The 45,643-nt window shown below is 40.6% G+C and carries 38 protein-coding genes and 1 CRISPR repeat array; of the genes, 24 read left to right on the forward strand and 14 right to left on the reverse strand.

Going from position 1 to position 45,643, the window contains the following annotated elements:
* The 5 genes from A3775_RS22310 to A3775_RS22330 form a co-directional block, all read left to right on the forward strand.
* The coding region (locus A3775_RS22310; RefSeq protein WP_231867059.1) for an ATP-binding cassette domain-containing protein at positions 1–341 on the forward strand (341 nt) is incomplete at its 5' end.
* Positions 342–558: 217 nt separating this feature from the next.
* Positions 559–2,034, forward strand: a complete 1,476-nt coding sequence (gatB, locus tag A3775_RS22315) for an Asp-tRNA(Asn)/Glu-tRNA(Gln) amidotransferase subunit GatB (RefSeq protein ID WP_066426849.1) — start codon at positions 559–561, stop codon at positions 2,032–2,034.
* Positions 2,035–2,619: 585 nt separating this feature from the next.
* Complete coding sequence (gene argJ, locus A3775_RS22320; RefSeq protein WP_066382233.1) at positions 2,620–3,861, forward strand: bifunctional ornithine acetyltransferase/N-acetylglutamate synthase; 1,242 nt, start codon at positions 2,620–2,622, stop codon at positions 3,859–3,861.
* A gap of 642 nt (positions 3,862–4,503) precedes the next feature.
* Positions 4,504–4,893 (forward strand): hypothetical protein, encoded by a 390-nt coding sequence (locus tag A3775_RS22325; RefSeq protein WP_231867060.1) that lies wholly within the window; start codon positions 4,504–4,506, stop codon positions 4,891–4,893.
* A 446-nt stretch (positions 4,894–5,339) separates the two neighbouring features.
* Positions 5,340–5,705: a phytanoyl-CoA dioxygenase family protein gene (locus tag A3775_RS22330; RefSeq protein ID WP_231867061.1), complete on the forward strand. Its 366-nt coding sequence runs from the start codon at positions 5,340–5,342 to the stop codon at positions 5,703–5,705.
* 16 nt (positions 5,706–5,721) lie between these two features.
* Here A3775_RS22330 and A3775_RS22335 read toward each other — a convergent pair whose 3' ends face one another.
* From A3775_RS22335 to A3775_RS22380, 10 genes are all read right to left on the reverse strand, one after another.
* Positions 5,722–6,000 (reverse strand): HNH endonuclease, encoded by a 279-nt coding sequence (locus A3775_RS22335; RefSeq protein WP_066426851.1) that lies wholly within the window; start codon positions 5,998–6,000, stop codon positions 5,722–5,724.
* 170 nt (positions 6,001–6,170) lie between these two features.
* Entirely contained in the window at positions 6,171–7,400 is a 1,230-nt protein-coding gene (csx2, locus tag A3775_RS22340; RefSeq protein ID WP_066382227.1) for a TIGR02221 family CRISPR-associated protein, read from the reverse strand.
* Positions 7,397–8,170, reverse strand: a complete 774-nt coding sequence (gene cas6, locus A3775_RS22345) for a CRISPR system precrRNA processing endoribonuclease RAMP protein Cas6 (protein WP_066426853.1) — start codon at positions 8,168–8,170, stop codon at positions 7,397–7,399. Before cas6 (A3775_RS22345) ends, csx2 begins: the two co-directional genes overlap by 4 nt.
* Positions 8,170–9,459 (reverse strand): type III-A CRISPR-associated RAMP protein Csm5, encoded by a 1,290-nt coding sequence (gene csm5, locus A3775_RS22350; RefSeq protein ID WP_066426855.1) that lies wholly within the window; start codon positions 9,457–9,459, stop codon positions 8,170–8,172. The genes cas6 (A3775_RS22345) and csm5 overlap by 1 nt, the downstream gene beginning before the upstream one ends.
* Before the next feature lie 4 nt (positions 9,460–9,463).
* Positions 9,464–10,522, reverse strand: a complete 1,059-nt coding sequence (gene csm4, locus A3775_RS22355) for a type III-A CRISPR-associated RAMP protein Csm4 (RefSeq protein ID WP_066382220.1) — start codon at positions 10,520–10,522, stop codon at positions 9,464–9,466.
* Positions 10,519–11,499 carry a type III-A CRISPR-associated RAMP protein Csm3 gene (gene csm3 / locus A3775_RS22360; protein ID WP_066426856.1) on the reverse strand — a complete coding sequence of 327 codons (981 nt, stop codon included), beginning with the start codon at positions 11,497–11,499 and terminating at the stop codon, positions 10,519–10,521. Before csm3 ends, csm4 begins: the two co-directional genes overlap by 4 nt.
* A gap of 2 nt (positions 11,500–11,501) precedes the next feature.
* A complete protein-coding gene (csm2, locus tag A3775_RS22365) occupies positions 11,502–11,981 on the reverse strand; it encodes a type III-A CRISPR-associated protein Csm2 (RefSeq protein ID WP_197480220.1) in 480 nt (159 codons plus the stop codon).
* Between the two features lie 4 nt (positions 11,982–11,985).
* A complete protein-coding gene (cas10, locus tag A3775_RS22370) occupies positions 11,986–14,286 on the reverse strand; it encodes a type III-A CRISPR-associated protein Cas10/Csm1 (protein ID WP_066426858.1) in 2,301 nt (766 codons plus the stop codon).
* 7 nt (positions 14,287–14,293) lie between these two features.
* Positions 14,294–15,229 (reverse strand): CRISPR-associated protein Csx3, encoded by a 936-nt coding sequence (locus A3775_RS22375; RefSeq protein WP_066426860.1) that lies wholly within the window; start codon positions 15,227–15,229, stop codon positions 14,294–14,296.
* Between the two features lie 52 nt (positions 15,230–15,281).
* Positions 15,282–15,587 carry a CRISPR-associated protein Csx3 gene (locus tag A3775_RS22380; RefSeq protein WP_066382212.1) on the reverse strand — a complete coding sequence of 102 codons (306 nt, stop codon included), beginning with the start codon at positions 15,585–15,587 and terminating at the stop codon, positions 15,282–15,284.
* 211 nt (positions 15,588–15,798) lie between these two features.
* On the opposite strand from A3775_RS22380, the gene A3775_RS22385 reads away from it, so the two are divergent.
* Together A3775_RS22385 and A3775_RS22390 are read left to right on the forward strand one after the other, a co-directional pair.
* Positions 15,799–17,127 (forward strand): TIGR03985 family CRISPR-associated protein, encoded by a 1,329-nt coding sequence (locus A3775_RS22385; protein ID WP_066382210.1) that lies wholly within the window; start codon positions 15,799–15,801, stop codon positions 17,125–17,127.
* A 290-nt stretch (positions 17,128–17,417) separates the two neighbouring features.
* A complete protein-coding gene (locus A3775_RS22390; RefSeq protein WP_066426862.1) occupies positions 17,418–20,807 on the forward strand; it encodes an alkaline phosphatase in 3,390 nt (1,129 codons plus the stop codon).
* 202 nt (positions 20,808–21,009) lie between these two features.
* Here the strand turns inward: A3775_RS22390 and A3775_RS22395 are convergent, their stop codons facing one another.
* Positions 21,010–21,384 carry a hypothetical protein gene (locus A3775_RS22395; protein WP_066382203.1) on the reverse strand — a complete coding sequence of 125 codons (375 nt, stop codon included), beginning with the start codon at positions 21,382–21,384 and terminating at the stop codon, positions 21,010–21,012.
* A gap of 337 nt (positions 21,385–21,721) precedes the next feature.
* Here A3775_RS22395 and A3775_RS22400 point away from each other — a divergent pair, with 337 nt between their 5' ends.
* Positions 21,722–22,507, forward strand: a complete 786-nt coding sequence (locus A3775_RS22400; protein WP_066382201.1) for a hypothetical protein — start codon at positions 21,722–21,724, stop codon at positions 22,505–22,507.
* 31 nt (positions 22,508–22,538) lie between these two features.
* Positions 22,539–26,538: a CRISPR direct-repeat array (repeat unit 37 nt; unit sequence GTTTCCGTCCCCTTGCGGGGAATAGGTGGTGTTTAAC).
* Between the two features lie 333 nt (positions 26,539–26,871).
* Here the strand turns inward: A3775_RS22400 and cas2 are convergent.
* Positions 26,872–27,156 carry a CRISPR-associated endonuclease Cas2 gene (gene cas2, locus A3775_RS22405; protein ID WP_066426863.1) on the reverse strand — a complete coding sequence of 95 codons (285 nt, stop codon included), beginning with the start codon at positions 27,154–27,156 and terminating at the stop codon, positions 26,872–26,874.
* A 181-nt stretch (positions 27,157–27,337) separates the two neighbouring features.
* The gene (gene cas1 / locus A3775_RS22410) at positions 27,338–28,348 is read right to left on the reverse strand and encodes a CRISPR-associated endonuclease Cas1 (RefSeq protein WP_066382194.1); all 1,011 of its coding nucleotides are present in this window, start codon (positions 28,346–28,348) and stop codon (positions 27,338–27,340) included.
* Positions 28,349–28,520: 172 nt separating this feature from the next.
* Between cas1 and csx18 the strand changes: the two genes are divergently transcribed.
* The 15 genes from csx18 (at position 28,521) to A3775_RS22485 (ending at position 42,572) form a co-directional block, all read left to right on the forward strand.
* The gene (csx18, locus tag A3775_RS22415) at positions 28,521–28,832 is read left to right on the forward strand and encodes a CRISPR-associated protein Csx18 (RefSeq protein WP_066426864.1); all 312 of its coding nucleotides are present in this window, start codon (positions 28,521–28,523) and stop codon (positions 28,830–28,832) included.
* Between the two features lie 254 nt (positions 28,833–29,086).
* A complete protein-coding gene (gene cas10 / locus A3775_RS22420; protein ID WP_066426865.1) occupies positions 29,087–31,432 on the forward strand; it encodes a type III-B CRISPR-associated protein Cas10/Cmr2 in 2,346 nt (781 codons plus the stop codon).
* Positions 31,432–32,145: an RAMP superfamily CRISPR-associated protein gene (locus A3775_RS22425; protein WP_066426866.1), complete on the forward strand. Its 714-nt coding sequence runs from the start codon at positions 31,432–31,434 to the stop codon at positions 32,143–32,145. Before cas10 (A3775_RS22420) ends, A3775_RS22425 begins: the two co-directional genes overlap by 1 nt.
* A complete protein-coding gene (csx10, locus tag A3775_RS22430) occupies positions 32,142–33,437 on the forward strand; it encodes a CRISPR-associated RAMP protein Csx10 (protein WP_066426867.1) in 1,296 nt (431 codons plus the stop codon). The genes A3775_RS22425 and csx10 overlap by 4 nt, the downstream gene beginning before the upstream one ends.
* Entirely contained in the window at positions 33,434–33,847 is a 414-nt protein-coding gene (locus A3775_RS22435) for a hypothetical protein (protein WP_066426868.1), read from the forward strand. Before csx10 ends, A3775_RS22435 begins: the two co-directional genes overlap by 4 nt.
* A 31-nt stretch (positions 33,848–33,878) precedes the next feature.
* The gene (locus A3775_RS22440; protein WP_066426869.1) at positions 33,879–35,012 is read left to right on the forward strand and encodes a putative CRISPR-associated protein; all 1,134 of its coding nucleotides are present in this window, start codon (positions 33,879–33,881) and stop codon (positions 35,010–35,012) included.
* Between the two features lie 74 nt (positions 35,013–35,086).
* Positions 35,087–35,947, forward strand: coding sequence for a CRISPR-associated RAMP protein Csx7 (gene csx7, locus A3775_RS22445; protein ID WP_066427036.1), 861 nt, complete (start codon positions 35,087–35,089; stop codon positions 35,945–35,947).
* A 76-nt stretch (positions 35,948–36,023) separates the two neighbouring features.
* Positions 36,024–36,968: an RAMP superfamily CRISPR-associated protein gene (locus A3775_RS22450; protein WP_066426874.1), complete on the forward strand. Its 945-nt coding sequence runs from the start codon at positions 36,024–36,026 to the stop codon at positions 36,966–36,968.
* Entirely contained in the window at positions 36,965–37,477 is a 513-nt protein-coding gene (locus A3775_RS22455) for a hypothetical protein (RefSeq protein ID WP_066426876.1), read from the forward strand. Before A3775_RS22450 ends, A3775_RS22455 begins: the two co-directional genes overlap by 4 nt.
* Before the next feature lies 1 nt (position 37,478).
* Complete coding sequence (locus A3775_RS22460; RefSeq protein WP_066426878.1) at positions 37,479–38,534, forward strand: RAMP superfamily CRISPR-associated protein; 1,056 nt, start codon at positions 37,479–37,481, stop codon at positions 38,532–38,534.
* Positions 38,534–39,181 (forward strand): hypothetical protein, encoded by a 648-nt coding sequence (locus A3775_RS22465; RefSeq protein ID WP_231867063.1) that lies wholly within the window; start codon positions 38,534–38,536, stop codon positions 39,179–39,181. Before A3775_RS22460 ends, A3775_RS22465 begins: the two co-directional genes overlap by 1 nt.
* A gap of 415 nt (positions 39,182–39,596) precedes the next feature.
* Entirely contained in the window at positions 39,597–39,824 is a 228-nt protein-coding gene (locus A3775_RS22470; protein ID WP_066426880.1) for a hypothetical protein, read from the forward strand.
* Positions 39,821–40,324, forward strand: coding sequence for a hypothetical protein (locus A3775_RS22475; RefSeq protein ID WP_066426883.1), 504 nt, complete (start codon positions 39,821–39,823; stop codon positions 40,322–40,324). Before A3775_RS22470 ends, A3775_RS22475 begins: the two co-directional genes overlap by 4 nt.
* Before the next feature lie 7 nt (positions 40,325–40,331).
* Positions 40,332–40,742 carry a hypothetical protein gene (locus A3775_RS22480; protein WP_066426885.1) on the forward strand — a complete coding sequence of 137 codons (411 nt, stop codon included), beginning with the start codon at positions 40,332–40,334 and terminating at the stop codon, positions 40,740–40,742.
* Between the two features lie 579 nt (positions 40,743–41,321).
* Positions 41,322–42,572, forward strand: a complete 1,251-nt coding sequence (locus A3775_RS22485; RefSeq protein ID WP_066382175.1) for a family 3 adenylate cyclase — start codon at positions 41,322–41,324, stop codon at positions 42,570–42,572.
* A gap of 562 nt (positions 42,573–43,134) precedes the next feature.
* On the opposite strand, the gene cas6 (A3775_RS22490) is transcribed toward A3775_RS22485, so the two are convergent.
* Positions 43,135–44,247 (reverse strand): CRISPR-associated endoribonuclease Cas6, encoded by a 1,113-nt coding sequence (gene cas6, locus A3775_RS22490; RefSeq protein WP_066426887.1) that lies wholly within the window; start codon positions 44,245–44,247, stop codon positions 43,135–43,137.
* A gap of 423 nt (positions 44,248–44,670) precedes the next feature.
* Between cas6 (A3775_RS22490) and A3775_RS22495 the strand changes: the two genes are divergently transcribed.
* Positions 44,671–45,540, forward strand: coding sequence for a DUF5895 domain-containing protein (locus A3775_RS22495; RefSeq protein ID WP_066382168.1), 870 nt, complete (start codon positions 44,671–44,673; stop codon positions 45,538–45,540).
* The last annotated feature ends 103 nt before the right edge of the window (positions 45,541–45,643 follow it).

Consider the following 45,643-nt stretch of genomic DNA (forward strand, 5'->3'; position numbering starts at 1 on the left):
GAGAAGCCCACACTCACCCGTTCGCGCAGCGTCCCGTAGGGAAGGGGAGTGTGTGGAGTACGTCACGAGAGAGATTGAATTATTATCCTGATGATTTATCAGGTGGACAAAAACAAAGAGTAGCGATCGCTCGTGCTTTGGTGCATCATCCTAAATTAGTATTAGCCGATGAACCCACAGCAGCTTTAGATAGTAAATCGGGCAGAGATGTAGTAAACTTAATGCAGAAATTAGCCAAAGAACAAGGCTGTACAATTTTGCTAGTCACTCACGATCACCGCATTTTAGATATTGCCGATAGAATTGTAAAAATGGAAGACGGATGTTTAGTGAGTCAGTAATCAGCAAAATCAAATGTAGGGAATTTGTATGCAATTAATCAGCAAAATCAAATGTAGAGACGTTGCATGCAACGTCTCTACATATTCCCCGATTTCCTGGTATTCTTGGAATGAAGTAATATTTAATACGTTAAATCTAGGGTGATGATTGTATAGAGTAGGGAAGACGCGAAAAAGCTAAAATAGAAACCTACAGAAAAATCGTCAAAATGGTGATATGACCACAGCCACAGCCGTAAAAACTGAGTATGAAGCGATTATTGGTCTAGAAACCCACTGTCAACTCAGTACCAATACCAAAATTTTCTCGAATAGCTCTACAGCGTTTGGTGCTGACCCTAATACTAACATTGACCCAGTATGTATGGGTTTGCCTGGGGTTTTACCTGTACTCAACCAAAAAGTTTTAGAATATGCTGTTAAAGCTGGTTTGGCTCTGAATTGCCAAATCGCTAAATATAGCAAATTTGACCGTAAACAGTATTTTTATCCAGATTTACCGAAAAATTACCAAATTTCTCAATATGACCTGCCAATTGCTGAACATGGTTGGTTAGAAGTTGAGTTGGTAGACGCAGATGGCAATCCTACCCGCAAACGCATCGGGATTACACGTCTGCACATGGAAGAAGACGCGGGTAAACTTGTCCACGCCGGAAGCGATCGCCTGGCTGGTTCTACCTATTCTCTGGTAGACTACAATCGCGCCGGTGTGCCATTAGTAGAAATCGTTTCTGAACCTGATATTCGTTCAGGACAAGAAGCAGCAGAATACGCCCAAGAACTCCGCCGGATTTTGCGCTATCTCGGTGTGAGTGATGGCAATATGCAAGAAGGTTCTCTACGTTGTGATGTTAACATCTCCGTGCGTCCCGTAGGACAAAAAGAATTCGGCACGAAGGTAGAAATTAAAAATATGAACTCCTTCAACGCCATTCAACGGGCGATAGAATATGAAATTGAACGCCAAATAGCTGCTATTGAAGCGGGTGAACGCATCATCCAAGAAACGCGACTCTGGGAAGAAGGCGCACAACGGACAATTAGTATGCGGACTAAAGAAGGTTCTAGTGATTATCGCTATTTCCCAGAACCAGATTTAGCACCCATTGAAGTTTCAGACACACAACTGAATGAATGGCGTAGTCAACTACCAGAACTACCCGCACAAAAACGCCATCGTTACGAAAACGAACTAGGACTATCTGCTTATGATACGCGAGTCTTGACAGAAGAGGTGTCTGTAGCGGAATATTTTGAAGCTGCGATCGCAGCTGGTGCTAGTCCCAAAGCAGCAGCTAACTGGATTACTCAAGATATCGCTGCTTACCTCAACAAGCAAAAACTCAGCATTACTGAAATTGGTTTAACTCCTGCTAACCTGGCTGATGTGATTACCCGCATCGAAAGCGGTAAAATCAGTAATGCCCAAGCTAAACAAAAGTTACCAGAGTTATTGACCGGGTTATCACCAGAAAAAGCCTTTGCAGGTCAAGAACTCATCAGTGACCCCAGTGTGCTGGAACCCATCGTTGAGGAAGTCATCGCCGCTAACCCCAAAGAACTAGAAAAATATCGCAACGGTAACACCAACCTCAAAGGTTTCTTTGTCGGTCAAGTGCTGAAAAAGACCAACAAACGTGCAGACCCCAAACTCACCAACGAATTGGTCGAAAAGAAACTGAATGGTTAATTTCAGTTAACAACACTTGACCTGAAGCACCCTACTAGGGTGGCAAGGCTAAAGTAGTGCAAAAATCTAGTTCTTGTGGTGTAAGCTCTCTAGCCTGCACCGGACGGGCTAGAGAGCTTAATCCCACAAGAGAGTTTTAATGCAACATTTAAGGCTTGCCACGCCACTACAAAACTTTGGGGGTTTAGCATCGCTAAACCCCCACATTCCACGCCCAGCTATTTTTGAGAGCGACTCGGTATCAAGGCGAAATGTAAAATGTCAAGGTGTTGATTCTCGGTTCAGTATCCTAAGTGAAAAATCTGAAAAATATTTATACAAATATATAAATAAAGGGTGTCACACCTCATAGCAAAAATGCTATACTGTGCTAAGTAGATGCACCCTGATGATCTGGAGAGCTGCCCAAGTGGCTCTCCTTTTTTGCATACAAGGGAGCAGAGGGGGATGAGGGGGATGAGGGGGATGAGGAAGAAATTCTTTCTCAGTCAACAATCTTTTGAATTTTGAATTTTGAATTTTGAATTTTGAGAGGAATTGGTATAATCGCGAGTCAAGCTGCTAATTAGTGTAAAGGGAAGAAACATGGCAGACTGGCAGGAAATTAGTGGAGGGGTGACTGCTCCCAAAGGGTATCAGGCGGCTGGTATTACCGCAGGTTTGAAACCTTCGGGATTACCGGATTTAGCTTTGATAGTATCAGATGTAGAGGCGATCGCAGCTGGTGTATTTACCACCAGTCAAGTGAGAGCCGCCTGTGTAGACTATTGTCGTCAACGCTTGCAAGCCAAACACGCAGCTCGTGCTATTCTCTGCAATGCTGGACAAGCCAACGCCGCTACAGGTAGCCAAGGCGTACAAGATGCCCAAGAAAGTGCTGAGTTATTAGCCAAAGAGTTAAAGATTTCTGCCGATGCAATTCTGTTGGCATCTACTGGGGTAATTGGTCAACGGATTAAAATGGATGCACTGCGGAGTGGTATTCCCACCTTGGTAGGCGCGCTTTCTCCCACAGGTTCAGATACAGCAGCCGGGGCAATTATCACCACTGACTTAGTAACGAAATCTATAGCCCTAGAAACTACTATAGGCGATCGCCCAGTCCGTATTGGTGGCATTGCCAAAGGTTCGGGGATGATTCATCCCAACATGGCAACCATGCTAGCATTTGTGACTTGTGATGCAGCTGTCACACCTCATCTATGGCAAGAAATGTTAACTAGAGCCGCAGATAGAAGCTTTAATTCGATCACAGTGGATGGTGATACAAGTACCAATGATAGCTTGATCGCCCTAGCCAATGGTGAATCTCGCACCCCGGCAATTACCGAGATGGGTGCAGAAGCCGAAAAATTAGAGGCCATGTTAACAGCAGTATGCCAGCATTTAGCCAAAGCGATCGCTCGTGATGGTGAAGGTGCAACCTGTCTGATAGAAGTGCAAGTCACAGGCGCGCCTGACGAACTCGCCGCCCGACAAATCGCTAAAACCATTGCTGGCTCATCCTTAGTTAAATCTGCAATCTTTGGTAGAGATCCCAACTGGGGACGTATCGCCGCCGCCGCCGGCCGTGCAGGTATACTGTTTGAACAAGACAACCTACAGATTAAACTAGGGGATTTCCTCCTGTTAGACAACGGTCAACCCCAACCTTTTGATCGCGCCGCCGCTAGTGCATATTTGAAACAAGCCGCCGGTGGTGCTTATCTCAAAGAGGATACAGTCTTAATTGCCGTTAACGTCGGTAATGGTCATGGTAGTGGTAAAGCTTGGGGTTGTGACTTAAGTTATGACTACGTGAAGATTAACGCTGAGTATACTACTTAGTGGTGACTGGGGATTGGGACTGTTTAAGAATGTTTAAAAAGCCTCACAGGTTACTAGAAACCTCTCCCCTACAAATTTAGAGGCGTTGCATGCAACGTCTCTACAGTGTTCCCATCCTTCCCATATTCCGGGCGGGCAGGATACCCACCGCACAAGATCGATAATTTATCTTAGGTTGCTCAATGCCTTGTGAAAATTAGTATATTTAATTACCTAAAGAGTTTTAGTTAAATATAATCAGTGTGATTAAATGTCTCTTGCCACAAAAAAAGCGATTAGTAAATAAAATGCCAATCGCTTTATGAGTATTATTATACCAATTCACCTATTTGATTGTACATTGATCATCTGTAATACCTGATTAGTAAGAGGTGTGTCAGATTCCCTGGTAACAAACATTAGGCGAAGCGGTATCACTCCTTGCACTAATTAAGTATATCTTTTTTGAGATAAAAAAAACCTATTGAGTAAGTGACAGTTTATTAACTTCCACGTGATCGCCACAAATCACTATTAATTGTGACCAACCAAACGCAGTGCTATAGTGAACAATGTATTTATTTAGTATAAAAATTGATGTTGAATTACTGAAGATAACCCCAAAAGGTTTGACAGCCACATAATGATTAATAAATGTTGGCAATGAGTACCATGACAGACATTGAACGCTATTTGTTTGACTTACAAGGATTCTTGATTATTGAGAATGCCTTAAGCAGCGAGCATATTCAAGCTTTGCAAGCAGTTTTAGAGCAACAAATTGCTCTCCAAAATCAGCCAGAAGTATCATGTTTGCGCTTCGATGGTTTGCTACCTTGGGGTGAACCTTTCCAAGCATTGATTGATAATCCCCGAATTACTCCTTATTTAAAACAGTTATTAGGAGAGGAGTTTCGTTTAGACCATGATTATGTGCATATTATCCGTCAAGGTCTTGGCCCTATCGGTTCGCAATTACATGGCGGTGGCACACCTTTTGATCCTTGCCAGTATTATTTATTTAACAAAATCGGCGTAAGTCCCCACCTATAAGAATTTTAGGTGGGGATATAAGTCGGACGACGACGATAGCATCTTTGAGCAATTTTTCCGTAGGAAAGACTGTCAAAGATGTATGAGAAGTCGTCAAATCTACGGTAGAATACAGATGGTTGACAACCCACCCGACCGTATTGAACAGACAGGCTAACTTCAAAGTAGGTGTACGAACCTTGCCGCAGATAAATCGGTAGATCGGGGAATCTGAAAACCTAGCTGGTTGACCATTGTCGTAAATCCAAGGCGAGTAAGACGAAAAGCAATCAAACTGTCCCAGGAAGTGGGATGGCGGCGCGGGTTCTTCCTTGAGAAGATAAAGGTAGCAATACCAGAAACGCTGTGTAAGACCAATCTGTACTTGTACAAGGAGGCAATGGCGAATGAGACGCGAAGCCGCAACTATAGCGTCAGCTTAGTTGGGGTACTTCACAAATGGTAATATGTATAATGGCTTAACTGCTGTCGCCTACGAGTTGAATGATGTACATCCTGGTGAGGGTGGATTTGCTTGTATTCCTGGTAGTCACAAGAGTAATTTGCCTTTACCAGAGGAATGGCGTAATTTAGAATTTGCTTGTGGTTGTGTTCAGGCTGTGACCGTGAAAGCAGGTAGCGCGATTATATTTACGGAAGCCTTAACTCATGGTACTTTGCCTTGGCGGGGAGTGAGCGATCGCCGCACTTTATTTTACAAATATTCCCCGCATCCATCAGCATGGGCGAGGAACGCATATCATCTTGATGATTACCCCAACCTCACCCCATCCCAACAGCAAATCCTCAAAAAACCGGGAGTTTACCCTTAATAGTGCAATTCTTTAGCTATGTAGGACGATGGACAGAGATACGTTTATCAGGGTCTTGTTTTCTTACCCAAGCCAAGAATTTCTGCATTTGCGGTTGTTGTTTGAGCTTGTCTAGGGTGTTGAATTCTTTAGCGAGTTGCTTGTTATCAAATAAAGCATGAATTTGGCGATGACAAGCCGAACAAATATCAACCGTTGGGCCTGGGTCTTGTTTTTTGCGTTTAGTGTTTTGGCGTGGAACTAAGTGATGGACTGTTAAATCTGCCATCTTTCTTTCACACAGTTCACATTGCATAGTTAGTTATTTGATATCTTATACCATTCTTAATCATCGTAGAGTGGGCAATTTCCACAACGTAAATCTAAAGTTTTGAGTAAATTTTTATTATTGCCCACCTTACTTTCATGATAATTGGGAAAATTACCCCACATTTCTTGACGTGCGTCAGCCTTTCTTATAACTGATCATTTACTCACAGAAGAATATTCAAGTTCCTCAAGTTCCCAAGTTTTTGCAAGATGAAAAAGAAGTGGTTTAATTTTATCATTAGCTGTCTTAACAATTTTACTAACGGACATTGCTCCATCTTGATGTCCAGCATGATCCAATCCATTTCGTACAGGCTGGAGAGCATTCCATAACTGAATCAGGGTATCCTTTTCAGTCCATGTATCATGTATTATTCTGCCGTACTCATTTAGCTCTTCAACAGTAAGATCATCACGACTAACCATTTCAACACCAGATATAGCTCTGGCAATTAGCTTTTCACGTGTACTAATTTTCAGAGTAAACGGTAAACCGAGACGGTAAGTTACTGCATTTATTAGCCATTCACGAGCTAAACTCATTGCCTCAATTAAACGATTATTACTGTGATACCACATAATCAAACGAAGCTGCGCCTCTAATGCTTTTTTAGTATTTTGCTGGAAGTCACCTATAAAATTACTAAAGGTGTCAGTAATACGCTGCCGAAGCATTTCAAATGGCGGTGCTGTCAACTGTAATTGTTCCTGTGCTTTTAACAAGTCAGCTTCCAGACTTTGGGCTTTGTTTGCTAACTGTAATGGTTGGCAAAGGAGTGTAGCAAGCGAAACCTCATAAAGTGTTGTTGCAGCTTTCTTAGTTATATTACTAGCTTTGCCATCTGGATTAAGTAATTTCGCAAGTCGTTGTGCATCACCTGTTTGAATAAATTGATCGGTTGCTGTAATCCAATCAAGCATACCTACAAATTCTGATAAGTTAATTACTGGTGCTATGCCATTATTAGAAATTCCTAATTCCCAAGCTCCATAATAAATAGCCTCAATTGTAACGTTTTTGGCTGCTTTCAGGTAAGCCGCAAATAAAAATACCAAAAATGGTAAAGAACGTAAACCATGCGTAATGTCAAATATTACATGATCATTTTCATTGACTTTCTCAGTAATGATTTTAAAAGTTTCCCACATTTCTTCAGTAGTTTCACCATTTGGTATCTCAACTGCTTGTATGCGCTCATCTTCTAATTTTTCTAAAATGGGAAAAGTCTTTTTTTTCGCTTCACTTGTGACACAAACTAGCATAGAATCATATTGAAAAAATCTGTGTAAAGCCTCTGCAAATACAGCCCCATCGTACTTTTCACCTTCAAAACTATATGTAGTTGTCTTTGCTTGAAGTCCTAGAAATGTAATTATTCTTCTCATGGTTCTCTCCTCAATGTACTAATTATTGTCTGACCCATCCCTAAACGTGTTTTCATCCCCGTACCAGCAAACTGAGCATATTGCACTAATAAATTTGCCACATTCGCAAGTAAGGGATCAGCACGGTGGAAAACTTGTAAACTCACATCACCAACAAAACCATTCACAAAACCTTTATGTAATTGCCAACTTCGGGTTTGAATTTTGTGATGTTTAAGCAGGACTGCATTGCTAAGATAAGCTATTAATTCGTCGCTTCCTAAATACACAGGAGCAAAGTTATTCCAGCGTTCTAACCAACTGCGGAACATTAAATTGGGTACTGGTAGAGGTAAATTTGTTCCACCTTGAGCAAAAGTTGTAGGTGTGATAAATTGCAAGTCAAAGCTTCTGGCTGGTTCTGGCTCATTCCCTACTAAGGTTGTATATAGTTCTTCGTAACTGGTAATTTCATCTTCACGGTTGATGACGTTAAACTTAGCACCGAATAATTCTAAACAATCGCCAAAATCAAAATTAGAAATTGTTTTAGCTGCAACATCTTGTAATCCAGAGAGTGATAATTGATAAAATTCCTCTGGATGAAAACTCAAAAAATCTTTTGATTTAGAGTATGAGCCAATAATTCCTGAGTAAGAAAGAGAAGGAATGTTACCTCCCATTTCTAAGCCTAGCTGTTGGTGTAGTTGCTTCACCAGTTCCAAACTGTAGGAACGAGGTAAAACTGTTGATTCGGATACGCTGAGAGTCCAAGTAGAACGAATTAGCATTAGTTTGATAAAGTCTTAAATTTAACCCATCCTGGTACAAACTTAATTTCACCGTTGGAATTCATCACAGTGCGTCTAGATTTTGGTGCTTCAAAACCGGGTGCTTTTAAACCGCAATTATCACGTATTTTTTCACGTAATTCATCGGTAAATAACAAATCTATAGTTGTTCCATTCATTCCACTACCCCAACCCAATCTTAAGCTATAAGGACATTTTTCGTTTTCGTAAAATTCTCGAATATAATTAAAATCTAAGTTTTTTCCTGCTGCTCTAGGATTATTTTCGATGTCTTGCCAGTAATCATGTTCATAATCCCATTGTTCTTGAGTGAATTCTTGACATATTTCTAATAGTTCATCCAGGTTGTTAAACGGTAACTTCATTCCTTTGTGATGTTTAAACCAAGAGAGCATTTCTGTATCTAATGTCAAGGTGAATTCCGTCTGGACATTACGCACCATTTCAGCATAGATAGATGCTTTATACTTAGCTAAGTAATCAGGAAATCTACTAGAAATTATCACTTCAGCTACAACAGCAAGGTTTATTGGTATTTTTTGCCCTTTTTTGTTGGTAATTTTATCTTCTATTAATGGCTGAGAATCTGTGACTTTGATTGCTCTTAAAAAGTCAGCGTTTGGCCCTCTAGCTGCAAAATTTCTATCTTGATAGGTGAGTTTAAATTCTGAAAACAAGCTATTCATAAATAGCTCATCATCTAAGAATTTCTGTTGATATGGGTTGAATTGTCCTAGTTTTTCTCTTAAGGTTTGTTCAATTGCACTCACCCGTTTAGAGGATGGTACTTGATAGCGGTCAGCGTGTTTGAGTAAATGATAGGCTATGGCTGTTCTAATTGCGCCTTTAATTGAAGAACCAGGGATGAATAATTGTCCCATACCATTGCGAATCATGGAACGTAAATCTGTAATTTTATCTGCTGTTAGCTTTTGGCTGATGGCTTCTTTGGGAAAAATTAGATTATCATTGCTATCTTTAGCGTTCCACCATTCATTACCAAAGGCTTGTTTTAAAAGTCTGGTGATGTCTTGACGTTCTTCAATAGCTTGAATGTAGTTGTTAAAAAAGCTTCCGCCTTTTGACAACAAACCCTTGGCTAATGCTTCTTGATTGGGTAGGTAAACTTTTTTATCTGTCTGCACATACTCAAAAGGATTCAATTGAGATACAGATGAGCCAATATGTAAAATGGGACTGGTCAACAGTATTCTTTTTGATTGATAGAAGTCAGGCTTTTGCAGAGGTGAGGAAAGCGAAACCACCATATTTTTATTTTTCCTTGACTTTAATTGGTAGACTTAAGCTGATACCACTACGGTAAATGCGATGTTTTCTGAATTCTTTTGGTGTGACATCTACTAGCTTTCCTGCTGGTGGTTTTGGTGTCAGAAATACAGACCCTTCGCTAAACATTCGCACCATTTTGCGCCTTACTTGATTGTCAACTATCCAACCTCCCCGTTCTTGTATTTCATAGCTAGCGTTTTTTAAGAAATCTTCTGTTATGGAAGAATCCCAAAATAAACTTAAGATGCTGTGATATTTACCATCGCTAAAGTCAACTAGCTGCTGCCAATTTGTTGGTAATTCACTCCAAGTAACGTCAAATCTGCCAGCACCACTAGAACGTTCTCCCCCAATTCCTTCTTCTCCTAACAGGTTTAATGCAGCGTGTAATTTATCTGCTAATTGTTCACCTTCTGAAGATAGTTGCAGGAGAAAGTATAAACCTGCTGGGTTTTTATCCCAAGCAAATTGTACAAAGCCAGTATGATAAAGGTTGGTGGCTCTGGTAACTCTGTCTACTGCAATTTTTGGCACTTTATCAGTGTGAAATGCCTGTTTGTAGTCAAAAGTTCCTAATTGTCGGAGTTCTCCATGAGATTTATTTTTGGTTTCATCAATTAATTCTTGAATGTCGCTGTCTTTAACTCCTTCTCCTTGATACCATCTCTGCCATAGTTCTAAGGGTAAGTAGTTAAGTTTTTTGTAGGTTTTGAAAAACGCTAAATCATCATCAGGGTATTTAGTGGGAAATTTGAGGGGACGAGGAAGGTAATAAATTGTGCGATCGCCTACTTCTCGGTAGATGAATGTAGAACTGATACGGAATGGGGGTATGAGTTCCGGTTTGTCTTGAGAGGGAAATTGCTGTAACAACTCCTCCACTGCATCTTTACCGAACAACCGTGCATAAATACTCACCCAGGCACTAAACAAAGCATCGGAACGCACGCGATCGCTGGTTTCTTCCATCCCAATTCCTACTTCGCCGAAGTGCGCCGGACTTCGACCAAAGTTGAGTTTTACTAATTTCCAAACACTCATGATTCATTTCCTGGCAATAATCTTTGTATGTAATCCCGTAAACTTCCGAAGTTATTTAAAAGTGCTTGCGTATCAGCGATGGGTTGAAATGGTTGTATGTCAGATGTTCCAGAGGGATTTGTAATTTGGCGGTATTGTGCCAAGCTGCGATAGGAAAAATTGAAATGTTGGAATCTAATTTTGCCGTAACCTCTTGAACCATGTCCGCCGAGTGCGTCATCTTCAAGTATGGCGAGTGCTATGGCAATGTTTTGTAAGTCTTCTATGGCTTGGTTAGCATCTTCTACGGTGTACACCAATTCAAACTGGAATTTTGACCCGGCTGGGACACGTTCTAATTGTCTGGGGTTTGCGGCTGCTGTTACTCGGTCAATACCATTTTCAAATTTCCACTCAGTCATGTATAAACCAGTGTCAACTTGTTTTAATTTTTCTGCTGATTCTGGTACTAAATGACTATCACGGATAATTAAGCGAGCCGGTGCGTTGCGTCCACGATTGATTCTAATACAATTTTGATTTTGTATTGTAAGAGTAGGATTATTTCTATTTTCTTCATATAATCCTTCATCTCTAGCAGTTTCAATTGGTAGCCAAAATTTCGACCCGCCAGTAGAACCAAACAGGCGACTAATTTGGCAGGTTCTAGCACCTTCGTAAGTAACAAAATGTCCATTTTCTACTTCAGTAAACCCATCTGCTAAATCATCGCTTTCATAACGCCAAGTGCCACTACCTCCAGTGCGGTTTAGAGGTTTATTTAATAACCTTTCTAAAATAGAACGTAGTTTTCCTTTTATTGATGAACCCGGTAAATAAGGATACTTGGTTAGAGGATCACGAATTATAGGTTTATCTAGTCCACCGATATCTAAATTTTCGCCACCACCACCAATATGTAATCCTGTTTCGGCGGAGATATGACTGGTAAGTGTTAATTTACCGAGCAAGGGTTTTTGTGCGTATGATACTGGCATGATTATTTTCCACCTTCAGCTTTGTGATAAGCAATAATTGATTCAATTAATTGAACTAGACGCTCAAAATCTTCTTTGCTGTGAACTTTATCAATAGCGACTGACATCACTTCACTTAATGGTTTGGCGGGTTTTTGTCTAGCTGCGGCGTATGCCAATTTTGGTTTCAGTAGAACTACTTCTGTTTCAATTTTGGCAAATTCACCTGTTTCAGCTAAGTCAGCTTTCAAACGATTCACAGCATCTAAGAATTTACGAACTTGGTTAGTTTCTAACCTTTGCTGTTTGAGATAAGGGCCAAATTGTTCAGCGTGCTTAACTAGATTTCGGATAGGATATGTTTTTAGTCCATTTGTCAAACTATTAATAGTTTTAACAATTTCCTCAACAATATTTTGTGTATTACTCATATTTGTTTGAGTAGTTAATTGTCTTGAGTTGGTTGGTGGAGAAGTTAGTTTTGCTTTAATTGGTTCTGGCATATATTTATGAACGATTTAAAAGTTCAATCCAAGTAGCGATCGCCCGAAAATAAGGCGCGTTATAAGGACTTTTCAGAGAAGTCCGAAAATCACTGTCATCTAATACATCTTTGGGTAATCTCGCTAGAGTATAAGCAATCTTTGGTAGATGCAAATAATAGCGAGTATCTACAGCCTCCTTAGATTCTTGATTATCTTTAAACTTTTCTAAAACCTGCTCTTGTATCTGTGCAGTTATCAGCAAGTTTCGCACAAAACTACGGGAATAATCTACTCCTATATTCTGTTGTTCTAATTTTTTAACAAACGGTAATACACCTAAGAGGTTTGGTCTAGCTTCTTGATTAGCATATCTTTCATTTATCTCATCAAACTTAGTCTTTTGAGGATGTCCTAGCCATTCATCCCATTTAAAAACTTGACCAAATAAGCCTAAACTATCTCTACCATTTCCCTTAGCAGCATCTTCAGCATCACCTGATGATTTCGCCGCTAGGTAAAGTGGAAATTTGATATCTTCAATGCTGACTCCACCTGATAATGTAATATGTGGATTACTCCCAGTGTAGGTGCGAAAAGATTGGTAAACATCAAAGGCAAAATTTACAATTTCGTTCCATGCCCCGCTCACAAATAAATCATCACCCCCTGCATATATAAATAGTATATTATATTTTTCATCTTTTAGTGATACTTGCTGAATATTTTCAGGAAGATTTGCTAGTCTTTTTTGTGCCAAACTGTTGAGATAAACTTTAAAAAAATAACTCATTTGCCGTGAAAGTCCAGCCAATCTTGGTAAAGTTTGCTGTTCACCTAAGCCTTTAGCAAATATTTGTCCGAGTCGGTCTACATCCATTCTTAAATAACCAACTCTATCAATACCTTGAGCTTTGGCAGCCATTTCTTCAGCACGCATAAAGCCTTGTACTTCTTCTGCATGATTTTTCCCGGTTTCATTTCCCTTACCATAGTTACCTAATAACAAGGGAGAAACATTTTTAAAATGCTTGAATTGATAATGGTCTAATATCCAATCATTGACTAATAGAACCATGTCTGACTCTGGAACTATTGGTTTCCAAGTTTTGAAGCAATGATAATAAATATTGACAGCAGGAGAGTCATCACTTGCAGGAAGTTTAAATGACAGTGTAGGTAATTTACTTCCTACATTTTCACGAGTTGAGCGGACAATTGCTTTCACTCCAAATAAATCACTTCCTAAATCGAACATACTGCGACAAGTTCCACAAGCCAAAACTGAATCTGGCTGATTTTTGTTAAGAGGTTTTAATTTTTCTGGTTCTACATCGTCACGGTGACAAACGCGACAAGGTTCATGACTATGACGTGGGTTAATAAAATTGCTAATTTGGTCTGCAAATTTCTGAGATTTATGTACAGCTAGATTTTTGGTTGCATTTGACCAATGACTAGCAAATTCAGCACTGGCAATTTCTGTAATTGGCAAGTTTAAACAATCCAAAGCTAGAAAGACTTTACCTTGAAATTCTTCCAAAAGCCATTTATTAAATTGTTGTCGTACTTGTTGAACAACGTTGGTATTGTCTTCACTTGCCGATGCCAAAATATATAAGTTACCACCACCAGCATAAATCACGTTAGTACGAGGAATTTTTAATCTTGATAGTAATTGCTGTACTACTTCTTCTGTAACTAACTCTAAATAAAAACTCCTGGCTCTGAGAGATTTTAAAGCCCCATCAGAAGAAATAGTATAAATAAATTTTTGAATTCCAGATAAATCGCCAGCAATTAAGCTAATTTTTTCGGCAGGATTATTAATTAAAGTTGTGGCGATCGCTGCTGTAATTCTTGCCATGTCTACCAAAGCTACATCAACTGCACCAAAGCTAAGACAGGAACCAAATTTTTCTAAGATCAGCATCAATAAAGAAAGGTTTTGCCAGTTATCTTTGAGATAGTCGGAAATTTTCTGATTAATTTCAGCTTTGAAAGACACCTGTGCTTCTTCAGGTTTATCGTCCAATGGGTAAGGTATTGTCGAATAGCTTTCATCTTGATTTTCAATAGCTGCTAGTGCATGGTAATGAGTGTTTGATGGTTCTTTATTTGGTTCATCAGATAAATTTACACTGTCAAATAGCAGACGCAATAATCCAACACTTGTATTTTCGTTCCAGCCTAATATTTCCTTTGCCCTTTCAACCTCTGAATACTCCTCATTGAGAGGAGGATGAGCAAAATTAGCCCATTTAGCTAACGCTGCGATCGCCTGTTGAATCACCTGTAATGCAACGTCTTGAGAACTTGTCACCATAAAACTTTCATCTCCCTAAAACTTCACTAATACTCAACCCCACCAACAACCGCGCTAAAGCTTGCACCGTCAAACGCTGGGAAACATCCTCACCTCGCTGTAATCTATGCACCCTACCGCGTAAAATCGGCGATTCCGACTCAATAACATCCTCATTCCCCAGAAAGTCGCTGAAAATTATCGCGATAACTTGCAAATTCAAGGACTCACACAACTGTCGCCAAGGTGCAATCTCCGCCTCATCTTTAACTAAAATCACCGTGTGGTTAGCTTCCGCCATAATCAAGCGGTTCTCGTCTGATATTCTTCCGCCAATATCAAAGACAAATATCGGTGTATTGATACCTCTGACTTCTTGCGCTTTCAGTTTGGCGAACTCTGCGGTAAATCTAGCTTTGTATTGTGCTTTTAACTGTGCTGCTAAATCAGGATCACGTCGGGCGGTTTCGCTGTACCACGAACCATCCCCATCAGGACAACCGGACATAAAGTATGATTCCGGCGCATTGGAAATCTGCAATAGTGCTTGTTTTAATCCATCGCGAAAACAAGTCTTTCCAGTATTCGCAAAGCCACATAATACAACTTTCAGGTTGGCTTCAGAGTTGGACTCTCGCACCACATCCAATATATCCCCGACTTGATAGTTGGGATGTCTGCTAATGGTGACTACATATATATCTATCCCTGGTTTGCCTATCTTCGGATCTAATAGGGCGATCGCATCATACAATTTCCCTAATTTATCCCCTAATACCTGACTAACTAATACTGAAACTCTGCCATTAATTTTGATCAGAGAACCACCCGGTAACTCACCTTGGGTAATCATCTCATCTAACTTTGCCGCTACATCCCGGACGATGCGATCGCCTGTCGCTAGGGTACTGCCAAATCCTACTTTCAGGATATCACCCTGTAACTTAATTTCATAGGTACTCATGATTGCAAGTTTGCTCTCAAAACAACTCCTCTAGCTGCTTATTTGATGGGTTTTAATCAATAAGGTCTCCTAGTTTATATGCGGGATTGTGTGTGATGCAAGTCACATATTTACCTATTTTTGGATCATAAAAAGCTACAGCACCGTAAATATGTGCAAGTTTATGCGCCAACACAAACGCCACAGGTATAGATATCGGCCCGTTAATCTTCAGTAACGGCCCCCCTGCTAATTCCCCGGAATTTGCCATTTCTTCCAGTTGCGCTGCTGCATCCCGCACAATTTGGTCATTTTGGGCAGGTTCACCAAAACCAACACGTAAAATCCCTTCTTTTAACTCAATTTTATAGGTAGCCATTGTTTTCTCTCCAGTGATGGATACATCATACACGGGGCTGGAAGAACCCGCTTCCAAATTGTTGTATGCTAGAAGTTACGGGGATAAGGGGATGAGGGGGATGAGGGGGATGAGGGAGACAAGGGAGATAAGGGAGAAATTCTTTCCCAATCCCCAGTCCCCAATCCCCAGTCCCCAATCCCCAATCCCCAATCCCCAGTCCCTAAAAAAAGTGTCTGAATCAATTTTTGCTGATGTTCCCCAAGTAGAGTTGTTGCAATGGTTAGCGCGGGGTTCTCTGAAACAGAACTTACCTCGTGCAGTACGTTTGTGGGTATGGTTGCGTTGTTTATATGGTGATGCTCAAGACCGTTTATTATTAGATGATGCTTTCAGTTTTGCAGACTGGCGTAATGCTTTTTTTCTTTCCTCTCACCCCAAGGGGGAAGCAATTCCTGAACTGCATCATCGCCAATGTCCCTGTGCTAAAACTATCGCCGATTGGTTGTTTGATAGTAAAACCGGACTAGAACAATCCCAATGGAGGCGATCGCTTTCCACACATACCCCCATCCCCAATTTAGATCAGCTACTCCAACAACGATTGTTTGGTGTGACTCGTCGCACTCTGCAAGCTGATTTAGATATTCTCACAGAGTTGGGTTGGCTGGAGAAACACCAGCAGAAATATTACCGTGTGCAGCAATTCCCTACTCGTCCGATCACCACTAAGCTGCATAGTAATGAATTACACTTTCTCAATCAAGAGGATTTGGTGGCGATCGCTCAAAATCTATCTCAAGAAATCTGCGGGGTGCGGCGGTTTTTCTTCAAACTCGATTATGTAGTCACGGCTATAGATGAAGTAGACAACTTGCAATATCAACTACAAAAGCTGTGGGAAAAAACACCAGTACCACCGATTAAAATCACATACAGCAGTGCCAGATTGGGAAGCACATTTAACTGTGTAGTGTATCCAGTGTGTATTTATTATGTGCAACGTGCGGTTTATCTCTGCGCTTTTGGGGAAAGTCCTGACCACAAAACAGACTGGTATAATTTCCGTCTAGACAGGATAAAAGATATTACCCCGATTGACTGGACACATCCAGCCATTCCCAAGCATCTGCAACAACGCTACCATCAACACAACTTACCCACCTCAGATGAGATTGAAATACAAATGTCTCAAGCTTGGGGTTTTGATTTCTATTTAAAACCTCGGTTGATGGTGTTACGCTTTGACCGAGATTATCACGACCGCTACATCGACCGTACATTTCGCCATGACACATTTAAGGCGATCGCCTACCCACAAGTCAAAACCCTGATCCAAAAGTCTACAGCCAACCCCGAACAAGCCGCATTACTAAAAATTCTCGCCCATCGTTCCCCAGAGGATGCTTATTACCGGGTGCAATATCGACATGGTGATCACAATGTGATGATGCGTCTACGCGCTTGGCGGCCTATAGTAGAAGTTCTTCTTCCTTGGGATCTGCGCCAAACTATAGCGGCTGATGTCGCTAGAGAATGTCAGCTTTATACCGTTTGTTGATGAAAATGCGCTTGATTCTTACAGCAGTTTTCCGCTAATTAGACCATAGTGTAGAGACGTTGCATGCAACGTCTCTACTTACGCAACTGGCACATTAGTAGGGTGCGTCAGATGTTGAAAATCTGTTCATTTATAGACTTTTATCTATATTATTTCTAGAAAATTTTCAATACTTAAAGATAGCAATTAATCAAGACTTAAGTTCGGCTTAACTTTGATTAGTAAGATTTCTTAACGTAACCCTGGTTTCTTGAAGATAGCTGGCGAGACGCAAGTTAATCAGAGGTGTTATGTCAAACAGTAATAACGGTAATCATGTTATTTTCATCCACCCAGATGGAACAAGTCCATCTCATTATGCGTTTGCAAGGTTTGTAGATCAAGGACCTGACGGACGCTTGAATTGGGATAAATTATCTAATGCTGGTGTGTATCTGGGTCACATGGAAGACCAGTTGGGTGGAACATCCAATGGTGGTGCTGTTACCCATGCAACTGGTGCTAAAGTCTATGCAGAATCCTTTGGTTTTGAAGAAGATGGTTCTCAGATTGTACCTTTATCTGGTGCTGCCAATACAGGCAAGACAATTGTAGAGGAAGCGATCGCCGCTAATAAAGTCACCGCTTTAGTACAATCTGGAGCTATCTTTGAGCCTGGTACAGCCGCCTTTGTTGCTCAGACACAAGAGATTGTTAACCCTAACGGCAGTCGCACTGTACCTCGCGCCCAAGCCGCAGAAATTGCCAAACAGGTGATTGAATCAGGTGTTGACTTTATCCTCAGTGGTGGTGAACTCAACCTGTTACCTGTAGGTACTGATGGCTTCCACGGTACTGCGGCGGAATTAGACGCTATTAGTATCAATTCTCTGCAACGCCCCACAGAAAACCTCATAGAACTGGCAGAAAGTTTAGGTTATACAGTTGTTTATACAGCAGAACAACTCACAGCTTTACTTGATTTACCTACACCCCCAACAAAAGTATTAGGTGTATTTGCGCCTGTTCACACCTTCAACGATCGCCCTGAAGAAGTTTTAACACGGGATGGATTACCTCTCTATCGAGAAACAGCCCCAACCATCGCTGAGATGTTGGAAATTACCCAACAACTGATGGAGAAGCATCCTAACTTTAGCAACGGCTCAATTACCATCGTTGAAGAAGAAGGATCTGACAACTTCGGTAATAACAACAATGCGGCTGGGACACTCGAAGGTGTGCGCCGCGCCGATGCAGCCATTGGGAAAGCACTGGAGTTCATCGACAGGCATCCTAACACCTTGTTATTGACTGCTGCTGATAGTGATGCCGGTGGTTTAGAAGTCAGAGATCCCCGCACTGGTGCAACAGTAGGTACTGTTAACAACAACCCCACTACAGAATCCCGTAACGTACCTTTAGACGGACAAACTGGGGCTAACACTGCGCCTTTTGTTGCTGCACCTGATGTAAATGGTGATGTGTTTCAGTTTGGTATTGGTTGGGCGGGTACACCAGATTTTCCTGGTTCTATAGTTTCTAAAGCGCATGGTTTAAATGCAGATAAATTACCTGCAACTTTAGACAATACCAAAATTTATGAGTTGATGTATGAGACTCTGTTCGATGTGGAACTAGAATCTCGTAACCCAGAACCCACACCAGCACCCCAAGCTACCAAACAAACTGGAAATGTAATTTTCATTCACCCAGATGGTACGAGTCCTTCTCACTACATGGCACTTCGCAACATTGACAAAGGGCCTGATGGGAGATTGAACTGGGATAATATGTCCAATGCAGGTGTTTACCTGGGACACATGGAAAACCAGTTGACAGGGACATCCAACGCTGGCGCAGTTACCCACGCTACTGGGGTGAAGGTATTTAACGAATCCTTTGGTTTAAATGGAGATAACTCCCGCGTCACTCCGGCATCTGGTAAAGTTGGCTACACAATCTTAGAAGAAGCCATTGCCGCAGGAAAAGCCACAGCCTTGATTCAATCTGGTCACTTGGCTGAACCTGGTACTGCCGCCTTTGCTGCGGAAACTACTAACCGTGATGGTAACAATATCAGAGCGCGAGATAAGTATGCAGAAATTATCGAGCAGGTAATTCGCTCTGGTACAGATGTGATCATGGGTGGTGGAGAACTGTATATGTTGCCAATAGGCACAACAGGTTTCCACGTCACACCTGAAATCGATGCTTCAGAAACTAGAGCAGAACGCCGTCCCAGTATTAACTTGATTAAGTTGGCTGAGTCCTTGGGCTATACTGTGGTTTACACTGAAGAGCAGATGAATCAGGTGGTAAATAGTGCCAATCCACCCACTAAACTCCTCGGTGTATTTGCTGCTAGTCACACCTTTGACGCGCGTCGAGAAGAACAACTAGGACTCAATAGCGACAACCCTCTACCTCTATATGTCGATACTGCTCCCACAATAGCAGAGATGTTAGAGGCATCTTTAAAGATTGTCTCTCAAGATCCTGATGGCTTCTTTGTAGTCTTGGAAGAAGAGGGTACAGACAACTTCGCTAACTCCAACAATGCACCTGGCACGATTGAGGCATTACGGCGTGCTGATGCGGCGATTGGTGTAGCGATGGATTATGTGAAAAACCAAGATCCCAACACTTTAGTTATTACTGCTGCTGATAGTGATGCGGGTGGGATGGAGGTTTTCCAATACGCACCTTATACCCGTCCCCAGGGCAACTTTGACGCTAGTAATCCCAACCTTGCTAACAGTCAACCAGAAGTACCATTCATCAGAGTTAACCCGACGACAACTAACACCAACCAAGCTTTTCTGGATGGGGTTAACGGTAGTACAGCTAGCGCAGAAAGACCTTGGATACCATTCTCTGCTCAAGACAGCATAGATGGGCCGATGGGTAACTTTGGTGTAGCTTGGGTAGGTACTCCTGATTTCCCTGGTAGTATTGTTTCTAAAGCCTACGGGATGAATGCTGATAAGTTACCCAGCACCGTGGACAATACTGGGATTTATGATCTGATGTATCAGACACTGTTTGGTGTCACACCAGAAGTAGCTGCTGCACAACAAGAAACTGAGTTAGTGTCTGGTAGTGCTGCTGCTGACACCTTAGTTGCAGGCAATGCTCAATTCGATGGCATCAATGACAGTGTATTTACTGGTGCTGGTAACGATGAGGTGGATTTACAGACCGTATCTTCACCAATTGCAGGCCGTAACCGGGTGAATTTAGGTAGTGGTGATGATATCATCTACGTCAACAGACGCGATCGCGTCTTTGGTAGTGCTGGTGATGACATCTTTGATGCTACCGAGGGTAAAGGTGGTAATCGGATGTCTGGCGGTGCTGGTAATGATATCTTCTGGCTAGGTAGTGGCGATCGCGCCCTTGGTGGTGATGGTAATGACGAATTCTACGTCCAGTCTGGTGGCGGTAACTTGCTGTCTGGCGGTGCTGGTGCTGATCAGTTCTGGATTGTATATGGTGGTGAATTACCTGATAGTGCTAATACTATCCTTGACTTTGAGATGGGTGTAGACGTGATTGGAGTACAAGGTATTACCAGCAATACTTTAACTCTGAATGTAATGAATGGTAACACCCACATTGGCTTAGGTGGTCAAACAGTGGCGATCGTTAACGGTGTCACAGGTTTAGATGCAAATACAAATTTTGTGTTTGTTAGCTAAATCCCATCAATAAATTATCCATCTTGTAGGGTGGGCTGTCCAGCCCGCCCTTAATTTATGGAACATTGCACAAATAAATGTAGAGACATTTCATGAAACATCTCTACACATTCCCCCAGAGGCAAAATTACCCTCACCGACGGTGATGAGGGGTGAAAATGCCTATTATTTTACTGCATCCTAACAAGAAAACTTATCCCTTTTAGGTGCTGTAACCATCTTCTCCAGACAGAACTTGATTAATGCTAACTACCCAAGGTATACCTTGATTAACAGGAGAACTCAAGCTAATTCTGGCATTATTGGCAAAAAGTTTTAATTTTTTCGCCAAGTAAGGAACATTCATCATAATGTTCTGATAACTTTCAATATCATGACACACCATAATTAACATCAGAATTCCGCCATTAACTTTAAAATACCAATGACAACTCGATAACAAAATCCTCACACTATGTCTACAAGTCACATAAAACTTTTTTTTCGTCGCTTCTTCCAGTTGACTAATTAATATTTCACTAATCAAAGTAGTTCTTTGTGTGGGTAAATCGTCGGGAGATAGATATGGTTGCTTCATAGATTTTCACCCTACTTGCAAAGGATTAATTGACCGACGTAAACTTAACAATCTTGATGAAATTGTCAGTTCCATCCGGTAGAAACAGAACCGATAATGATCACCGTTCACTCCCTTACAACTGTTTATATAGTTGAGTGTAGCTACTGTGCCATTTTCCTTAGATTTCTTTAGCAATTCGGCTACAAAAGTCAATATTGTTTAGTATTTCGTCACATTTATTGCAGATGACATTTATTTGTCTCTCCCCAAAGTTATAGAACAGGGTGAGGATACCTATTTAAACGTGATCACTCAAACACCCAAAGTATAATTAATTATCGTTTCATTACGAAATATGAACAGTAAAAAAATCACTCTTTGGGTTTGTGCCTTGAGTATAGCGATCGCTTGTGTGTTTGTTCCCCAGGCAATCACTCACACCCTGCCAATTAATTCAGTACGCACAATTATCTCAGATTCAAATCCCAAGTTCAAACATGAAGGAATTCCCCACGGTGTACCCCTACACTATGATTGGGCAGAACGACCTAAATTAAATCCTAGTAACTCTAAAAACTGGAGGGTACTAATCGGGTGGGGACAGCTATACGAAGATCAGAAGGGAAACCCTGCAAAGAATACTCGTGTACAAATTAAAAATCTCAAGGTGTATGCTTTGAGTAAATCTGATTATAAATGGCATTTATTGGTTAGTTCTCTCAGGGTTCGCGGAAGAGCATATCGAGAGGACTTCAAACGCGATATTAACATCCCCGCAGACATCCGAGTTGAACCTGATGGAAGTATTTCCACAAAAGCCGGTAATGGATATAACTTCCATTTTTGGAATCACAAAAGAGTGGAATTTGATCCAGAAAATACAATTGGATTATTAGCGACAGCACAAGCTAGACTGATTATTGATGACCTATCTAAACCAGATGATCGCGATCGCGCTCGGTATTTACTCTCGATTGGTGGTGACTACTGGTCGTCCATGCGTTCTCGATGGGATAATTTCACTACTAATAGAGACTTTGGTATTGGGCGATTCAAGTACGTCACCCGTCAATGGAGAGCATTTAATCTCACAACATTATCAGCAGCAGACATCATCATAAATCCGCCTCCCCTGGAATAACTAACTTTGACGGTAACTACCGTCACCCATTTTTTCCGTCCCCTTGCGGGGAATAGGTGGTGTTTAACTCTGAACAAAATAAGCTGAGTGAACCTAAGTTAGCTGTGTTTCCGTCCCCTTGCGGGGAATAGGTGGTGTTTAACCACACAGATGTGAGGGCTTGGTGTTGGATAATTCCTGAGTTTCCGTCCCCTTGCGGGGAATAGGTGGTGTTTAACTAACAGAAAAGATTTAGTCACCTTGGCTAACAAAGGAGTTTCCGTCCCCTTGCGGGGAATAGGTGGTGTTTAACGTGTAAGTCATAAAATGGAACCTACTAGTTGGGAATGTTTCCGTCCCCTTGCGGGGAATAGGTGGTGTTTAACATAATCATCACAGGTAATCTCCAAACGATCACCTATGTTAGTTTCCGTCCCCTTGCGGGGAATAGGTGGTGTTTAACATTGTCTCAAGTCTCTTTAACTGAAGCCCTTTTTGAGTTTCCGTCCCCTTGCGGGGAATAGGTGGTGTTTAACGCAAGACAACTTGATAACTATGTATCATGCGGAGGTAGAAGTTTCCGTCCCCTTGCGGGGAATAGGTGGTGTTTAACTGCGAAGGAGAAGAAAATAACGGAGTAATAGTTTGCAGGTTTCCGTCCCCTTGCGGGGAATAGGTGGTGTTTAACCAAGTGGGTTCTTGTAGACCAAGGTACTGGAGTAGAAGGTTTCCGTCCCCTTGCGGGGAATAGGTGGTGTTTAACACCAATTGATAAGCAAATTGACTGCTTTGTAGAATTGATTTAAGGTTTCCGTCCCCTTGCGGGGAATAGGTGGTGTTTAACATGCGTCCCCTATCAAGAGGATGCTGTAGCGTTCCTGTTTCCGTCCCCTTGCGGGGAATAGGTGGTGTTTAACTGAAGGTATCCATATTCCAGCTAAGAATATGGAGACAGGAGTTTCCGTCCCCTTGCGGGGAATAGGTGGTGTTTAACTCATATAAATTTACTTCAATGTCAACTCTATATTTTATTTCTTGTTTCCGTCCCCTTGCGGGGAATAGGTGGTGTTTAACCGATATTATTTTTATATGAGTAGAAAGTATGTAAACTTACTTAGTTTCCGTCCCCTTGCGGGGAATAGGTGGTGTTTAACCTCATGCTCTATGGGATTTGAGTCTCAAAGGTAAGAAGGTTAAGTTTCCGTCCCCTTGCGGGGAATAGGTGGTGTTTAACCAAGAATCTTATGCTGTAATTGCCGATGAGTCAGTACGTTTCCGTCCCCTTGCGGGGAATAGGTGGTGTTTAACCCTTGACCTTAAGGGATTCTTTGAGCACATGAATACTAACTTCCCTGAAGTTTCCGTCCCCTTGCGGGGAATAGGTGGTGTTTAACGTAAAAGAATTAGTTGCAGGTGAGTTAATTGAGATTGAAATTAGAAGTTTCCGTCCCCTTGCGGGGAATAGGTGGTGTTTAACCCTTCATTGGAGATGAAGAAAAATATGCTGCTATTAAAGAGTTTCCGTCCCCTTGCGGGGAATAGGTGGTGTTTAACGTAGGTATCTGGCAAGATATCATGGTGGAGGTTTTATGTTTCCGTCCCCTTGCGGGGAATAGGTGGTGTTTAACTCCCTAAATAGTGATTGGGAACTCGTTGGAAATAAAGGCAGACAGTTTCCGTCCCCTTGCGGGGAATAGGTGGTGTTTAACAAGGATATCAGGCTACTGAAGAAGTCTACTTACCCTACACTAAAGTTTCCGTCCCCTTGCGGGGAATAGGTGGTGTTTAACCAAGGAGAACTCACATGGTTGCTTTATTTCCTTTTATGTTTCCGTCCCCTTGCGGGGAATAGGTGGTGTTTAACAACTAATTCTGAATACGGGTGGAATTTCAAATTAGCGTTTCCGTCCCCTTGCGGGGAATAGGTGGTGTTTAACTTTCCAAATGCTACCTTCTTTATCAAGGATGGTTAAAATCTGTTTCCGTCCCCTTGCGGGGAATAGGTGGTGTTTAACGTATCCTGGGTACTCTCAACAATCTTTAACAGAGATTGAGTTTCCGTCCCCTTGCGGGGAATAGGTGGTGTTTAACAGTAAGTCTCCTAATGTATTTAATTACCTACAAAGTGTTTCCGTCCCCTTGCGGGGAATAGGTGGTGTTTAACCTGAAGAAACAGCAGAGTTATTGGCTACTTACTCTGCAAGTTTCCGTCCCCTTGCGGGGAATAGGTGGTGTTTAACCTGAGCTGAAGTGAAGCAGAACTATGCTCATAACAAAGGGAGAGTTTATATGAAGTTTCCGTCCCCTTGCGGGGAATAGGTGGTGTTTAACTTTGAGCAATTTATCCAGGACAGAACTCTCATTCTTAATGAGAGAAGTTTCCGTCCCCTTGCGGGGAATAGGTGGTGTTTAACCCAAGAAGTAATTCCCTCTGGAGTTGTACAACTCCGCCAAGTTTCCGTCCCCTTGCGGGGAATAGGTGGTGTTTAACAGGTTATTATATAGAAGAAGAATAAAGGAAAGAAAATATTGAGTTTCCGTCCCCTTGCGGGGAATAGGTGGTGTTTAACAGGTACAGAAAGTTCATGTGGAGATGTAGAGTTTGAGAGTTGTGGAGAGTTTCCGTCCCCTTGCGGGGAATAGGTGGTGTTTAACGATATGTTGCAGCTTGGCAGAGAAAAGATGGAGAAGTTACGTTTCCGTCCCCTTGCGGGGAATAGGTGGTGTTTAACACGTAGAATTCAATTAATGAAAGCTGCTTGGACAACTAAAGTTTCCGTCCCCTTGCGGGGAATAGGTGGTGTTTAACCCAAGGTGGAAAAATATGGCAAACTAAGCAGAGATGGAGTTTCCGTCCCCTTGCGGGGAATAGGTGGTGTTTAACGAAACTTAATGTGCCAACCTCTTACTGATGCTTATATTGCTTGTTTCCGTCCCCTTGCGGGGAATAGGTGGTGTTTAACATTAGAGATGAAGATGCTATGGACTCCATATATCTAAGTAAAGTTTCCGTCCCCTTGCGGGGAATAGGTGGTGTTTAACTATTTACCGTCATCTCAAAGACAATCCTATTACCTATAAGGAAGCGTTTCCGTCCCCTTGCGGGGAATAGGTGGTGTTTAACCTGGACAAGGGGGGAAGTGTTAGTAAACTACCTATTTCCTTGTTTCCGTCCCCTTGCGGGGAATAGGTGGTGTTTAACACAATTCCTTGATTCTTTGTGACCTTGACATTACCTCGTTTCCGTCCCCTTGCGGGGAATAGGTGGTGTTTAACTGTACTCACTACCAAATCTTTTTTCAGCTACAAAGTCTTGGGTTTCCGTCCCCTTGCGGGGAATAGGTGGTGTTTAACTGTTTAGTATCCCTGGTGCTGTTGGATACGAATACATCCAAGTTTCCGTCCCCTTGCGGGGAATAGGTGGTGTTTAACTACTCAAAACACCACTGTTGCTCAATTACAAGCTCAAGTAGCTGTTTCCGTCCCCTTGCGGGGAATAGGTGGTGTTTAACGCTAAAGACTCCTGGCAATGGCTAAAAGATTACTGTCAAATCAAGTTTCCGTCCCCTTGCGGGGAATAGGTGGTGTTTAACGACTTAGAACAATTTCCTTTTCTCCCTGGTAGCAACTATGTGTTTCCGTCCCCTTGCGGGGAATAGGTGGTGTTTAACTGCCAAGGATGCCGAACGATTCGTAAACCTGTACGAACAGTTTCCGTCCCCTTGCGGGGAATAGGTGGTGTTTAACACCAGAAGATTATGAGGAAGCCTTAGCAGGCTACACAAAAGTTTCCGTCCCCTTGCGGGGAATAGGTGGTGTTTAACTAGTAACGGAAGTTCCTATCCCTAAGTCTGTTAATATAAGTTTCCGTCCCCTTGCGGGGAATAGGTGGTGTTTAACTGTTCATGATTAATCCTCTTGATGACATTGTATTAGAGGTTTCCGTCCCCTTGCGGGGAATAGGTGGTGTTTAACTTTGATTTCCTTGCTAGTGAAAAACCTAGCTTCCTCCAAAGTTTCCGTCCCCTTGCGGGGAATAGGTGGTGTTTAACCCTACCCTGTGGAAACTATTGATGTATTTGGTTTTCAAGGTTCAGTTGCGCCGAGCTACGGATAAGACAATGTGACTTAAAGTATCCGTACTCAAATTTTTAAGCTGCTTTCGTTAAAATTCAGCCTTATAGGTAATATAAACGAAAAAGCTGAAGTAGTCAAGGTGAAAAACCTAACTTTTCTTTTATTAACACAAGTTTACTTTTCCATAATCTTCATAACTCGCCGCGACAAATTAGCGGCTAAGTTTACATTCCGTTACAAATAGCCAAACACAAGCAAAATCATCAACTTCAGGCTGTAAATTGCTACCAGAAATGCGACATTAAGCTTTACAAAATTAAATAATCCGGCGGTTCGTAAGGAGGCTGACTTCCATAAACTCGTGTTTCCTGTTTTGCTGTTGCATCAAGGGGATAAATTCTCAAACTGTCTTCATTCAATTTCAATGTGGGTAGCCAACGCTTCTCTAACAGAGAACTCAAAGTAGACTCATCCAAAGGACACTCAAACACGGAATACTGGACTCTTTGACAGCGTTGTTCTAGCAACTTTGCCAACTTAGTCCGCCGCTTGTCGTCAGGAATGTCATAACAAACTAAATACAGTTTTGGCATTAATTTAACTTTCCCCAGAATTCATCTTATGTTGGTAGTAAAGACTTTTAGTCTTTGATGTCTATCTCAAAAGGACTAAAGTCCTTACTACAAACCTGTAGGTAACAAAAAGCAGCAATCTCTAAAAGAGTCTTTGATGTCTATCTCAAAAGGACTAAAGTCCTTACTACAAACTATGTCGTCATTTAATAACAAACGGCTCATAATCTAAACTCGACTCTACCAAACAGCGTCCTAAACTACGGGCTTGTTCAAGTAAAATTTGACTCAAACTTAACTGACGGTTTTGTGGCGGATAAAGCACCGACGTGCGAAATCTCCTTTCTAACTCACCCAGTAATAACTTTTTCGCCATAGTTCCTAACCAAATCCCCACACCATCAGGTGAAGGTTGAAAATCTTCTGGTGTTAATAAATCGGACTGAATCAGAGAAATCACTGATTGGTCTACCGCCACAGGTCGAAATTCTTCCATCAAATCTAATACTAAATTGGGACGATAAGGTTCAATAGCGTGAAAAAATCCCAAATAGGGGTCAAGTCCCGCCTGAACACAAGCCGCAAACACCCGCGCCAATAAAACCCCATATCCCCAACTCAGCAAAGCATTAATCGGATCTAGGGGTGGGCGGCGATTACGTCCGCAAAAATTCCACTCAGTAGGAAACCAATGTTTCAATGCTTGATAATAAGTACGAGCGCAAATTCCTTCTACTCCCATGATTTCGTTACGATTCAGAGGCGTTGTAGTGTTGCTTAACTGGGAAGCATAGGCACTAATTAAATCTATCGCCTCTGTTAATTCGCTAATTTGTCCTTTGGTAGCACGGTTGCGTCGTTGTAGCAGCACTCGTTGGTTACGAACTTTACCCATAACTAATTTTTGTGCTAACGCCATCCCAAAAGTAGTTTCTACAGTTCGATATTGCGCTAGGCGGATAGTTGGGTTAGTAGAAAATTGTCCTTGCAGACGACCGCGAAATTGTCCATCTTGACGGAGAAATATTGTTTCAATACCCCGGTCTAGTAATAGGGATATGACTACATCTGTTAATTGTACTCCGGGTAAGACTACAACCAGTGTCAATTCCGCCAAGCGACAATTTGTAGACTGTTGCTGTTTGACAATCACTAAGGATTCATTGCGATAGCGGACAATTGTTCCAGCTTCAGTTAGATATAAAGTAGTCACGTCGCTGCACTCCGAATTCAAAATTTAAAATTTTTGCATTAAAGAATTCTGGGAAAACATCGCCCCTGCTCAAGAGTTTCTTTGTCTTTCTTCCATATTCCCCTATGCTGGAAGACCCCATTTCCAGGTGGGTGTAAAATAATTTCATCGTAATTTACGAGACGGGGAAAACATGGTGTCTACATCTGGAGTTAAGAAGCTGATACGATATCGTAGTTGGATTGTGGCGGTAGTGAATGCAGCAATTACCTGGGTAATTTTGATTATTGCCCCTCTGGGTTTGTTCGCGGTGATTAGTTGTACTGTGGGGGTATTTTTAGCTAGCTTACTTGTTGGTGAGATATGCGACAGGCTTTTATTCCAACTTTTGCGTAACCTCAAACGCGATGTCATGGAAGCTAGACGCGATACAGATAACCTAGATATGGGACTTTCTGCATATCTCGACTTACCCACACAGCAAAACCAACAAGAAGATAGATGAACATATTAGACTTTCGCTTAAGCAATTATTCGATACATGAAAATTTGTAATATCAGATGCGAATTATGCGATTATCTGCTAATAATATTTATGTTCTACTTAATAAGTATGACATCCATTATTAAGTAATTTTGCGGTTGCAATATTAGTTGTTACATAAATACACGGCTGTTTGTGGTTTTTATTTAAACAGGTAAGATTTCCTGAAAACAAGTAAATATTGCTTGATAGAACATTCTAAGATTGCCAAGTATATGACAAATTCTCAAAAAAACATTTCCATAGCCATTAGCTGGTGTTTAGCCTGGGGTGATGAACGTACACCGCAATTTGATTTACCTGTGTTACAGCAAATGCGTCAGGATTTGATTACAGGAAAAGACGCACCAGAACAGGTGCAAGAGTTAGTTAAACAGGTGGAGAAGTTACAAGGTATTGATGAAAAGTATTTTCCTAGAACTCTTGATGAATTAAAGAGTGATTATCCTGAGTTATGGAATCAAAATACTCGCATTGGCTTAGTTTATGGTGGTGCGACTAAGATTAAACAATATGTGTTTGAATCATCTAAGCTTCCAGATATTCGCGGGGGTTCAGCACTGCTGGATAGAATTAACTTAGTTGATTTACCTGCTTTTTTTAAATGCGAAACTCATCAAGATTATCCTCAGTGTCAACGGGCTAAAGATTACTGTGAGAACGAAGTGAGAACAGAATGGTTAGATAAACCTGAAAATTTCCCCGAACTTTCACAAGCACTGATTCCCGAATTAATCATTTATTCTACAGGTGGAAATATCTTAGCTTTTTGTCCTGCTGCTTTTGTGGATGATTTAGCTAACGCCATTGAGAAACGCTACACTGAAGAAACTTTAACTGCTAACTCCTGTGCGGTTGGGGATACATTTAAGTTACTAGAAATCAAATTCGGTCTATTGCCAAATGTGATTGATGATGATACATTTTGGCTAGAAAAATATTCTAAAAATCTAAAAAACCCATTAATCGAAGCTTACTTTGAACAGGCTGATACATCACCAGAAGAAGCTTTTAAAGAACGGAAAAACTTTAATGAATTAGCTGGGAGGTTAGCATCTTTATTTAATCAACGGCGGAATGGTAATATTTTGGCTGGAAAAGATAGACCATTGCGTTGTTATCCGCCGATGTTTGAAACCCATCCTTATATAATACGAGATGAAGGCGATCGCCGTTCGGCTGTAATGCAAGCGAAAGAACTTCCTAATGCACCTTGGTTTTCTGAAGCTTCCGCACGTAAGCGATTAGTCGGACAGATATCTAAACGAGAAAAAACTTCTCAAAGCTGGTACTATGACGCTGGTTTTAGTTGGACACCAGGTAGTCAAGAAGCTGTTGAAACTTGGGTGAATAAATTTGAAGCTTTTCAGCATACAACACCACATAGATATTATGGTAAAGTGCGAGCAGAAAATATTCACCCTAGCAGAGTTAAAGAAGCAATTTCTGTCAGAGAAATTGGGGATGCTAGTAAACCTAAAGGTTTTGTAGCTTATATCTACGCAGATGGTAATAACATGGGTGGTTACATCCAGAAAAAAATTAAAAACCCAGAAACTTATCAAAAATTTAGTCGAGATATTTTTGACGCGACGGAACAATCTGTATATGTAGCTTTAACAGAACATCTCGAACCCCATAAATTAAGTCCACATTTACAAGCTGAAAGAAATAGCAAAGATGAAGTTTGGATTCACCCCTTTGAAATTCTAACTATTGGTGGTGATGATGTGATGCTGATTGTACCAGCCGATAAAGCATTAGCTATTGCTAAGACTATTGGGGAAGAATTTGAAAAAATACTTTTAAAAAAAGGTACGCGTTACGAAATTAATGAAAGCTATGATTTTAAATCGATTCATCGTTATCAAGACAAAGAACATACGTCTCCTTCCAAGCAATGTGTGCTCAGTATGTCAACAGGTGTATTAATAACGGCGGAAGACACACCAATATATTATGCAGAAAAGCTGACAAACCAATTACTAAAATCAGCTAAAAAGCAAGCAAAAGAATTAAAAAAACATGGTTACTATGGCGGAACAGTTGACTTTTTGGTAATGAAATCAGTTACAATGATTTCATCTAATATTAACGAGTTTCGCGCCAACGGATTAACTAAAACTGTAAATCGTCAGCAAAAACTCAAGTTGTATGCTGCACCCTATACACTACATGAACTTGGTGGATTATTAGCAACCGCTAAGGCTTTAAAAGATGCAGAATTTCCCAAGTCTCAACTTTATCAAATCCGCAGTTGGCTTGAGCAAAGCAAACAAACAGCCATGCTCAATTATCTCTATTTCCGAGCGCGGTTGAGTAACAAAAGCTCTCAAGATTTGTTAAGAAAACAATTTGAAGACGCATGGTGTAAACCTAAAAATCCAAATAATACAGGAAATCTCGCGCCTTGGATGTCTTTAAAAGAAGAAACAGACAAACCAGAAGATACAGTCACCTATGAAACTATCTGGCGAGAGTTAGTAGATTTATATCCTTTTATTGAAGACTCAAAGAATAAACCCAATCCTGCCAAATCAGAGGAGGGTGTATTGCAATAATGATTACTTTAAAAAACTTACCCCCAAATCAAATCCAAACTATTGAACTCAAAGCCGTAATTGATACAGCTTTGTGTGTGGGTGCTGGTGGTTCAGATGGTTCTCTTGCAGATAAACCCATAGTCCGCAATGCTAAAGGACAATTACTAATTCCCGCTTCCCAACTCAAGGGAAGACTGCGCCATGAATGCGAAAAAATAGCTAGGGGTTTAGGATGGCTAATCTTTGATTCACCCAAAGCTGAAACCCTTTGTCCAAAAGAGGAACAAGTAGATAGCCGATTTTTAGAAGAATATCAAGTAGAGGGTTACAAAGGTTATCACTGCTTAATTTCGCAGATATTTGGTAATCCTGTACTGCCATCTCGGATAATTGTTGATGACTTGATTTGTCCTATAGAAAAAGATGATTTACCAGAAGTATTACGCCCTGGTGTTACTATTAACCGTCGTCGTCGCACCTCAGAAGAAAAGAAACTTTATTTTCTAGAGACTTCCCCAGCTAATAATCAGTTGGAATTTATGGGACACATTCATTTATTACCAAACTGTCCCCCCCAAACTAAACCCTTAATTTTAGCAGGATTGCGACATATTCACGCCCTTGGGGGAAGCAAATCTGCGGGGTTGGGTTGGCTGAGTTGGGAAGGGTTGGAAACTCTAGCAACAGATGATCAAACCTGGGAAACGCTACTACCAAAACCAAAGTCATGAAGCGGATTAAGTTAAAGATTACAGCATTATCACCATTAGCGATCGCCGGACAAAAACCCGGTTCTGTGAGTGTAGCCGAAGATCATATTCCTGGTTCTGTGATTAGGGGTGCATTAGCATCTCAAATCTTACAACTTTCCCATCAACAAACACCAAGAATTACAGACAGAAACCTAGCAACAGGTGGCGGTGATTTTGAAGCATTATTTTTAAGTGATGAACCCGCAATTTTTCAGAATGGTTATCCAGCCATAGCTAAATCTGATTCTATTTCCAAAGTGGTAACTGATACTCAAGTGATGGTTTTACCAGCCACAGCAGTCAGTTCTAAAACAAAATCTGGGTTTAAATCCAACAAAGGTAACGGAGTTTTTGATACTTTAATTGACCGTTTTTGTGCAGAGGCTTATAATTATCCTTACGACCCTAGTGATCCCAAATCTCTAAAAGACAAGACTGATGCACGAGTTGAACCATACAGTGGGTTTTACAGTTGTCAAGATGGCAAATATCGCAGTCATTCTGTTAGCACCCGCTTTCTAACACGAGTGGGAATTAACCGCCGTCGTGCAACATCAGAAGAAGAAATTCTTTACAGCATAGAAGTTTTAAATGAGTCATTTGTTGAAAATCCTAAAGAGAAAAATTGGCATCCTGTTGTTTATCAAAGTGCGATTTTAGTTAAAAATGAAGAGTTAGCTAAATCTTTAACAAATTTTATTGACAACAATCCTCTGTTATTTCGGTTAGGTGGTGCGACATCAAGAGGTTTAGGTAAAGTTAAAATCGAAGCGACACTTGAAGATGCTGTTCCAGATGTTGAACAGAGAATTACTGAATTTAACGAACAATTAAAACAGCGTTGGCAACTTTGGTCAGTTTTTGGTAAACCAGACAATAATGTATTAGAAAATCGGAAATATTTTACTATAGATTTACAATCTGATGCCATTCTTACCGAAAATTGGCGACGCACCACAGTGATTTCAGAAAAGATGCTTCAGCAGTTCGCAGGATGTGATGATATTCCTTTAAAACTGCATACAGCATACAGTAGCTATAACTATCGTTCAGGCTGGAATGCTGCGTGGGGATTGATGAAAGATATAGAATTAGTCACTAATAGAGGTGCGGTTTATTTATTTAGTGTAGATAAAGAACATGAGAAAATAGCGATTGATAAACTAAAAGAATTGGAACTGAAAGGAGTAGGCGATCGCACCTGCGAAGGCTTCGGACAAGTACAAATTTGTAATGAGTTTCATGGTGTATTTAGAGAGGATGCAAAATGAGTGATTTATCAGAACAGCAGAAACAACTAAAAATCCAAAAAGGTATCCGCCAAGCTGAAGATGATTTAGTTATCTGGATTCAAGAGGCTTTAGATAAAAAGCAATCTTATGGTGATTTAGAAGAATCTCAATTTCGTAACTTAGTGCGCGTTGCTGAGACAACAGACAGTGCAGAAGTCATTAAAAACTTCTTGCGATATCAAGTAGGACGTGATAAGAAGTGGGGAAAAGGTACAGGTTCTTTAGCAGAGAAAATAGTTGAAGATATCGATAAGAATATCAAAAAAAATGCTCAAATAATAGCAGATTGCTGTGAAGCAGACTATAAACCAATTTGGCTAGAACTAATCCGCCGTTATTTAGGCTACGGCGCACGCTATTTGAAATACAAACGTGATGGTGCAGCTTAACGATTGATTTAAGGTGACAGGAAGTAAAAATATGCGTCGAATCATTATCTCTACTATTGGAACTAGCTTATTAACTAATCAAATCAAGCGGGGTGATCAGGCTGAACAAGATTGGTATAATCAACTGAGAGATACAGCTAACTTTACACTAGAAAATACCCCTAAAAACGTTATATCAATAATTGAAACTCTCAAAAATAGGGCTATTCAAAAGCTTGAGCAAAGTTCAATACCTCAGATTCGTTTAGCCAGTGCAGAACTCAATGGAATTTATGGATTGTATAACAACCAACTACAGGAAGGAATACAAGATATTAATTGGTTAATTTCCACCGATACCGCACAAGGAAAAGCCACTGCGGAAATTGTCAAAGAATTTCTCAGACAACAAGGATTAGTTAATAGCAGTATTTATACACCTAGTGGACTTTCGACAGCTAGCACAACAGCATTTGCAGAAGGAATAGATGATTTATTGGTATGGTTAAGAAAAGAAATTATACCTTTGAAAGATAGCTACAGAATTTGTTTTAATCTTGTTGGAAGCTTCAAGAGTTTACAAGGCTATCTAAATACAATAGGGATGTTTTACGCGCATGAGATAATTTATATTTTTGAAGGTAAAGAATCTAATCTAATTACAATCCCTCGTCTACCGATTAAAGTAGATGAATCTCTGATTGAACCGTATACTGTTCAGTTAGCTTTAATGGCTGAAGGTGCAGGACTTTCTTTATCAGAAGTTACAGAAATCCCAGAAGCTTTAATTGGTGAATTTAATGGCAAGAAAGTTTTGTCTACTTGGGGTGACTTAATATGGGATGAGTCGAAAGATAACTTATTATCTGGTAACTTATTAGAATTTCCCAGACTGCATTATACAGACACATTCCGAGCCGATTACAACAGAATTACAGATAGTACAAAAAAAGTACAACTTCAACAAGACCTAGCGAAAGTTTCGGGTTTATTAAAAGAATCTGATGGAGATACTAGCGTACTTTTCCAAGCAGTAGACTATACCCGATATAAAAATTCTAATCAGATTGATCATTTTCGCGTCAACCGCAGCCTAAGAATTAGCTGCAAAGTTATAGAAGGAGGTATTTTATCTCTACGATACTATGGAACTCACGACCATGTTCAACGAAGTGAAGGACTGTAGAAAACAGCATTCTCTCTGCGCCTCTGCGCCTCTGCGTGAGGAAATTACATACTAATTCACCAATGCAAAATTTTATGTTTGACACATTTAAAAATCGCCTAGAAATCACAGGCGTACTCACCACAATCACCGCCTTAAGAATTAGTGCAGGTCGTTCTAGTGAACCGATAGGCTCAGATTTACCTGTAATTAAAGATGCTTTAGGTCAACCATTAATACCAGGGTCTAGCTTTAAAGGTGCAATGCGATCGCGCCTAGAAAGTTTCCTTAGAGGTATTGTAGGTAATAATCGTAAATTAGTAGCTAATCCCGCAATTGAGGAAGAATGGTCAATTACCTCTCAGGAGATTAAGGAATTAAAAGTTAATTGCAATGATGACGAGACGTTAACTGAGGAAATTATCAAGCATACAGACTTAACCTCTCTTTTATTTGGTTCACCCTGGATAGCTAGCAAATTTCAAGTCCGGGATTTAAGAGTAGTACCCAATACATGGTTTGGACAATATCAAGAAAGAGACGGCGTAGCTATCGACAGAGACACCGAAACCGCCGCAGACGGGAAACTCTACGATTTCCAAGTCGTTCCGGCTGGGACACAGTTTGAGTTTAAAGCGGTGGTGGAAAACGCCGCAGAGTATGAACTGGGACTGTTGATGATTGGGTTACACCAGTTTGAGACAGAACAGATACCACTCGGAGGCGGGCGATCGCGTGGCTTAGGTGTGGTTAAACTAGATATTAAAGAGATGCTTTGGTTTGACTATCCCGAAAATCAACCACAGTTATTACTAGACTATCTCAAAAAATTGGTTTTGGGAGATAAGACGGTCTACGAAGATGCACGGGAATTTAAAGACCATTGGGTACAACAATTAATAGATTATCTTAACAGCCAAGTATCTCATAAAAGTAATACTGAAGTTAAGAAGTAAATATGTCTCTTGATATTTACAAATCCATCGGTGAACTTATCCAAGCATTTAAATATCTTAGCAAATAAATCCAGTCATGCACAAAAGATTTATTAATCACTGCACCATTGATTTAACCATCATCCCAGACGGGCCGATTCTGATCAAATCAGGTAAAGAAGGCGCAGACCCTACAAAACCTGATATGGAATTTGTGGAAACCTATCACGCTGGGGGACGTTCCATATATTTACCAGGAAGCAGTTTAAAAGGAGCAATTCGCGCTCATGCAGAACGTATAGTTAGAACAATTGGTGATGAAAAACCCAACGCTAAAAACTTACCTTGGGCTAATAATCCATTAAATGATAACTATGATTATCTAGAGAAAAAATCAGCCCCAGAAATTTACAAATTATCCTGTTTTACAGACCAAATTTTTGGCAATACTTCCATTGCTAGCAGAATCAGAATTGAAGATGCTCATCCAGTTGACAGCAAACAGGTGAAAGTTGAAGAACGCAACGGAGTAGCAATTGATAGAGTTTTTGGTTCTGTAGCAGTCGGGCCGTTCAATTATCAAGTCTGTACGGCTGGCGAATTTAAAACTAAAATCCATCTCAAGAATTTTACTTTAGCGCAATTAGGCTTAATTGGTTTAGTATTGCGAGACTTAAATGATGGTTGGTTTGGTTTAGGTTTTGCGAAATCTCGCGGTTTGGGTACTGTGCAAGTTAAGTTAAATCAAGCCGTTGTTCAGTATCCTGGTTGTATGTTATCAGAAGATAAACAACAAATTCATACTTTTGGTAGTGAGCAAGAATGGAATAAAACCTTACTCCTAGGTGTGGGGGAATTTTTACAAACTGAAGAAGCAAAATTATATGGTTTCTCCAAACCAGACAATCAAGATACACCAGTCGCAGCCCAAGAAATGGATTTAGGTTTTGGTGTACAACTAACTTGGCGGGAAGGAACAGTTAACGATTTATTTGAGCGTTGTGTTAGGTCTTGGAGTCAGTTATTAGGGGTGTCTAAATGAAACCTTTTGTTGGTGTTAAAGAAGCTTTACCACGGACACAGTTACTAGAGTTAATTAAAAAATTTTCCACAGAATCTAGTTACTATTTTTGGCGTTATAGTCACCAAGTTAGCGGAATTAAAGAACAACCACCTACCAATGATGATTTCCCCATGCTTGAGGGACAAATATTCAATAATCATTTTGAATTGCGGTGGAAGCAAAAATATCGAGATAATTATGAAGTGCTACTGCTGACTATTACTGATAATTATGATAATTTCCAGCCCATTGGTAAAAGTTGGCGAATAGAACCGCAAAATTATGATAACTTTCCATCTTACGCCTATCCTGCTTATGGTTATGGTCTTGATAAAACTCGTTTTCCTAAAGAATTCAGTTATCCCAAAAGTTTAGATATTCGAGTAAATGAAGATAAGAAAAACCAACCAAAATTAGGTCAACGTTACTTTATTGATAACGAAACTTCCACCGTGCAATTTGTGGCTTTAACTGTAGAGGTAAATTAACATGACAAGAACTCCTCCCCCACCGCCAAGAAAACCGACTCCTAGAGATACATCTAACCCGGAATTCTCACCAAAGCCTTATGAATTCGTGTCTTTCCCTCCAGAACGCCCTAACTTACAGCGTCCTGTGGGACATGATAAATATTGGAGCGATCGCCTACATGGTACACTCTACCTAACCCTGAAAGTGCAGACATCTCTGCACATCTCCACCGGGATAGTTGCAATGGGAAGCGACATTGGTAGTAACCGCATCCCCCTAATTAAAACAATGGTGCAGGGTGTTGACCAAAAACTCTCAATTCAAGGTAGTTCTCTCAAAGGTTGCATCCGTTCTGTATATGAAGCAATTACCAATAGTACATTAGCAGTTGTTACTTCTAAATATAACAAAGAAAATAAGTATCCCAAAGAACGCCTACCTTGCTCCAACAAAGAACAACTTTGTCCAGCTAGTCGGGTATTTGGTGCATTAAATTGGCAGGGTTTGCTAGATTTTAATGATGCTAAGTGTGAAAGCATCGGCTTTACCACTGGATTTATGCCTTCTTTATATCGTCCCCGACCTGACCAGAGTAGTGCATATTTTGTTAGAGGTAAAGTAGCAGGACGTAAGTTTTATTATCATACCATTAGAGCCATTGATAAAGGACAAAATTCTGGGGTTGCTGTCCAACAAGCCGGGAAAGAATATACTTTTAAAACTCAATTACACTTCAAGAACTTACTACCAGAAGAATTAGGAACTTTGTTGATTATATTAGGACAAGATAGCAAATATCCTCTAGCTTTAAAAGTCGGTGGTGGTAAACCCATCGGTATGGGAACAATGACAGTAACTATAGATAAAATTCAACGTCCCCAAAGTTTAAAACAGCGTTACTCATCTTATGAAATCAGCGATTCCGAGGAACTTACAGGAGATAAATTAGCACAATTTAAACAGGAAAAGATTCAAGCTGCACACTCACGCCTTGTGCAGAAACAACAGCTAGAAGAACTGACAAAAGTGCTACGCTACCCAACCGACCGCGAACCACCATCAGGGATGTATTAATGATGACAATAAGTGAATCTACCTCGGAAACTCTCACAGATAGACAGTGGGAAATTGCCCATGCGATCGCTCTAACTTTAGTCAAAGAAGATACTGATGTCAACGAGTTAGGAAAAGCTGTTGCCTATCTGCGTGCTTATAGTAATAGAGAAGATGCAACTTCCAGATTTTTTAAGTATTTAAAAACCTTAGTAAGTAATGGTAGGCAAATAGGACACAGTAAAAAAACTACAGACTATTACATTAGTATTGATAAAGCTTGTAGCGATTATCTCAAAAATATTAGTGATGCCTATACCATCCTGCAAATTTTAGGTTGGGTATCTCGCCTGATGCGTTATTACAAAGACGCAGGTGTTCCCATTGGTGAAATTGCTACTCCCACCGCACCACCTGTAGAGTCAGCACGTCAAGCGGAAATTGCCAAGGTTGCTAAATCTCAGGATTTCAAAGTTGATCAGATATTAGATGCAACAGTTACCAAAATTAATGGTAACAAGGTCACGTATGAAATTTTGGGGACAATTAAGTTAACTGAGAAAGAACCTAAAAAAGCAAGTTCTCTGCAAGAAGGGCAGACGGTTCAAGTGACAATCGTGGCTCTCAAGGATGATGGAAGTATTAAAAATGTTAAGTGTGCCAACTAAATAAGCATATTTTTTCTCATCGCACAATAGATTGATGAGTTAGTAATGTTACAATCTATAGTAAAACTAACTTAAGGAGTTCATTCTATATGAATGAGTCAAGGACAAGCTTTAAAATACTGGATTGCTACTCTGCATCGATGGTTTCTGAGTCTTTCAAACAACAGTCTTGTTCTTTCATTGAGTATCAAATCACAAAAATAGTGATAGTTGCTCAGTCAACCACTCAACTGTCAAAAGCCACACCCTTAAAAGGGTAGCTTGCAGCTTTTAGAGATGAACTGCTTTATTGGCAAGCTCTACTCAACGTAGGTATGCCTTAAAATAAAGGGGATTGCTAAGATGATTGCCTACTGGCTGAATTTTGGCTCCCCTGTTTATATAAATTAAAGACAATCAGGTGAAAGAACAATTCATGAGTGAGGAAAACAGAAGCAAGGTATATTTAGTTACAGGTGTACGTGTAGCAGTTGATGAGGAGCATCGGATTTTAATAGCAGGAATGCTCTCGGAAACTCCATTTAGTGATGGTCAGCAAGACTCAGCATCACCAGCAAATCCCATATATAATTTTGCGTTTACTCGTCAACACGCCGCCTTTCTAAGAGATCGTCTAGATGAATTTTTAAAGGAAGAGGAATGATTGTAAGCAGGAACTCAAAAGAAGCTCAGGGTTTAGTACCCATCTTTAAGACTAATACGACATGGAGTAAAGTTCGTTCATCAGACTTACGCTTAATTCAGTCTGACACATCAACCAGCCATCAAATAGTCACCAAAATACAAAAATTAGTCCAAAAATTAGCTGAATTTCCTCAAGTAAAACGAGTGAGAGCTATAGCTTTAAAATACCCAGACCTTCATAATATTGATTTTGAAGTAGAGTTGTTGCCGGAAGTTGAATTATCCTATCAATCCTGGGAACAGTTACAAGAGATAGTAATTGACTGTGAATGGAAGCTACGGGATAACTCTGGTGAAAAGTGGTATTTTCACTCTGAAGTAGTAAATCAGCTGTCTCCAGTTCGTGACACTACCAAGGTAATTGTTGATTCGCATAATAGACCACAGGTAGGCATACAAACTTGGTCAAGTCCTTCTCTCAAACTGGTTAATCATCAATCACTTCTAGCAACATTTTGAGAAGAAAATGACTTGCGATCGCTACCTTGAACAAGCAAAAATCAATGAACAAGCAGCACGTAGTATACAGCAGAGTTATCCTGATTGGGCAGTAACTATGTGCTTTTATGCAGCGTTACACTTGATAGAACATTATGCTTGTATTAAGGGGTTTGATATAGAGCAATACAAAGAACAAGATCAAGAATCTCGCCATACGACTCGCCGGAAATATGTAGATGACCTTGCCGTACAATTACGGAGCCGAAATTTACGTATAGCTTATACATACTTAGAACAAGAGAGCCGCAAAGCTAGATATCTAAAAGATATAACTACCAATGCAAAATTGTATTACACTAAACATAAAGATAAGGTTACTGAATCGTTTGAAAATCTACGAAAAATCAAGCAACTTTTAGGTACTGATTTATCTTAATCCCCGCAAGGGGACGGAAACTTACATTCGTCATATGCTGAGTTACAATCTAGTATTTGGACTAGATTTGCTGCATTAAAAGACGGAATATTAATCCGTGAGATGCTGGATGATTAGACTAATTAGTCTCCCATCTCTCTTCCCCGCAAGGGGACTAAAACTACAAACCAATCTCAGACAGGCTTTCAAGCTAGCTTGACGATGAAGGGAAGATATGAAAACAAAATCTTTTAGCGAATTGTAAAGGCAGATGACACCTGAGCGCAGGGCAAAGAATGAAACCCGCGCTCAGATGATGCTGCTTTACATTAACCTGATGGAACTGAAGCAGCCATTGGAACTTACACAGCAGAAGTTAGAAGATTAGAGAAGGACAAACAGTCAAAGTAAAAATACTTTCCCTAAAAGATTATAAAAGTATTAAAAGTGTCAGATGTCTTGATTGATAATAAGCAGCTTGTGATAGTGTAATATTTAACTTTTGCACTGTTGTTATATAGCTGCGGCTTCTCGTAGAGAGGATAACCCTGCGAGTGTAATTTGTCGTGCAGAAGTATAAATTTATCTGACTTGAAACAGATGACTAACAAATTCACTACAGATCAATATAATCCCGCCTTATTTGACATCACCCAAGACATTATCGGTGCTTTACCACTGACACTGATTAAACAGTGGTTATTGAGTGACCAAACCAAAGAAGCCACCTTAAAACTGCTAGAACCTTATAAAGTCAAAGGTTACAGCATATCTTCTGATTCTGCTGGACTGACTAAGCTAACCAAGCAAAAAGGCTTATTAGAAATTTTGGCAATCATTAACCAACCAAAAGAAATTGTCTACAGTGTTGGTACAGCCATAGGTGGTGAAGGTGTTGGTATTTGGGCTGCTGACAATACTCAAATGTTTTATCCTGCATCAGTCAAGCCTGAAACTCTTCTGTCTGCGTTGCTCACAATCCAACGTGAAATTAGCCAACGTTGTCAAATTAAAATTGGAATTGGCGCACACTATGGAGACTTTTATTACATCAACGGTGGTTTATATGGATTAGAAGCTGATGTCATTGAAGAAATTGCCGAAAATGAGACTGCGGGCGGTGAAATAGCTATCAGTCAAGCATTTTATGAACTCTTGCCAGAAAACCATAATTTCACTGTTACCCCAAAAAGCGAAGCAGTAACCGAAATCGGGAAGATTTTCTGTGTTTTAGACGGGCCAGGTTTACCAGAAATACCACCTTTAAATCCGAACTATCCCATTCCTTATTCTCAAGAATTTTATGCTGACTTATTAGAATATGGAAACCGCCTGACAGACACCACTTTTGCCAATCAGTTAGCCGATAAATACCTGCAAAACAAAGTAGTCGTTTTAGCTGAAAGGGGAACTCAAGAAGCTGAATACCATGAAATTGGAATGTTTACTAACTTGGCTCTGACAGCTGAACTGAAAGACACAGGATTGCAACTTCTAGAAAAGTATCATGGTGTGGAAGTTAAGGCAGTCGGTTCTATAGGAATTTATGTTTTTGATACAGCCGATACCGCACTCCAATTTTCTCAAGAATTACGTCAAAAACTAGCAGAACAAAATATTCCATCTCGTACAGGAATTGATGCTGGCTCTATTTTGCTTTTTGACTTGGCTGTTGGCGGTAAAGACATTGCTGGTAATCCAGTTAACGTTGCCTCGAAAATGGCTCAAGATAAAGGAGAATTTGGTAAAATATATTTGAGTTCCACTATGAAAACATTGGTGGATGTGAGCCAATTTAAAGAGATTACTTACACAGTTTCCGGTGTAGAAATTACCATCTACGAAACCTAGAATTACAGAGCTTACCCCAGTGTCACAACAAATTTAATTAGTTTGTAGTAAGGACTTTAGTCCTCTTTTAGAGACTTCCAGATAAAAAATATCCAAAATGTAGGGTGCGTCAGTACGAGAAACCCTAGCTATACCAAGAAAATATTCCTACTGACGCACCCTACTAACAGTCGATTTGGATAATTTATTTTTTGGTGTTCCCTTAACAACCCGATACTAACAAGCGTCGGGACTAAAGTCCGATCCAAAAAAGCTAACTAATGCTAACACGAGGTAGCTTTTTCTTCCTGCTTCATCCTGAAAGTGTCGGCACTACTCAGTCTACAGGCTTTAAGATCGGGTGGATCTCACCCTACTATTAAGTATTTAGGCTTGGTTATCACCTAAATACCTATCAATAATAGCACTGTTTATGCTCCCCTAGTCTCAAAATTGTCTAGCGAGCGGCTGGTTTTTCAGTGAATCAGTAGACATAAATCGTACTTAAATGTAAGCATTTGTTAGGTTTCGTTAGTAAAACACTAACTAGCTGTTAACCCTACTACGAACTGAAAAACCCTAACTATTCAACCTTTAACGCCCGTCGCGCCAACTTCGCGTAAGTCTTCACCGTTTCATAAGGTATTTGCAAATCTTCCGCCACCACTTGCAAAGACTCGCCCATTTCTCGCCGTGCCAAAATTGTCGCCCACTTTGACGCTATCTCAGAAGTTCGTTCTCCCCCAGTCCGCTTACGTTGGGCTGTGAATATCTCTGTTAACTCCTCAATTCTACTTGCCAGCAAACTTTCCACTTCTGGCACATCTGCAATAACTTGCAACGACCAACCCAAACGGGTTTGACCTAAGCCAAAGGTTGTTTTATGACCAGTACCACAATAAGCTGCTAACTTCCCTAAAGCATAAAGTAATTGACAAAATTCCGATTGCTCAACAGCCTCTTTAGTTAAACTAAATTCTACAGCACCCGTAAAACCTGTAACTGCGCCTTTCTTCCCTGCCAGGACTTTCATTGTAGCAATTTGGTGACGAGTAATGATCACATATTCATCTACCCATGCTAAAAATGTATCTTGGTTTACTGGCATTCCTGAAAAATCATTCCAACGACGGAGGTAGCTATGAAAGACATTCACGGGTACTGGTAAGGGTAGATGATGACCTTTGCGGCGAAAGCTAGTAGGACTGATAAATCTTAAACTGAGATTGTTCCCATGTTCAGCATTGAGTAATTGAGCATAAGTTGTAGGTGCAAGAACAACATTACAGGTGAGAATTTGCAAAGGTGCATTACGCAAACTTACCTCGGAAGGTAGGTTTTTTAGCCACTGTGCTAACCATTGCACCACTCTAGCTGATAATGCTGTCACATACCAGCGATAGGTTTGATTGGCAAATAATTTTAATTGCTTACCGCTACTAACTAATTCTCCATCCAACGCAGAGATAGTAAACGGTTTTTCTGACTCACCATCATGAAGATAAGCAGAAAGTTCTGGGTCTGTCAACCGTACTTGGTCGAGAAGCCAGGCATGGAGTCCAATTGTATACTGAGGGTAGACAGACACATCTACTTTAGTGACTAACTCAAATTCTAGTCCGACTAATTCCGTCTCTAGCGGCCAGTCGGAATTAGAAGTTGGTTGATTAACTTTGTTCTTTGCGCGACGCACCATTATGCAGCAGGTTGAGAGGATATTCGGAAAGTTTCGTGTTAAAACTGATTCTACTGTTGATTGTTGACTGTTGACTCTTCAGGACTTACGCAACTGGCATAATAGTAGGGTGCGTCAGATGTCAACAATCTGTTTATTGACAGCATTTAAACCGTCTGACGCACCCTACAAGACATATTTAGTGTGACACTTGCGTAAGTCCTACTCTCAAAGAATTTCTCCCTTGTCTACCTTGTCTACCTCTCCTAGTCCCCAGTCCCCAGTCCCTAAAATGAAGTTGTTAAAAAACAAAACAGAGATTGCAACTGAGATTGATTCTGCTTTAACCTGGAAAAAACAGTACGCCTGTTTGCTCAACTGACTTTCTAGCATCAGCGTCATACTGATAAAGTTGTATAGGAAATTACTATTGTGTCTAAAACGATGACAGCAGCTGCTAAGTTCGACTTTGAGGATGAAAAATTTAATGCGCCGCCTTCTCAAGTCATCCCCTGGTGTCAGATGATTAATCCTCGGTATGGCGCAGATGGTCTACAGTCCTACGGTTTAGCGATTAAGCTAGATAATGCTCAGGCTGTGGGTTTTCAGCCTGATGATAATTGGCAACAAGTAGAACATGAATTCAGTTCTGGGGTGGAAACAGTTTTTATGACTACTACTCCCCGAATAGTGATTGTGCGTCGGGGGCCTTTGTCGGTTAAAGACCGAGAAACGGGGATAAAATTAGGGACACTCAAAGAAAATTATGATGCGTTTTTAGCAGATAAATTAAAATTTAAAACCTTTACTCGTTACCTAATTTTCTTAGTAGGTAAAGATAAAAAGTTTTTACATGATTATCCTCTGCAATTAACTCTCAATGGTGCAGCCGGAGCGAGTTTTAGCAAGACCTACTGTGAATTTCAACAGGGCAAAATTGTCAGTGGTTTTGTGTCAGAGTTAGAAAGGGCTTATGCTTTATTCCGCAAGCAACCAATTACACCAAAAGGCCCTTTGTTTCATGCTCACGGAATTTTCTGCCCGATTATTGAGTGTGAAGAAAGAGGGATTGAACCAAATACAGTTTTGGTGGCTTCGACTGTAGATTATGAACATCCGACTGTGGCGACTTTAACTAATTACTTGATTGCTTCAGATTCACCAGAATCAGCAATGATTTGTAAAACCTTTGAAGATTACAAAGAATTTGCTAAGGAACCTGTGAGAACAGAAACGCCAAAAAATGGCATGGCGGGAGTTTCTAGTTCTTATATCTATCCCGATGAAGATGATTTTGGTTATCCCCCGTATTAGGGACTGGGGACTGGGGACTGGGGATTGGGGACTGGGGAGGCAGGGGAGATCATTTCCCAATAATTCTTGAATTTTGAATTTTGCGAAAAGTTCTGTAGGCGGG

The organism is Anabaena sp. 4-3 (assembly GCF_001597745.1).
In the GTDB taxonomy this organism is placed as follows: domain Bacteria; phylum Cyanobacteriota; class Cyanobacteriia; order Cyanobacteriales; family Nostocaceae; genus Trichormus.

Coding starts and splice junctions, on each gene's coding strand:
- gatB (WP_066426849.1), top strand. CDS start 559: ATGACCACAGCCACAGCCGTAAAAACTGAGTATGAAGCGATTATTGGT.
- argJ (WP_066382233.1), top strand. CDS start 2,620: ATGGCAGACTGGCAGGAAATTAGTGGAGGGGTGACTGCTCCCAAAGGG.
- A3775_RS22325 (WP_231867060.1), top strand. CDS start 4,504: ATGAGTACCATGACAGACATTGAACGCTATTTGTTTGACTTACAAGGA.
- A3775_RS22330 (WP_231867061.1), top strand. CDS start 5,340: ATGTATAATGGCTTAACTGCTGTCGCCTACGAGTTGAATGATGTACAT.
- A3775_RS22335 (WP_066426851.1), bottom strand. CDS start 6,000: ATGCAATGTGAACTGTGTGAAAGAAAGATGGCAGATTTAACAGTCCAT.
- csx2 (WP_066382227.1), bottom strand. CDS start 7,400: ATGAGAAGAATAATTACATTTCTAGGACTTCAAGCAAAGACAACTACA.
- cas6 (WP_066426853.1), bottom strand. CDS start 8,170: ATGCTAATTCGTTCTACTTGGACTCTCAGCGTATCCGAATCAACAGTT.
- csm5 (WP_066426855.1), bottom strand. CDS start 9,459: ATGGTGGTTTCGCTTTCCTCACCTCTGCAAAAGCCTGACTTCTATCAA.
- csm4 (WP_066382220.1), bottom strand. CDS start 10,522: ATGAGTGTTTGGAAATTAGTAAAACTCAACTTTGGTCGAAGTCCGGCG.
- csm3 (WP_066426856.1), bottom strand. CDS start 11,499: ATGCCAGTATCATACGCACAAAAACCCTTGCTCGGTAAATTAACACTT.
- csm2 (WP_197480220.1), bottom strand. CDS start 11,981: ATGCCAGAACCAATTAAAGCAAAACTAACTTCTCCACCAACCAACTCA.
- cas10 (WP_066426858.1), bottom strand. CDS start 14,286: ATGGTGACAAGTTCTCAAGACGTTGCATTACAGGTGATTCAACAGGCG.
- A3775_RS22375 (WP_066426860.1), bottom strand. CDS start 15,229: ATGAGTACCTATGAAATTAAGTTACAGGGTGATATCCTGAAAGTAGGA.
- A3775_RS22380 (WP_066382212.1), bottom strand. CDS start 15,587: ATGGCTACCTATAAAATTGAGTTAAAAGAAGGGATTTTACGTGTTGGT.
- A3775_RS22390 (WP_066426862.1), top strand. CDS start 17,418: ATGTCAAACAGTAATAACGGTAATCATGTTATTTTCATCCACCCAGAT.
- A3775_RS22395 (WP_066382203.1), bottom strand. CDS start 21,384: ATGAAGCAACCATATCTATCTCCCGACGATTTACCCACACAAAGAACT.
- A3775_RS22400 (WP_066382201.1), top strand. CDS start 21,722: ATGAACAGTAAAAAAATCACTCTTTGGGTTTGTGCCTTGAGTATAGCG.
- cas2 (WP_066426863.1), bottom strand. CDS start 27,156: ATGCCAAAACTGTATTTAGTTTGTTATGACATTCCTGACGACAAGCGG.
- csx18 (WP_066426864.1), top strand. CDS start 28,521: ATGGTGTCTACATCTGGAGTTAAGAAGCTGATACGATATCGTAGTTGG.
- cas10 (WP_066426865.1), top strand. CDS start 29,087: ATGACAAATTCTCAAAAAAACATTTCCATAGCCATTAGCTGGTGTTTA.
- A3775_RS22425 (WP_066426866.1), top strand. CDS start 31,432: ATGATTACTTTAAAAAACTTACCCCCAAATCAAATCCAAACTATTGAA.
- csx10 (WP_066426867.1), top strand. CDS start 32,142: ATGAAGCGGATTAAGTTAAAGATTACAGCATTATCACCATTAGCGATC.
- A3775_RS22435 (WP_066426868.1), top strand. CDS start 33,434: ATGAGTGATTTATCAGAACAGCAGAAACAACTAAAAATCCAAAAAGGT.
- A3775_RS22440 (WP_066426869.1), top strand. CDS start 33,879: ATGCGTCGAATCATTATCTCTACTATTGGAACTAGCTTATTAACTAAT.
- csx7 (WP_066427036.1), top strand. CDS start 35,087: ATGTTTGACACATTTAAAAATCGCCTAGAAATCACAGGCGTACTCACC.
- A3775_RS22450 (WP_066426874.1), top strand. CDS start 36,024: ATGCACAAAAGATTTATTAATCACTGCACCATTGATTTAACCATCATC.
- A3775_RS22455 (WP_066426876.1), top strand. CDS start 36,965: ATGAAACCTTTTGTTGGTGTTAAAGAAGCTTTACCACGGACACAGTTA.
- A3775_RS22460 (WP_066426878.1), top strand. CDS start 37,479: ATGACAAGAACTCCTCCCCCACCGCCAAGAAAACCGACTCCTAGAGAT.
- A3775_RS22465 (WP_231867063.1), top strand. CDS start 38,534: ATGATGACAATAAGTGAATCTACCTCGGAAACTCTCACAGATAGACAG.
- A3775_RS22470 (WP_066426880.1), top strand. CDS start 39,597: ATGAGTGAGGAAAACAGAAGCAAGGTATATTTAGTTACAGGTGTACGT.
- A3775_RS22475 (WP_066426883.1), top strand. CDS start 39,821: ATGATTGTAAGCAGGAACTCAAAAGAAGCTCAGGGTTTAGTACCCATC.
- A3775_RS22480 (WP_066426885.1), top strand. CDS start 40,332: ATGACTTGCGATCGCTACCTTGAACAAGCAAAAATCAATGAACAAGCA.
- A3775_RS22485 (WP_066382175.1), top strand. CDS start 41,322: ATGACTAACAAATTCACTACAGATCAATATAATCCCGCCTTATTTGAC.
- cas6 (WP_066426887.1), bottom strand. CDS start 44,247: ATGGTGCGTCGCGCAAAGAACAAAGTTAATCAACCAACTTCTAATTCC.
- A3775_RS22495 (WP_066382168.1), top strand. CDS start 44,671: ATGACAGCAGCTGCTAAGTTCGACTTTGAGGATGAAAAATTTAATGCG.